Source organism: Limosilactobacillus avistercoris (assembly GCF_014836425.1).
GTDB classification, from domain to species: Bacteria; Bacillota; Bacilli; order Lactobacillales; family Lactobacillaceae; genus Limosilactobacillus; species Limosilactobacillus agrestimuris.
In genome coordinates this window covers 1-57,671 of sequence record NZ_JACSQW010000009.1, presented here as the reverse complement: position 1 = coordinate 57,671, position 57,671 = coordinate 1, and the positions used below count along the sequence as shown (strand labels likewise).

Genomic DNA, 57,671 nt, shown 5'->3' with positions numbered 1-57,671 from the left:
ACAAGAACTTGGATTTTACCGTCCTGAAAATCCTTCATTACCGCATCCTTTTCATCCCCACTTAAGCGACCATGAAGAAGGCCGACATTGTAGTCGGGATGGAAGTAATCGGCTAACCGTTGGTAAAGATCGGTTGCATTTTGAACATCAAGTGCCTCAGATTCCTCAATCAGGGGACTAACAACGTATGCCTGTGCACCACTTGCCAACTGTTCACGAAGGAATTTTAACGCATCATTACTTTGTTTATCCTTTAGCCACCGTGTTTCAATTGGCTTACGCCCAGCAGGCAACTCATCAATTACCGAAACATCCATTTCACCATAGGACGTGATCGCTAAAGTCCGTGGTATTGGGGTTGCTGTCATTGCAAGGACATCTGGATGCTCTCCCTTTTCTCGTAATTGCTGACGCTGGTTAACTCCAAAACGGTGTTGTTCGTCTGTAATTACCAAACCGAGGTTAGCGTATTCTACGTCTTCTTGAATCAAAGCATGCGTTCCAATGATTAAGTTGATCTCGCCTTTTTTGATCGCATTAACTAATTCACGATGTTGTTTAGCAGTTAATGAACCAGTAAGTAAGCCAACATGAACATGGGTACCAGCAAAAACCTTCGCTAGTTTTTCTGCATGTTGAGTTGCTAAAATTTCAGTAGGAGCCATTAGTGCAGCTTGGTAACCAGCCGTAATCGTGGCATAAATTGCAATCGCCGCAACAATCGTTTTTCCAGAACCAACATCTCCTTGGAGGAGGCGGTTCATTTGAATTGGCTGACGTAAATCACGACAAATCTCATTAACAACCTTCTTTTGAGCATTAGTCAGTTCAAACGGGAGCTGTGAAATAAACTTTTTTAGTTCATCGTTATGATATAGGATCCGCGTTCCATCCTCTTGTCGGTGCGCCCTTCTAATTGCTTGAAGTCGTAGCTGAAAGAGGAAGAACTCCTCGTAAGTCGCCGTACGTCTAGCCGCCTTAGCAAGAGCTTGATTTTCCGGAAAGTGAAGATCCTTAATCATTTCACGTCGATCCATCAACCGGTAACGTTGACGAAACGTAGTCGGAAGTAAGGTCGGGATCACCCGCTGGTAATCTTCGTATGCCTGACGAATCAATGATCGCAAAGTACTCTGCCGAAGATGTTTATTTACCGGATATACTGCTCCAAACTCATTCTCTGGCGTGCCCGTAGTAGTAACTAGCTTTGTCCCGGTTACTTGTTGACGAGTAGCATCCCATTTCCCCATTACGGTTACCGGACGTTCCAATTCAATCTGCTTTTTCAAATATGGCTGGTTAAAAAAGGTTGCCATAATCACTTGTTGACCAACTTTTAACCGGAAGCTTAACCGGTTACGCCGGTATCCAAAACGACTAAATAATGGTTCAGAAACAATTTTTCCTTTAACGGTTACTTTTTGTTTATCTTTAACCGTACTCAAGTCATTTGGCGTAAAGTCGTCATACCTAGTTGGGTAGTACGTTAGCAAATCTTCAATCGTATCAATATTTAAAGTTGCTAGATCCGCAACCCGTTTGGGACCAACTCCCTTTAGTACTGAAACTGGGTCCTGAAGACTCTTCATCATCCTACCCTCCTACTTTAAAAAGAGCCGGATGGGCATCAGGTAACTGGTGTTCTACATCCAACTCCATAATTAATTTAAATTATTCAACGGAAATCAAGTATGGATATACTGGTTGGTCACCTTCATAAATTTCGGTTTCCAATTCATCATCCATTTCTTCAACAGCAGCTTTAATCTCTTCTGCTGTTTCCTTATCACCATCTTGTCCGTAAAGGATTGTTACAATTTCACTGTCTTCATCAAGCATTGCTTTAACCATCTTAATTGCAGCTTCTTTAAGATCAGGATCAGTATCAACGATCTTACCATCAACAATTCCCATAAAGTCATCCTTCTTAATTGATTGACCATCAATTTCAGTATCACGGATAGCATTGGTTACCTCACCGCTCTTAACAGTTGAAAGATTTGCTTCCATACGCTTTTGATTATCTTTTAGAGATGCTTCTGGGTTGTATTCAAGAAGAGCTGTCATTGCTTGAGGGATAGTCTTACTGTGGACAATCTCAGTGGGAATATCCGCAATTTCAGCAGCCTGTTCAGCGGCCATAAAGATATTACCATTATTAGGTAAAATGATTGCTTGCTTAGCCTCACTACTATTGATTGCATCCGCAATGTCTTGGATACTTGGGTTCATCGTCTGTCCACCCTTAATAATGTGAGTAACCCCAAGACTCTTGAGTAACTTGGCAATTCCATCACCTGATGTTACTGCAATTACTGCAGTTTCAGGTTTTGGCTTAGCAGATTCGCGGGCCTTTTCAATTGGCGTTTCTGAACGTTCTGCTTCTTCTTCATCATGTTCCATGATTTCTTCTTGTTGCCAAACCATGTTATGAATTTCAATGGTTTGAAGATCACCAAATTGCTGACCCCAAGATAATACTTTACCAGGGTGTTCAGTGTGAACGTGAACCCGGACAACAGAATCATCATTCAAGACGAGTAAGCTATCACCCATTTTAGCAAGGTAGTTGTAGAAAGTATCATAATCAAACTCTTGCTTAACTTGCTTACCCTTCCCAAGACGAACAAGCATCTGGGTACAATAAGTATATTGAATATCTTCAGGATTTAACTTTCCTTGAACGCTTTGGTGGTCCATTGCCTTAACCATCTCATCGACTTCAGCGTTATCAGGCTTATAGCTATCATCCTTATCAACTTTACCGCTTAATGCTTCATCAAAAGCTTGCAGAACACAAACAAGGCCTTGACCACCAGAATCAACAACGCCAACTTGCTTTAAAACAGGTAATAGTTCAGGAGTCTTCTTTAAAGCAACTGTTGATGATTCATAAATCGTATGCATAATTTCAACAACATCATCAGTTTCTTTAGCCTTTTCCAAACCAGCTTGAGCAGACTCACGAACAACTGTTAAGATCGTTCCTTCGGTTGGCTTCATTACGGCCTTGTATGCTACTTTAGCACCGTTAGCGTAGGCATCGGCAAAATCCTGAGCATTGAGAACATCTTTCCCTTCAGCTCCCTTAGCAAAGCCACGAAAAATTTGGGAAAGAATAACTCCAGAATTTCCCCGGGCACCCATTAACAAGCCTTTAGCTAATGCAGCAGCAAGGTCGCCAACTTGGGTACTATTTGCATTACGTTCATATTTGGCACCGCTTGCCATAGAAGACGTCATATTTGTCCCTGTATCCCCATCCGGAACCGGGAACACATTTAATGAATTGATAAATTCAGCATTCTTGCTCAGCTTACTAGCAGCAGCTTGAACCATCTTGCCAAATTCAAGATTCGTAATTTCAGTTACAGCCAATTATCTTTCCTCCTAGTAACGCAAATTAATCGTCAAGTGACCGAACACCTTGAACACAGACATTAACTGAGTTTGCTGTAATGCCAAGCATTGATTCAAGGTTATATTTTACCTTTGATTGAACACTCTTTGAGACCTCAGAGATCTTAGTGCCATAGCCAACGATGATATTAACATCAATAGCAACACCGTTATCTTGTTGACGAACGACAACTCCACGACTGAAGTTTTCCCGGCGTAGAATTTGGTTAACACCGTCCCGTAATGGATTCCGTGCTGCCATTCCAACTACACCATAGTTATCAGTAGCAGCGCCACCAACAACTGCTGAAATTACGTCATTATCGATATCGATTATTCCAGATTGTGTTTTAATTTTAACCGCCATTATATGGCCTCCTTATTTTGGTCAATCAATGCCCATTAAAAAATAAGCATTTTCAGCAATCATACTGTTAAAAACTCATATTAATAATACCATAGCAGACGAAATGAAAAAAGTCGTCTGGTTAATGATAGTTAAGGGCATATACTATTTTTTAAATAAAAAATAAGTCGTTCAAAACTGAACGACCATATTTTTTGATTTAATTAAACCCGAGTCACTTTACCGGACTTCAGTGTACGTGCTGAAACGTAAACCTTCTTAGGCTTGCCGTTAACCAAAATGGTTACCTTTTGCAAGTTAGGCTTCCAGCTACGACGACTTGAGTTAAGGGCGTGAGAACGCTTGTTACCAAAGCGTGTCCGTTTACCGTTGATAAAATCTTTAGCCATTGGTGGTACCCTCCTCTTCTCATCTATGTTTTTTCGTTTTTACGCATCTGCGCTATAACTCACTTAAACAATTTACCATAGGCTGGGTGACAATGCAATAGTTTTCTTTCAAGTAAATTTCCTTGACAGGCTATTTAGCTACCAGATCACGTGACTTAATGACGGCTACTATCCCAGACTTAAAGCTGAAATGATTTCGTTCACCATTAAATTCATTGCTCGACCAACAGAAAGGAATTGTTGAATTCCAATCATTCAATGGATATTTTTCATCAACTAACGTCAAACCGACCACTGGAGTTAAGTTAACAAATGCTAAATATTTAAAACCAGGTTGAATACTAAGTTCATATTTTCCCGGCAAATAGTAATCAACAATGTTTTGATTATCAATAAACTGAATTTTTTCAAGGTAGTCGTGAAACTCTTCTTCTAACGGTAAAAAAAGATTGCTTAAATATTGATCTAGCCGACCACCAGTGGCCCCAAAAATTGAGATCTTATCCGGGTGGTAAAGTTCAATTGCGTTCTTTACACCAAGTTGGGTATCAGTATAGTCTTTTTCTGGCGGAAATAGCCGAATGTTATTAATCATCTTTCTTACTCGTTTAAATTGCTGATCATTTGTCGAGTCAAAGTCACCGATCGCAGCTACCGGAATTATTCCTTCTTTAAGGAGACGAGTTGCCCCAATATCGACACCCAGCCATTTTTCGTTTTTACGAGCCCGAACTTCCTCTAAGGGAATTAACTCATTCGGTCCCCCTACCATAATATTTACTCGCATTGACCTCTCCTTAAAAGAAAAGCACCGTTGACTAAAATGTCACCCGATGCTTTTACTAGTTTATTTAGTTGCATCCTTTAATGCTTGAATCCGTTCAGCAGGATCATCAGCGTTATAAACGTATGAACCAGCAACTGCTACTGTTGCTCCAGCCTTATAACAATCAACAACGGTTTGGTTATTTACCCCACCGTCAATTTCAATATCGAAATTGTAACCCTTATTCTTCTTAATCTGGTTAAGTTTAGCAATCTTTTCAACAGTCTCAGGAAGGAACTTTTGACCACCGAATCCTGGATTAACAGTCATTACTAAGACTTGGTCAACCATATGTAAAACCGGTTCAATCATCGCTATAGGCGTACCCGGATTAATGACAACTTCTGCCTTTACTCCACCATTCTTAATAATTTGTAGTGCCCGATGAATATGTTGGGTTGCTTCTACCTGCACCCCAATAATATCGGCACCAGCATCAATAAATGCAGGTAAAATATGCTCAGGGTTTTGAACCATTAGGTGACAGTCAAGAACCATCTTTGTAATTGGACGAATTGCCTTTACAAAGCCGGGTCCATAAGAAATACTTGGTACAAATGAACCGTCCATTACATCGATGTGGAGGTATTCAGCACCAGCTTTGTCTACCTTTTCAATATCCTTTTGTAAGTTAACATAATCAGCACTGAGAATCGAAGGTGCTACTTTAATCATTTTATAAATCCCTCATTTCCTATTCTTACCATAGTCAGGTTTTTGATTGGCAATCAAGTTATGAAATTGAACGTAATTGTCATACCGACTTTCCATGATTATACCATTTTTTACTGCATCTTTAACCGCACATTGAGGTTCTTTCAAGTGAAGACAACCACGGAACTTACATTCCCGCGCTAAGCTCTTCATTTCGAGAAAAAGGTTAGGTAACTCTTCAACAGTCATATCAAAAGTTTCATATGAAGAAAAACCAGGCGTATCAGCAATCCAAGCACCAGCAACATTTAACAAGCTGACTTTCCGCGTCGTGTGTCGTCCCCGCTTTAATGCAGTTGAGATTTCTCCTGTTGCAAGGTCTAAGCCAGGGGCAAGGTGATTTAATAACGTTGATTTCCCGGCACCTGTTTGTCCCATCATCGTAACAATCTGACCACGCAAAAGCTCTTTAAGCTGTTCAGGTGCAAATGCTTCGCGGCTAAAAAAAACGCGGTACCCAATCTTTCGATAACCAGCAACGACTTTTTCTAGCTTCGAATACTCGTCATCGCCAAGAAGATCGGTCTTTGAAAAGTAAATTATTGGAGTAATCTTTTGTGCCTCAAGGGCAATCAATTGGCGATCTAACAAATTTGTTGAGAAGGTTGGCTTCTTGGCCGCTGTCACTACTACAGCAGTGTCAACGTTAGCCACTGGTGGACGAACTAATTCATTCTTTCGCGGCAGTACACGAAGTAGGTATCCATTTTCAAATTCTACCCGATCACCAACAATTGGCTTAATCTTTTTGGCACGAAAATTGCCTCGTGCCCGTGTTCGGTAAATTTCACCATCAGCTAAGATATCGTAGAAGCCACTTAATGATTGTTGAATTATCCCTTGTTTCACATTTTACCTCCTTAAGCTGTGATGTTCGTTGCGCTCATGATTGTTCGACCATTCCGAACAACCCGGTAAGCACCTGTTTCTCCTTGTCTAAGGGTAAACGGAACATTAATCGTTGTCTCTTGGTTAATTGTAATATCTTGATATTGCATGGTTAGGTTATGTTGCGCGTCCTTAATATAAACTTGAACACGATTTTCATGCTGACCACCATTACCGTCAAACGGAATATTAATCTGAATATTAGTAGTCTTTGTCTCATTACCAGAGTTAGCCACGGTCACCGTTAGTGTATCGCCACGACTTAATGTTGATCCTGGTTTAGGTGTTTGCGCGATGACGTGGTTAGTTGCAATGGTTTGGGATGTCTTTTCTTGAGTGGTTAATTGTAAGTTATGCTCGTTAGCAAACTTCTGGACAACACTAATATCTTGGTTTTTAAAATCAGGAATTTTAATCTGTGGTTTTCCAGCACTCACTTCAAAGCGAATGGTATGGGCAGCTGTAGCAACTGTCTTTCCTTTCGCATAATTCTGCTTCATTATCTGTCCAGGATCAACTGTTTCTGAATGGACTCTAACTTGTTCAACGTGAAAGCCTTTCGCCCGGAGACTGCTTGCAACATCGTCATAATCAGAGCCAACATAATCAGCCATCGTCATTTGTTTGACACCTTGGCTCACCTTTAGATCAACATAACTATTAATTCGTGCTTTATCGCTACCATTTGGTGAGCTACTGATCACATGATTTTTTGGCACATTCGGGTCATAACCGCGAGTAATATTTCCAACCCGCAAATTATGCTTATGAAGTGTCTGCTCTGCTTTTACAGCACTTTGACCGTCCACATCTGGCATTACAACAGTTCGACCAAAGAACCACCAACCACTGCCACAAACAACAATTAAAACAGCAATTCCAATTCCTAACGAAAGATACTTTTTATAACGATGCCAGAAGGATTCAGGTTTATTTTTAGGTTGCTTTTCAACATCCTGTGGTTCTTGCTTATCGTGATGTTTCGGCAAGTCAATCACTTTCGTTTCGCCATCATCTTCAGCATTAAGCTCAAGTCGTGGTTCATTTTTTCTTGCCGGATCTAATGCTGTCTTTAAATCGGCCGCCATTGTAGCAGCTGATTGATACCGTTCTGCCGGATCCTTAGCAGTGGCTTTGATCACCACATTCTCTAATGCTTGAGGAATATTCCGATTAAAATTACGAACTGATGGAATGTTTTCTTTAAAGTGTTTGAGGGCAATTGAAACAGCTGTTTCTCCTTCAAACGGTACTTTCCCCGTCAGTAATTCATACAAAATAATCCCTAAAGAGTAGATATCAGACTGCTTAGTAGCAATACTTCCCCGTGCCTGCTCTGGAGAAAGATAATGAACAGAACCCATCAACGTATTTGTCTGTGTCAATGAGTCCTGGTAAGCTGCAACGGCAATCCCGAAGTCAGTAATCTTAATATTCTTATTTTCATCAATTAAAATATTTTGCGGTTTTAAATCACGGTGGATAATTCCATGATCATGGGCAGCCTGAACCGCCGATAACACTTGTTCCATAATATCGACAACTTGTGGTAATGGGATCGGAAAATTTTTCTTAATATACGCCTTCAGGTCAGTCCCCTTAACGTATTGCATTACCATAAATTGCATTCCATGATCTTCACCAATATCGTAAACACCAACAATATGGGGATCGTTTAATTGGGTCGCCGCCATTGCTTCGCGTTCAAAACGACGTTGCGTATTTGGATCATCCCGTAAATCAAGGCGAAGTAACTTAACTGATACTTCGCGATCGAGAAGTTCATCATACGCTAAATAAACATTCGCCATTCCGCCTTCACCAAGCGTGCGAATAATCCTGTATCGTTTACCGATTTTATATCCAGGATTCATTTACTACCCCTCCTGGTCTTCTACCAACCCAATCAGGACAGTGATATTATCTGGTCCACCAGCATCATTTGCCATTTTAACTAGTTGCGAACACTTCTCTGCTACCGAGAGTTCGGATTCTAATATCTTTTTCATTTGCTCTCGAGTAACCATCTTGGACAAACCATCAGTGCACAACAAAACTTGGTCACCAGGAGCAATCTCAAAGCGGTTAACTTCGATCCTTGCATCAGCTGATGCCCCAATGGCACGAGTAATTATGTTGTTTTGTGGATAATTACGGGCTTCTTCTTCTGTAATGTCGCCATGCTTGACCAATTCGTTCACTAATGAATGATCGATCGTGACCTGCGTTAACAAATCACCGTGGAGGACATATCCCCGACTATCACCGATATTAGCCACTACCATTGCCTGCTCAAAAATAATGGCAGCAACCAAGGTAGTGCCCATTCCCTGATACTTTGGGTTCTTCTTTGATTTTTTTAAAATTTCGTCGTTGATTAATTGGACCTCACGTGCGAACCACCGAATTGCTTCCAGTGATGAGTTTGGTGAGGCCGCTTGAAATTGACGACCAAGATGATCAACAGTAACCTGTGCCGCAACATCGCCGCCCCGGCTACCACCGATTCCATCGGCAACGACCACCAAGATAGTTCCATCAGGAGCAGTAAACTTAGCTACCCGATCCTGATTTTCTTTCCGTAGATGACCAATATCTGTTTGATAAGCAACTTTCATAAATAATGCTTTTCCCTTCTACAGATTTCGCTTAAGGCTACTAATAAAGAAGCCATCGGAATCGTAATCGCTCGGCATAATTGTCAAAGTTGCCGAATCTCGATCGTCCTTAATCGCCCGTGCAGTCTTTGTCCGCTCCAGTTTAAATTCTGGATGATTCTGCAGGAATTCATGAACAGTATGATCATTTTCTTCCCGCAAAATTGTGCACGTGCTAAAAGTAATTATACCGCCTTTTTTTACTTTTGGGGCAACCGCATTTAAAATTGCCAACTGAATTTTATGTAGTTGTTGACTGTCCTGTGCAGTTTTTGTGTATCGAATTTCTGGTTTACGCCGTAATAAGCCAATCCCACTACATGGGGCATCAACAAGAATTCGATCAAACTCCTCATCGTTAAACCGTTCAGTAACTTTCCGGGCATCCAGTGCCACTGGAGTAACTTCTCCTTCAACACCCATCCGTTGAGCATTTTTTTCAATTAGTCGAACCTTATGTTGATGAATATCTAGTGCAACAACTTCACCACCTTGTTCAGATGAAAGCTGTTCAGCAATTTGTACCGTTTTTCCACCAGGCGCCGCACAAGCATCTAAAACTTTAAATTGTGGCTTTAGATCCATGCTCTCAACTGCTAACATTGCACTTTCATCCTGAATTGTAATGGTGCCGTTTTTTAATAATGGAGAATTAACAACATTACCCGAAGTTACAACTAGGGCATTAGCCGCAACACGACTCTCATCAGTCTCGATCCCTTCTTCACGTAACTGTTCCTTCACACTCTTCAAATCACTTTTTTTAGTATTGATTCGAATTGAAACGTGTGCTGGATCATTAATCGCCCGAAGGATCTCCTTAGTAACCTGCTCGCCATTCTCATTAATAAGTGTTTCAACCAGCCATTGAGGCACACTGGCTGTAAGTGCAAGTTGCTTGGGAAGGGGCTTAATTTCAAAAAAATCAGGAAAACCATTTCGTAACGCAGAATGAAGAACCCCAGTAACAAATTTCCTTATTCCCGGATTTCCGCGTCGTTTAGCAATCTTAATTGTTTCATCAGTAACCGCCCAGTTAGGAACCCGCTCTAAATAATGGAATTGGTAAAGTGCCGTTAATAAAAGAGTTTCAACCCATGAATCCAACTTTTTACCAGGAGTTAATGATTTTAACCAGTATTCCAAAGTAAGCTGGTGCTGAAGAGTACCATAAATAATCGTCGTTACTAGCCGCCGATCTGCAGGGCTCAATTCATGTCGCCGAAGTGTTTCATCAACTTGTAAATTCGAATATGCCTGTGTTTTACGCACCCGTTCTAAGGAAGTAAAGGCTAATTCTCGAGCGTTATGTGGGGTAAACTTAGTCATCAGTTACCACTTGCATCCCTTCTTTAATGTTTTGGTGACCGTTCAAATAAGCAGTAATATTCATCTTTTGCTTACCAGCAGGTTTTAACTCGTTAATTTGGTAGGTTGTTCCATTACCGGCAGCAATTACCAGGTGGTGCTTATCAACTCGAACAACTTTTCCTGGTTCCAGACTTGTCTTCTCATCTAAGGGAGTGACATCGTAAATTTTCGTCCTTAAACCATCAATTTTCATATTACCAATTGGGGCCGGACGTAACCCACGGACCTTATCGTCAATTTTGTCAGCCGTCATTGTGTAATCAATTTGTTCTTGAGCACTAGAAATGTTTGGTGAAAAAGTAACCTTCTCGGGATCCTGTTTTTGCGGATGAACATTACCACTAATTAGGTCAGGCAATGTTTCTAATAAGAGATCCCTTCCAAGAATACTCAATTTCTTAAACATCGTCCCGTTATCATCGTCAGGTTCGATCGGAATTGAACGTTGAGAAATCATGTCTCCAGCATCCATCTTCTTTACCATATACATAATCGTGATCCCGGTTTCCTTATCACCATTAATAATTGAATATTGGACTGGTGCACCACCACGATACTTAGGCAATAGTGAACCGTGAACGTTAATTGCAGCAATTTGGGCAGCGTCTAATAACTTAGTTGGCAAGAATTGACCGTAAGCAGCCGTAATCAAAAGATCCGGTTGCATTTCAATGATCTCTGCCATTTCCTCACTCCCACCTAATTTAGCTGGTTGTAAAACTTTAATTTGGTTTTCTACGGCTAACTTCTTTACTGGTGAAGGAGTCAAAATATGCTTACGACCAACCCGGTGATCTGGTTGAGTCAAAACAGCCTGAATGTCATATTCAGGTGCGTCAATAAGGCTTTGTAAAATTGGCACTGCAAATTCTGGAGTTCCCATAAATACGATTGATGTTGACATAAGTACGTCATCCTTTCATTTACATAAAATATTGTGGATCAGGATCAATTGAGATCTGGACGTCCGCTCGTCTCTTACTTTGAGTTTCTTGAAGAATCCTTTGTAAAGTTGAGTGCAATCGTTGATCCTGCTTATATTTGATTACAATCTGATAATAATAACGGCGCTTCATTCGCGCAATTGCTCGTGGCGTCGGGCCAAGAATAATCGTTGATGGCATTAAATTATCAACCAATTCTTGCTTAATCTTCGTCATCGCACGGGCAGCCACTGCCTCTTCTTCATGACTCGCCATAATCCGAATCGTAAAGTAGTATGGTGGGTAACTCGCTTGATGACGCAACGCCATTTCCTGTTTAAAAAATGCTTCATAGTCATTTTGCTGTGCTAATCGAATTGCATAATGGTCTGGGTTATAGGTTTGGATAATTACCTCACCCTTTTTATCAGCCCGACCAGCCCGACCACTCACCTGGCTTAATAAGTCAAAAGTTCGCTCACTTGACCGAAAATCCGGCAATCCTAGGCCAGTATCAGCATTAAGGACCCCCACCAAAGTCACATTAGGGAAATCTAGTCCCTTTGCGATCATCTGGGTTCCCAAAAGAATATCAGCTTGATGTTGACCAAACTGCCGTAAAAGCTTTTCATGCATTCCCTTACGTCTTGTGGTATCAACATCCATCCGTATAATCCGCGCATTAGGAATCAGGTGACTTAACTCCTGCTCGACTTTTTCGGTTCCAGTCCCATAATAACGAATTTCACGGCTACCACAATTAGGGCAGTAGCGTGGAATTGGTTCTTCATGTCCACAATAATGACACTTCATCGTGTGACTATCTAAATGAAGAGTTAAAGAAATGTCACAATTAGGACATTTCAGGACTTCCCCACAGTCACGACACATCATAAACGAGGAAAAGCCTCTCCGATTAAGCATCAATATACTTTGTTCATTTCTTGCCAAGCGGTCCGTTAATTTTACTAATAGTTCTCGAGAAAAATTACTCTCTCCGCGTTCCTTAATTTCAGGACGCATATCAACTACCTGGATTGGCGGGAGTGGTTGCTTATTTACCCGGTGCTTTAGTAAAAGAAGCTGGTAAACTCCCTTCATTGCCCGTGCTCGACTTTCTAAGCTTGGGGTGGCAGAACCAAGAACAACAGGAGCATTATTATACTTTCCCCGCCATTTAGCAACTTCTCGAGCATGATATCTCGGTGACTCATCCTGCTTATAGCTCGATTCATGCTCTTCATCAAGAATAATAATTCCTAGATCTTTTAACGGAGCAAAAATTGCGGACCGCGCCCCGACTACCACTTTAGCTTCTCCGCGTTCGATACGTCGCCACTCATCAAAACGCTCACCGTTAGAGAGGCCACTATGAAGAACCGCAACCTTTGAACCAAAACGGCGACGAACCCGGTTAACAATTTGAGCAGTTAACGAAATTTCTGGAACAAGCATTAATGCTGTTTTATGATTTTGGAGCGCTCTAGCAATTGATTGCAGGTAGACTTCAGTTTTCCCACTACCAGTAACTCCCTCTAAAAGAAAGACCTGACTTTGAGAATCATCAATGGCCTGATCGATTTTATTAACCGCTACTTGCTGTTCATCGTTCAACTCTAAAGGCTTCGAAAGGTGCTCATCATCAGGCAAATTTTCCTGACTATGGGGAGTTCGGTATACTTCAACTGGTACTTTTGCTAACCATCCTTTTTGAACACCAACATTAAATGTTACCGCCTTCAATCCACTAACTTTTTCAGCATCCGTTTGTTTGACTGTCTTACCAACAATACTTTGAAGGTAAGACAAAAGGCGATTCTGCGCATGGGCATTAGGATGAAGTGAAGTTCGTGCTTCCTCGAGGCCTTCAAAGTCCAATTGTGGTCGAATACCAACCGTAGTTTTGGGTTTAGCCTGATCCGCTATTACATATTCAAATCGTACCTTTTTTTGCCTTTGTAATTTAAGTAAACGACTAACAATTTGTGGATTAGATTGTACTGTTACAAAATCAAGTTCGTCTTTACCATGAAAAATATCAAAGACAGTCTGCTCATCAACCTCATCAATTATCCGCACTATCCGCGTAGACTTAGCTTTTAGCATATTAGGAAGCATTGTATAAATACTAGAAATCCAAAAAGCATAGGTTCGGTCAGCAAGCCACTTACTCAATCTTAATAATTCGCCATTAATTACTGGTTGGAGGTCCATCAAGGCACTGATTGCTTTTAATTGACCATCATACTTTGTTGGCTGATCCAACCCCACAACAAACCCCTGAACTTGCCGTTTCCCATTACCAAAGGGAACTATAACCCTCATCCCCAGTTGTACCTGGTTTTCAAGTCGAGGAGGAACTTGGTATGTGTAAGGCTGGTTTGTTTGCATTGTGGGAACATCAACAATTACTTGTGCTAACTGTGCCACATATTTCACCTTACTTTATCTTTGTAGCAAGTAACTGAATTAGCTTTGTCGCTACTTCCTTCTTTGTCATTTTCGGCCACTTGATTGGCGATGCACCTAATTGCAAAATTGTGACTTGATCCAAATCACTTCCAAAGGCGCTATCATTACCAGCAACACTATTTGCAATAATCAAGTCAGCGTTCTTACTTTCTAGTTTCTTATTAGCATTCTGCAATAAAGAATCGGTCTCAGCAGCAAAGCCAACTACAAACTGGTCGGAACGCTTCTTTGCGGCTGTCGTCTTGAGAATATCGGTTGTTTTTACCAATTGAAGTCCCAACTCTTCCTGTCCGGGTTGCTTCTTTATCTTTTGACCAGCAATTTGAACTGGCCGAAAATCAGCAACGGCTGCTGCCATAATCAAAATATTAGATGCAGAAAACAGCTTCGTCACCATTGCTTGCATCTCCTCAGTGCTTTCAACACGGTAAATTTTGATCTGCTTATTTACTGGTTGTGGAACTGTAATTTGCCCAAGAATTAACTCAACATGTGCACCGGCATAGGCGGCTGCTTCGGCAATCGCGATCCCCATTTTTCCGGAAGAACGGTTTCCGATAAAGCGAACCGGATCAATTGCTTCACGGGTTCCCCCGGCAGTAATGAGAAGATGTTTACCGGAAAGGAGACTTCTGTCTAAGCCATTAATAATTAGACGTAATTGATTGATGATTTCATTTGGCTCTGGAAGTCGTCCTTTCCCTTCATAACCTTCAGCAAGCACCCCCGTCGCCGGTTCTATAATTCTCACTCCATCTTGCTTTAACTGAGCAATATTTCGTTGGACAGCTGGATTTTCCCACATATGAGTATTCATTGCTGGAATAACAATTTTTGGCGCTGCAGTAGCCAAAAGAGTGGTTGAGACCGCATCATTAGCAATCCCGTTTGCCATTTTGCCAATAATATTAGCTGTTGCGGGCAACACAATCGCAAAATCAGACCAATCCGCAAGTTCAATGTGGGGAACAGGAGAATTACTTTGCCCCCACAATGTCGTTAGTACGGGTTCGTGAGTTAACGCATGTAATGTTGCAGGAGCAATTAATTTTGTTGCGGACGTGGTCATTGCTACTCGGACCTGGTGACCGTCTTTTTCTAAAGAACGAATTACTTCAATCCCCTTGTAAAGAGCGATCCCTCCCGTCATGTATACCGCTATTTTTGCCATTTCACACCCTCCAAATTTCAAATCCAAAATCGATTATATCATTCTCGAGCCACTTTTCCCTTACTGCTGCCCGAATTAAAAGAAAAGCACCCGTAACCTCAGAGAATAAATCATCTAGAAATTACGAATGCTTCAATTTAATATTAGCTACTCAAAACTAATCTTGCAGGTCCTCAAAGTGATCTGGATCAACTGTAACCTTGTCGGCTTCAATTTCTTCCAATGCCTTACCTACTGGCTTACTTGAGTAGTAATGATCAAGTAATGGTGCGGAACCCTGCTCCAATTCGTGAGCGCGCTTACTTGCGAGCATCACTAAAGAATAACGGGAATCAATCCGCTTTAACAATTCATCAACTGATGGAAAAAGAATCATTGTGCTGAATCTCCTAACATTTCAAGATATCGTGGCATTACTCGGTTAACCCGAAGCCGTTCTGTACGGATAATGTCCTTAATTTTAGCAACAGCATTTGGAACTTCGTCATTAACAACTGCGTAATCGTAATTTTGCATCATCCGAATTTCATCAAAGGCTTTCCGAATCCGCTTGTTAATAACTTCCATACTATCAGTACCACGGTGAATTAAACGTTGCTTCAATTCATCCAAGTCAGGTGGTGTTAAGAAAATGAAAACACCATCTGGGCACTTTGAACGAACTTGCATCGCACCGTTAACTTCGATTTCAAGGAAAACGTCTTTCCCAGAATCTAAGGTCTCATTAACATATTTTAATGGGGTCCCATAATAGTTGTCAACATACTTTGCGTATTCAAGCATTCCACCAGTTTGAATTTCATGTTCGAATTCTTCCTTTGAAACAAAGTAATAGTCAACACCATTTTTTTCACCAGGACGTGGCTTCCGTGTTGTCATCGAAATAGAATATTGAAAATCATTATCATTGGAATCAAAAATCGCTTTACGTACTGTTCCTTTACCTACACCAGAGGGACCAGAAAGTACGATTAACATTCCCCTTTTTGCCATGCTGATACTCCTATCCAAATATAACGTATTATTACTATAATGCACTAAATGGATTCTAAAATCAACTATTCCGGTAAGGCAATTTTTAAATTGACTATTGCATTTTTGAACATTTGTTCGTATACTATAACCACAAACAAACGTTCGGAGATGTTTGAAATGCAAATGGAACAATCTTTATTCAAATCAACATCAACTTTTCTTAATAATAAATTACATCAACTCCTTGATAATGACTTTTCTGTTTCAAAAGAACAAATTAAATTACTAACCCCCCAACCGATAAAACAACGCCTTTCTTTTCTAGAAAGAACAATTAACAGCGGGATTAAAGTTCTTGTCCAATTAATACCAATCAATAATGCTGGTTACCCAGTTAATGTCCGTGGTACCGTTAAGAAAATTGGGGATGAGCGGTATTTAATTCAAAGCCATAACGTTAGCTACATTGTTGGTATTAACCAAATACGTTATATTGCAAATATTTAATTAGACTAAGAAATAAAAACAACCTAAGATTAGTTCAGAACGAAGATGAAAATTAACTTTCTTGGAGGGACGGTTGACTAACCTAGAACGATGAATGATGATGAAATCATCAGAGTCTTCGTAGCCAAATGGGCTTGCTCCGCTGCGTTAGGCCAGTTAATTCCCGCGATTAGACTCTATAAGTTCGGAGACTATTAGTGACAAAAAGAGGGTGAGAAAAACAAAACGTTTTTTCTCACCCTCTTTCCTACGATTAGTCAAGAATAAATTATTAAAAATGAGCGTATACTAAACTAACCTGATTTCGATCCTTCTAAAATCAGGATATCGTGATATAGTTAAATTATGTGAAGAATTACTTCACAGTGGACTTCGAGTCCGTATACCGATAATGGTATTTGGTATGGTGCTTAATCATGGATAAAAGGCATTTCAGGGTTTTATTCATACAAGCAACCATGGCGACCTTATTCAGCTTTGGATAAGGCCGTTTTTGTTTTAAATGATAATAGTAATCAACAATATGATTTGGTGCGGCATGTTGTTGGCGAATCATATTTCCGATCGCAAAGTAAAGTAGTTTGCGGGCAATGGGATTACCACGCTTATTGATATGATCTTGATGACCGCCTTGACCAGACTGATATCGCTGAATATCAATTCCCATATAAGCATTTAGCTGGTTGGAATATATTCCAGTAGCCTCAAAGAAAATGGTTGGGTGATCAGCTGCTTGAACCGTTAACAGTAAATGATTAAAACCCGATTGAGTGTGCCTAAAGACGAACTCATCACGACAGTTTTTTTGATGATACCAAGCAACATTACTTTTCCCCATTGAAACATCCAAGGCAATAATATCAGCCATTGTAAGACTTCCTTTCTTGAGCTAGGTTAACCGTCATCTAGGCTTTGTAATTCATTTCCTATACCCGAACTCGTAGTTCCACAACCCGAAAGCAAAATATTAAAGCAAAGATAGCGGAGGTTATTTTTTAATACGGACTCGCAGTCCCAGGGAGCTATGAGCAACCTTAGCTCTATCTTTAGGGTAACAAAAAAGTCCAGAACGATTATTTTCGTTCTGAACTAATCTTAGGTTGTTTTACTTTTGAGCCATCTTTAATAATTCTTGAGCATGCTCTTTTGTTAGCTTTGTTACTTTCTCGCCTGAAAGCATTCGTGCTAATTCGTTAACTCGTTGAGCTTCATCAAGAATTGTTACCATCGTTGTTGTGCGCTCGTCCTTAACATGCTTTTGAATTAAGAAATGGTGTTGGGCAACCGCAGCAACCTGCGGTAAGTGGGTTATGCAAAGGACCTGTGACTTATCAGCAATCACCTTAATTTTATCCGCGATTGATTGTGCAACCCGGCCACTCACTCCAGTATCAACCTCATCAAAAATAATACTTGTTACACCCTCGTTTTGCGCAAAGATTGTTTTGAGAGCTAGCATTACCCGCGAAAGTTCACCACCAGAAGCAATCCTTGCTAATGGGCCCATCGTTTCTCCAGGATTAGTTTGGATGTAAAATTCAACCTCATCAATTCCTGTTGGGGTAAAGTGGGGACGAGACTGCTTAGCAAAATGAACCTCAAAGACTGCCTTATCCATATACAATTCTTTCAATTGTTGATGAACAAGCTTTGTTAACTGGTGGGCAGCCTGTTGGCGAATTTGGCTTAATTGTTGACCCGTTTTAGTTAACTTTTCCTCAGCAGTAGATAGCCGTTCTTCTAAATCACTATTCGAATCTGCTGCCTCTTCCATCGAATCGAGTTCCTGTTTAATTTTAGCGTAATAATCGAGGACATCCTTAACACTATCACCATATTTATGCTCCAAATCGCCAATTGTAGTTAGTCGCTGACCAATTTCTTCAAGACGGTTATCATCAAATTCCAGGAGATCAAGCTGGTGGCTGGCCTCTGTTGCTACATCTTGAAGAGCATAGTAAGCGTCATTTAACGATTTGCTCAACGAATCATAGGCATCATCAAATTCGGCAATCTCATTAATTGAGTTCATCACAGTTGCAATTTGATCAAGGATCGCACCTTGATCGCCACCATTAAAGATCGTCACAGCCTGTTGTAAAGAGTTATTAATTTGTTGGAAGTGTTCTAACCGATCACGTTCACTCGTTAGTTGTTCTTCCTCATCAACTTTTAAGTTAGCCTCTGAAATTTCTTTTACTTGATAACGGAGCATATCCAATCTTTGTGCCCACTGCTGCTCATTATTTTGTTTCTTACTAACAGCAGCCTTTAATTTCATATAATCCCGATATTCTACCCGATAACGATCCAATAATTCTTGGATATCATTATGGGCAAACTGATCCAGCATTCCCAAATGCATTTCCGGCTGTAATAATAACTGGTGTTCATTCTGGCCTTGAATATCAACTAATCGGGAACCAATTTGTCGCAATGTCGCAGTATTGATTAATTGGCCATTAACCCGGATCACGTTTCGGCCACGACGATAGATATCTCGGGAAATGATTAGAATTCCGTCCTCATGATCAATTCCAAGTGAATCCAACAATTCATTAAATTCTGGATCCTGAGGGAGGGCAAATTGACCCTGGAGAGAAAGTTTATCCGCACCACGACGAATATATTCTTGTGAGCCTCTTCCTCCAGCGAGTAATCCAACCGCATCAATAATGATTGATTTTCCGGCACCTGTTTCACCAGTCAGAACTGTCATGTGATCAGAAAAGTCTAACGAAAGGTGTTTAATGATTGCCAAATTATCAATTGTTAGTTCCTGTAACATTTAGTCACCCTTAATTTATTAAATTCCGAAACATTTTTTCGACATTAATTGCCGCATCGGTTGAACGACAAACAATCAAGACCCCAGCATCATCACCAATTACCGAAAAGACATCGTCAATCTCTAATTGGCGAATCAGACTAGCCATTACTGGACCATTTCCTGGACGCATTACAATTGAGAGAAACTGCTCTTGTCGTTCTAAAGAAACCATATTATTTGATAACTCAGTACTTAGCCGCGTCTGGTTATCAATATTCCCTTGTGCAGGTAATGCATAGCGGTAGCCACCATCGTTGGTAGGGACCTTAACTAGTTGTAATTCTTTAATATCACGAGAAATCGTTGCTTGGGTCGCATAAACATCTTTTTCTTTTAATGCGGCAACTAAATCATCTTGTCGTTCAATTTGACTTTTAGCGATAATTTCGCGAATTAATTGTTGACGCTCAACCTTCTTCATTTATTTTCACTCCTTATGGTTAAGTTCTTCGTCAGCACGTGCTAATACTTGATCAATATTGACTTGATCTGCAATTTTTCCTTGCTCACCACGTAATTTCAAGTGTACAAGAAATTCAATATTTCCCTGACCACCCTTAATCGGTGAGAAATCTAAATTAAGAACATCGAAGCCATCTTCTTGTGCAAAAGCTAATACATCTTCGAGGACTTCTTTATGAACCGCATGATCCTTAACAATCCCGTGCTTACCAACTTTGTCTCTGCCCGCTTCAAACTGTGGCTTAATTAGGGCAACAACTTCACCACCTGGAATAAGAATATTAGCTAATGGTGGAAGAATTAAGCGCAAAGAAATAAAGGAAACGTCAATCGAGGCGAATTCTGGCTGACCTTGTTCAAAATCTGCTAACTTACTATACCGGAAGTTGGTCTGCTCCATCACAACTACTCGTGGATCTTCGCGAAGCTGCCAAACTAATTGGTTAGTCCCCACATCAAGGGCATAACTCAATTTTGCCCCGTTCTGCAGCATCACATCAGTAAAGCCACCCGTTGAAGAACCAATATCTAATACAGTTTTATCTTTAACGCTAATGTTAAAGACTTTCAATGCCTTGGCGAGCTTTAAGCCACCACGACTTACATATGGCATTTTATGCCCCTTCATATGCAACGTTGTCGTCACGGGAATTTTTTCTCCTGGTTTGTCTAGGCGTTCATTATTTTTTCCTAAAATTTCACCAGCCATTACGGCCCGTTTTGCTTGTTCGCGGGAATCAAAAAGGCCTTGTTTTACTAATAAAATATCAACTCGTTGTTTTTCCATCTTTATCCTCACAATTTAAAGTATGCCAAGAATTGGTCATACGCACTAAAGTCACGGTTAGTTACCTCACTCAAGTCTGCTTGAGTCTTTCTTGCTTGCCGTAATGCTAAATGTAACTGTTCCTCAGCACCACGAACTCCCAATAATCCGGGATAAGTATTCTTGTGCTCACCAGCATCCTTATGAACTGCCTTTCCCATTTCTTTCGTGGTGCCAACAACGTCCATTAAGTCATCATAAATCTGAAACGCAAGCCCGAATTGAGCACCAAACTTAGCTAAAAGAGCTTTAACCGCTTGATCCTGCCCTGTAATAATTCCGCCAGCTAAGACAGCATACCGCAAAAGTGCACCCGTCTTTTGGCGATGAAGGTATTGTAATTGTTCAAGGTTCAAATGCTCATGTTCTCCTTCAATATCTCGCGCTTGGCCAGCAACCATTCCAGCTGGACCAGCAGCTTGAGCAAGCGCCAATGCTAAATTAGCACGGGTGTCAGCAGGTAGCTGGTTATCAGTTACCCATTGAAACGCCATGGTCAGTAAACCATCTCCCGCCAAGGTTGCCATCCCCGCTCCAAATTTCTTATGATTAGTGGGTTTACCACGACGCAAATCATCATTATCCATTGCAGGAAGGTCGTCGTGAATTAGTGAATAGGTATGGAGTAATTCAAGGGCAGTTGCCGCCTTCATAACATCTTGGTTAAGCTGCCCACCTAATACTTGAACAGTTGTTAACGTTAATGCCGGACGCAACCGTTTCCCGCCGGCATTAACTGAATACTCCATCGACGCTGCCAAAGTATCCTGATCGATGTCAGCAGGCATTGCTTGCTTTAAAAATTGATCAATCTGCCCTTTTAGTTCTTTAAGTTCAAGCATCAATTTACTCTCCTAGTGGCTCATCATCACTGCCGTATCCCCGGTTACCGCCACCGTTATTACTAGGATCGTCAGTTGCCTTTTCATACTGCTTTTCGTTTCCGTCGTCATCAATCAGACTTCCTAATGTCTTTTCAGCACTCGTCAACTTCTTTTGGAGGACCCGAGCTAATTCGATCCCATCTTTATATTGGCTCAACGCCTCCTCTAATGGAACGTTACCTTGTTCTAGGTGACTAACAATTTGTTGAAGTTGGTTCAGTTGTTCTTCAAATGTCGGCTTCTTTTTTTCTGCCATTTTTATTTCTCCTTCGTTCCAGTAATTTTTGCAGTTGCTTTCCCATCATTAAAGTGAAGGGTAATCTCTTGATTGTCTTCTAATTCTTTAACCGTATTAACAACAGAGCCATGGTAGGTTACATATGTATATCCCCGACCCATAATTTTTAAGGGGCTCAGGGAATCTAATTGTTGAATTAAACCCGTTAATTTCTGTTGGCGTTGTTGCTGACTATTCTTGGCACTATTTAACAATCGATTTTGAAGCTGATCAACTTTTTCCTGAGAACGCTCAATCGTATGTTGCGGAGAAACAGCTTGAAGGCGCCCCTGCAATTGTTGAACAGTACTCAAACGATCTTTTACCAAGTTCCTAACATTATTATTTAGCGTCTGCGTCAGTTGATCTAACTTTTGTGCATAGTTCTCGTATAGCCTACTTGGTTGTTGAAAAATATAGCTTTGTAATTGCTTTTGTAACTGTTTCCGGTCGAAATTAATCAGATTTTTCATCGTATTGTTCAACCGGACTTGATCATCCTGAAGGGCCATTAATACATCAGCAAGCCGGTTGGGTGTCGCTAATTCTGCGGCAGCGGTAGGAGTTGCGGCCCGTTGATCAGCAACTAGGTCAGCAATGGTAGTATCTGTTTCGTGACCTACCGAAGAAATTACCGGAATTTGACTATCTGCAATCGCTCGCGCAACAATTTCCTCGTTAAATGGCCAAAGATCTTCTAGCGATCCACCACCACGACCGATAATCATCGTGTCAAAATTCCCCATCTGGTTAGCACGATTAATTTGGCGTGCAATATCTGCAGCGGCTTTATCCCCCTGAACAACAGTTGGGAATAAAACTACTTGAGCAATTGGGTAACGACGGCGAACCGTGGTATTAATATCACGAATTACGGCACCATCCAAACTAGTTACCACAGCAATTCTCTTCGGAAATTGGGGAATTGGTCGAGGAATCTGATCAAATAGTCCCTCAGCCCCTAATTTCTTTTTCAACTGTTCAAATTGAAGGTAGAGAGCACCAAGTCCATCTGGTTCCATCCGTTCAACATAGATCTGATAGCGTCCACTCTTTTCATAAAGTCCAATATGACCAACTACTAAAATTTTCATTCCTGTTTCCGGGCGGAAGTTTACTTTACGAAATTGACGTTCAAACATTACGGCATCAATAACCGCATTTTCATCCTTAATACTAAAATATTGGTGACGCTGACGAAGCCGAAAATTTGAAAGTTCCCCAGTTAAATAAACAGTTTTCAAATAAGGATCTCGATCAAATTTTTGCTTTAAATAACTTGTCAGCTCACTAACTGTTAGGTACTGACTTCTATCCATTATGACTCCACTCCGTAAGATCAACAGTTTGTTCCATTAATGATGCAATTGTCATTGGTCCAACACCACCCGGAACTGGTGTAATCATCTTTGCCACTGGTGCAACACTGTCAAAGTCAACATCCCCAGTTAACGTTTTATCCGCTAACTGGTGCATCCCAACATCAATCACCACTGCACCCTCCTTTACCATTTCGCCAGTAACCAGGTGCTTAACTCCCGCAGCAACAATTAAGATATCCGCCTGCTTAGTTAATTCTGTAAGATTTTTAGTATGGCTATTGGCAACTGTTACGGTTGCGTTAGCGTTTTCAAGAAGAGCAGCCATTGGCTTACCAACAAGGATACTTCTTCCAATTACAACAGCCCGAGCTCCGTCCAGGTTTACTTGATAATGTCTTAACAGCGTCATTATCCCCCGCGGTGTACAACTAACAGGGTAGTTTGCATTCACGTTATTATATAGGCAGCCAACGTTAAAGGGATGGAAACCGTCAACGTCCTTTCCAGGATCAATTGCGTTTAAAAGCTCATCCCCATCCAAATGTTTAGGAAGGGGTTCTTGAATAAGAATCCCGTTAATATTTTCATCCGCATTAAATTGACGAATATCATGTAGCAATTCATCTTGACGAATATCTTCTGGATAAGTTGAAAGGACAGAATGGATCCCCAATTTTTTGGCCTTTTTATCTTTCATTCGCGTATAAATCTTACTTGCTGGATCATCACCAACTAAGATTACCGCTAATCCAGGAACAATTCCTTCACTAGCTAATCGTTTTACCCGCTCTGCAGTGTTTTCGTTAACCTCTTTGGCTACGGTACGACCATCAATTAATGTTGCCATTCTGCCATTCTCCTTTTCCAGTTTGACTAAAAATATTTTACCATATCAATGCGAAGAGAAGTTTAAAGGAAAAAAGAGAGTTTGCGTTTTCTTTCGCACCCTCTCTTTCTCGCAAAATTATTTTAGGAGAACTATTTGTTTTCCTTTGCTTCTAGTTGACGTTCAAATTTTCCTAATGCACCATTAATAAATTTACGGGACTTATCATTACTATAAGACTTTGCTAATTCCAATGCCTCATTAATGGCAACAACAGTTGGAACCTCACTCACAAATTGAATTTCGTACAAGGCTAACCGTAAAATTACTAAGTCAGTTTGAGCAAGACGGTTAATTTCCCAGCCACTCGCTAATAATTGACTAATCTGTGAATCAAGCTCTTCTTGGTGTTCGCTAACACCTTCAACCAACGTTTGTAAATAGGCCGGAATTTTATTAGGATGATTTGGTAATGAATCATAAATGTCAGCCAACGTTGCATCTGGGTTTGATTGCTTAGCAAATAAAATTTGAAAAGCTTCTTCACGAATTACATGTCGGTTAACCACCATTACTTTTCACCAGCCTTATCATCATGTTCACCAAAAATATCGTCTGGATCAACCGTTTGTTCTTCCTTCTTTTGAACAATTCCTCTGACGTGAATGTTAACCTCACTAACATTCAAATCAGTCATCAAGATTACTTGTTGCTTAACCCGATCTTGAATCTTTGCAGCAAGCTTAGGTACAGATACACCGTAATCGATATAAACATCAATATCAATAATTAAATTATCATTCTGGTTTGATAACTTAACACCACGACGCTGATCAGACCGTCCTAATAATTCACCAAAACTATTGGAGAGCGAGCCATACATCTTTGAAACACCGTCAATTTCACTTGCAGCAACCCCAGCAATAATTTCAATAACACGAGGTGCTACTTCAATCGTACCAAGAGATTGATCTTCACTGCTTAAGATGATCTTTGAATCTTCTGCCATTGTAAGTCCTCCATTTGTAGTATTTCAGAAATCTGACTACTAAATTAAGTTAGTAATCCCGTTCTTTATCGAAGTATCTCATTATTATTTTGCACTATCTAATAGAAAAAAGCAACAATCCCATTAGCTAGTTTTAAGCGAGAAACGCTCTATCAATTGTGAATGACGATTGTACCAATCATGAATTACCAAATCAACCTTACTAGTTTGGAAGTCACCAAATTCGATATTACGAAAATCATTAACCTCATTTAAGAGTGCTTGCGGATGAGTAAGTTTTTTATTAAATCTCACTACTGTTGCATGACCAGAAAACGTTTCGTACCGTTCATCTAAAATCAACCCATTTTTGAGAAGATTTTTTCTCAAAGCGTTACGAAGCTGTTCCAATTCTGAAGAATAAAAGCCCTTAACAAGGATTGCTCCTGGACTACAAATTAATCCAGCTAAATGCCAGTTAATAGTGCCAACATTATTAACTGTTTCTCGGATAACTTGTTGATAGTTAACTAATTCTTCTTTACTTAAACAAAGTTCCGGAACTGCACGCCGAATATCCATCACAGTAATATGAATAGTATCCACCGCATAATAATACTGAAATGGCTCTAGTTGTTTAAGATCGTTTAAGATAAAGTTAATGTTTCTGGTAACATGAGCTGGCAAGTGCACAAGTAAGGTTAATCCTCGCCGGGTATCAGTCTTTAACATTTGTAAATTAAGGTCAACCTGTTCACAGTGAGCACTAATTTTCTGTATTCCCTGAGTTTCAATACGAGAATAAAGTTGATTTAGTTTATCCATTTATTAGTCCTTAACAATAATCAATTCTGTCGGCGCAGTCGTAATTACTTCAGCACCCCCATGGGTCACGACAATATCATCCTCAATTCGGACTCCGCCAATTTCAGGAATATAAATTCCCGGTTCAACTGTAATTACCTCGTTATTCTTTAAGGTAACATTTGTTGCCCCTGGGGCGTAAGTTGCCGGAAGTTCATGAACGGCTAAGCCAATACCATGTCCCATCCCGTGGTTAAATTCATCACCATAACCAGCTTCTTCAATTAGTGAACGACCCGCGGCATCAAGCTTGTTACCGTGAGCTCCCACTTTTGCCTTTACTATTACTAATTCACGGGCTTCATTAACGATCTGGTAAACGTCACGAAGTTCAGAATCAATAGAACCAACCGCAAAAGTTCTCGTCATATCAGCGGTATAACCATCAAGGTAATAACCAAAGTCTAGTGTAACTACATCGCCGTCCATGATTAATTTATCTGAAGCAGTAGCATGGGGCTTTGCTGAATTAGCACCACTAGCAACAATTGTCGGAAATGAGGCAGAAGATGCGCCATGCATTTTCATCCAGTAATCCAGTTTAATTGCCAGTTCACGTTCAGAGATACCAGGATGAACGATTGATAAGACGTATTCAAACCCAGCTGATTGAAGTTCAGCCGCTGCTCGCAATTTAGCAATTTCAGTACTGTCCTTAATTAAACGCATGCGTTCGATCAAGTGATGAAATGGTACAATATCAGAAGTCATCAATTCGTCGAAAACGTCAAAAAGTTGATAAGAAATTGAATCTTCAAAACCAAGAACCGTTAAATTAAGGCCTTCACAAATTTTATTAACGGAACCATAATAATCACGACTAATCGTTGCAACAACCTCATCAGATTCAAATTCTTCTAAAGCAAGTTGGTAACGATCATCAGTAATTATAATCGCATTTTGGGGAGTAATCAGTAAACAACCATCTCCCTGAAGAAGGTTAAATCCCGTTAAATAATAAATATTCTTTTGGTCAGTCACCAAGAAAGCATCAATGGCCAATCGTTTGAATTTCTTTTGTAACCTACTAATTCTTGTCATTGATTTTAATCTCCTATGTTAGTCTTGATTTTATTATATGCATTTTGGACAGTAATTAATTAATTTTAAACTAAAAAAGACTGAACCATTAAAGCTCAGTCCTTTTTTAGTTATTCGGCAATTGGGTAAACAGAAACCTTCCGCTTGTCACGGCCGAGACGTTCAAACTTAACACGACCAGCAATCTTAGCGTAAAGAGTATCGTCACCACCACGACCAACGTTTTCACCTGGGTTGATGTGAGTACCACGTTGACGGTAGATGATTGATCCAGCCGTTACGATTGAACCATCAGCAGCCTTAGTACCAAGACGACGACCAGCTGAGTTCCGACCGTTAGCAGTGGAACCACCCCCCTTGTGGTGAGAGAAGAATTGCAAATCCATAATCATAATTGTTCACCTCCAGCAAATAATTTTAATTTTCAAACATTTTAACCTCAATGTTTCGAGGGTAACTTTCCGTAATATCACACATTCCATTAAAGAATGTTTGCATAATAACTTGAGCATCATGAGCCAAGCTAATATCAGTAACTTTGAGAAAGCCACCATTATTATCATCACTATCAACTGCTGCAGGAGTCTTTGCCACTCTTTCTAAAGCATTAATAGTGGATATTGATAAAGCAGATGCGGCTGCACAAACGATATCCTGGCCATATGGACCAGCATCAGCATGCCCCTTCATCTGAAAAGCGGTAATTTGGTGATCCGAATTAAAATTAAATGATACCCGAATCATTACTTACCTCCGCATTAAGCATTGATCTTGTTAACAGTAACCTTAGTGTATGGTTGACGGTGACCTTGCTTAGTGTGGGTGTGCTTCTTAGGCTTGTACTTGAAAGTAACAACCTTCTTTTCCTTACCTTGCTTGTCAACAGTTCCTTCAACTGATGCACCATCAACTAATGGAGTACCAATCTTAGTGCTGTCGCCACCGACAAAAATTACTTGATCAAAAGTAACCTTGTCACCTTCCTTAGCATCAAGCTTTTCAACGTAGATAGATGAACCTTCTTCTACCTTGTATTGCTTACCGCCAGTTACGATAATTGCGTACATAAATTTGTGCACCTCCTTAATTCTAAGACTCGCCGAACCAAGCAGCGTACTGCTTTAAACTTGGCAGCGTGCGGTTGTAGTTGTTGGGTCACAAATACAACATTTGCATAATATCAAAGATTACTTCGTTAGTCAACCATAACTTCACTAATGGCACAAAAAAGAAAAATGACTGTTAAATTATTCCCCATACATGGTTGCACGCAGTACACAAAGGGCTCTAGTATTCGGTAAACCCGAACGCTAGAGCCCTCTTTGTGCTTGCGGGGGTTCCCAGAGGCTAGTTTCGCTTCGAAAAACGAACTAGCAAGCTAGTTTTCCTCCCACAATTTAGATTCGTTAAATATCCTGTAATGCCGACTCAGTTTCGTGGCTAAAGAAGTTAAGCAAAAGGACATTATTAGAATCTAGCCGTTCGAGCATCTTCCCAACGCTTTGTGTCATGTAACGTGATGTATAAATCATTCCGTCTTTCAGCCAATGACTTATCAATCCAAGAAGTGCCGAATCAATGAAGGAGATCTGCAAATTTAGTGGAACTTCTGATTGTTTGTCTGGTTCAGCTACCGCAGCATAATACTTTGATAACTGATCGGATAAGCGATCATAAAGTTGTTCGTAAAAGAAGTCATTTCTCTTATTGTTCAGTAATACATCAAAAATATCAGCTTCACTTTCAATGTACTGAAACGCCTTCTGGAGTGAGAATACCTTCACCGGTTGCCCTTTAGTAAAACTAAGGTCCTCACTCTCTACCATCACTTGATCAAAGAATTCATCAAGAAGTTCATTGATTGCCGAATTAATGAAATCCTTCTTATCTTTATAGTGAAGGTAGAAAGTTCCTCGGGTGATGTTGGCGGTTTCAGTAATTTTTTGAACGCTGATGTCTTCTAACTTTTCTCTTCGCATCAGATAAACTAACGCTTTGCGAAGACTATTACGAGTCTTCACTACACGTGGATCCGTCTTATTACCTACCATAAATCATCATCCCTTCGATTTCAGCTTAAGTTCCCCTCGCTTTCGTACTTCTACTAATTTAAAGTATAGGTTCAGAATCCATCCCCGTCAAACTATAAAAACAATAATTTTATAAAAAAAGCAATATCTTGTCAAATTGTATTGACAATTTGGGTAACGAAATTATATACTTAAGTCTGTCTGAAACGGTAGCTCAACTGGATAGAGCATCGGTCTTCTAAACCGAGGGTTGAGGGTTCAAGTCCCTCTCGTTTCATCAAAAGTGTACAAAGAGCCTATTATATTGGGCTCTTTTTTTATTTTACATATAGATTTTGTACTAAAGGAAAATTAGTGTTTTTTAAAATTACAGTAATTCTTATTTTCTAAGTTTTTCCTAATGACCATTTAAATTTAAGATTTACTCACTAATATTAATTAAATTATTTTTTATTTACATATGATTAACTTATCCAACTAAATACAAATATCCATAATAATACTTTATTAAAACTCTTCTCACTTTGGTTAAAATTTGCTGGGAAACTAAGCTCAAAATATGTATCACAAGATAATTAAAAAGAAAATAGCATTTTATTATTCAGTCTTGTTATGGAACAAAATACCTACTTTATAGAAATAAAGTAAAAAAATTAATAATATTTATTAACTAAAGAACATATTTTAAATATTTGATAAAGATTAAGCATTTTCATTACTTATTAATTGCAAAATAATTAAAAAGTCTAATAATAAAAATAGAGAATGCTTTTTGAGGTGATTAATCATGTTACCATTCTTTGTTATTATCATAATTTTAATTGGTTCAGTTGTTGGTCAAATTATGTTTGGTAATAAAAACAGTGATGATGACCAAGCGACTGGAAAGCATGTTGCTTCTCGCAATAGTTATAATAGTCGGAAAGCATGATCGTTTTCAATTCAACAAAAGAGGACTAGCAAAAAGCTAGTCCTCTTTTTTACTATTCTTTAACCCATCGATTCCGCTGTTGCTTAATTAGTTCTTTATATTTAGTACTGATCTCCTCACTACTAAATCCTAGATCAACTAATCCCCACTTTATTAGGAGGTGCCAAGCATGACGGAAGCTTTCTTGACGATGATTATAATAAGCATCGTTAAGAAAATGTTTAATTGCTAAGTATTGCTTGTTAAGTTCAGCAAGCTTTTTTGTTGGCTCAGTTCGGTTAATTAAGTCCCACTGTTTTTGATCCATTACAATCAAATGAGTCCATTGCTGTTTTGCACTAAAAAGCAAAAATAATTCAAGTGATTTTAAATAATGTTCAAACGAGCCTTGGACGTTTTCAGCTGGATGATCAAGCACATCAAACCACCCATCACTATTTGCTAGTTTTGCCAATTCAACATCCAAAGCAACAAGAATTGTTTGCTTACGCGCTTCGGGACCAATTTCAAGTTGCTTTGCTTCGTCAACATCAAGCTCCAAATCAATTACCTGATGCAATAATGTTGTCCAATTAATCATTTCTTTCTCCTTAAGCTAATCCTCAACAGTTGACTCAGTCGTTACTGATTCTTCCTGCTCTTCTCGTTCATCATCAGCAAACATCAGTGGATCAGACTTAACAGCCAGTGAATCACGGTTACTTAAGTACCAATCACGAATAAGCTGGTAGTGAAGGAGCAAATCGAAGAACGAAACTTGGTTATTAGGATCATGAACGGCAAAGAACCATTGTTGACTATAATCGTCAGGATCAAATGAGAGTTCAAGATTTACCTGCCGATCAAGCCTTAATTCAGCACCATTGTTTTTCGGCAAGTTAAATAGCATATAATCATTTTCTGCCGTAGCAACAAATAGTCGGTCAATTACTGTTAATGATAATTCTGGCTTAGCCAAGTCATAGTGCTGTTCATTATTTGTCCCAAGGATCCCCCGATCAATTACAAAGTCTAAATCATCATGAAGAACTTGAGCAAAAAGTAATAGTGGCTTGATTGCCGAACGCAAATCAAGGTCAGAATACTTCTTCAATCCTTTAATAATAAAATAATTAACCAATGCCTTATTGTTAAAACGAAGCATTTGGTGTTCAAGGCTCAGGAAAAAAAGGGGTTCATTATCATTTACATCCGTAAAAGCAGCATTTCCTTCTGCATCTTTAGTAAAGTGAAATAAGACATTTTCACCTAACGAAGAAATTGTCGCATAAAACCGGTGACTAGTAGGATCTTCCGTAATCTTTAATTCTTCGTTGGAATGCATTTCCAATAGCCGTCCCATCAAGAGCAAGTAATAGTCTGCAACTTGATAGTGTTGAGGAAACTTAACAAATGCATCATCCAAGTCTAAATTAACCAATTCATCCGTAGCAGCAAGAAGATCATGAGCATCATCAGTTTGTGCAAGTTTGCTTAACAACTTGACATAGTGTTGACCAATTTCTAACCCATGCTCAAATGAATGAGCTAACGCATTTAATTGTTCAGATGGTTGATTCAACATTCGATTATTGTTCATCATCTGTCACCTGCTTTTCCCCATCGTCAGATAAACTCTTAATATAATTAGCATATAAATTCCGATTAGCTAACTCAAAATCCTCAAAGGAACTAAAAGTATCTAAAATACTCTTTTGTTCATAGCTCAAAATTGTATTTTCTTTTGAAAGTGAGAGAACAACTTGCTCATTATCCTTTATCGTTTGTGCAGCTGTCCGTGCTTCTTCCTCTTCATCCTCTAGTTTTTGAAGAGCATCCAACAGGTTTTGTCGACTCTCTTTATTTTTACTACTTTCCCAAATCCCTGAACGTGAACTAACATCCTTTAATTGCTCTTGCAATTTAGCCCGCTTTTCTTCTCGTTCACGTTGATGATCAATCAAATCCTGTAACCGATCATTTTCTGCAGAGATTTTATCAATTTTATCACTGTTATAACGCTTATTATTATGTGCTAATTCAAATGTCTTTTTTAATTTATCATACTCATCATCATTAAACAGGAAGCGAACATTAAGGACATCTAATTCCCCAAATTCGCGGCGATCCCACCAATTACCAAAATAGATCCGGTAATGTCCAGTCTCATATTCTTCATAGTAAAAGAATGGGTACTTTTTTCCTAAATAGTTAATCAAATTAACACTCAAGAAATTACTCAAATAATTAGTAATATCGTCAACCAAGCTCATTACACTTTGATTATTTGGTTGTTGTTCACGATGTTCAATCTCTTTAGCGTAACGTTGAGTATCTAGTAATTGATATATTTTTTTATCGTGGTGATCTTTGACTGCTTCTTCAACCTGACGTAAGAAGGAAACCTTTTCTGAAATTCGTTGATTAATAATCCCACTCACATCACGAGCAGCCTGTTCGTGTCCTGAATTTGCCATTGTACACCGCTCCTCACTTTAATAACTAGTTTTTATCTTAATCGACTTGCGGCAATATTTAAAGAACTTCATAAATTATTGAAGAGTTTCTTTACATTTAGTTTCCGATTGTTGATTTTAATAAGAAATGGATTATAATAAAATATATAGATATAACACGTATGTGGAGTATCTATGTGTTGTCGAAGCGTTTCGAAAAGAGGCGAAGTTAAATGGCACTTAGTAAGCAAGAACGTAAGGAAATGGCTCGTAAAGCCATGGAAAAGCGTAGCAGCAAGAAGCTAGATGGTTCTGGTTTTGCAAAGATTGATGCTGACGCCAAGAAGCTGAGCAATTAACTTTTTTTGAAGCAATTTACTCTTTATTCAAGAGGCTTAATCAAAGCCTCTTGAATTCTTTTAAAAATAAATTAAAACGGCTCAGGATGTTTAACAATGCGAGGTATCCTGAGCCATTTTTTATTCAGTAGTTATTCTATTGCCGTGCAGCATTAACGTACTTTTCTAATCGATCCATTCCCTCTTTAATCTGGTCCATGCTAGTAGCATAACTAAAACGTAAGTAGCCACTACCACCCTTACCAAAGTAGGAACCTGCAGTTACAGCAACTCGGGCCTTTTTTACAATATCATAGACAATTTTTGTATCATCCTGTTCTAAGAACTTAGGAATTTTAGCAAAAATATAGAACGCACCCATTGGACGACTACAGTCAAAGCCCATTGCTGTGAGCCGTTCTTTCATGTAATCACGGCGTTTAATGTATTTTGCGTCCATTTCCTTTGTGGCTGCTGTTCCACCCTTTAAGGCGGCCTCGGCGGCATCCTGAGTAAAGGTAGCAACGTCTGTCATTACAAAGGAATGAACCTTGAAGATTTCACTAGTAATTTCTTCCGGTGCACAGAGATAGCCAATCCGCCACCCCGTCATGGCATATGATTTTGAAAGACCATTTGTGAGGATCGTTTGTTCAGGAAGAGCTCGAGCCATCGACGCATAGCCACCGTCATAAATTAATTCACTGTAAATCTCGTCACTGATAGCAAAGATTGGCTTCCCCTTAATTAAGGCAGCAAGAGCATTTAATTCATCTTGGGTGTATGCAATCCCAGTTGGGTTAGAAGGATTAACAAACACAATCCCCTTCACCCGATCGCCATACTTATCCAAATAGGATTTCAGTAACTCAGGGGTCAACTTAAAGTTTGTCTTTGATGTATCAATTTCAACGGCAGTTCCACCCGCAATAACTGCATCAGGACTATAAATCGAAAAAGTTGGTGTTGGTACTAAAATAACATCGCCCGGATTAGTAATCGCAGTAATAGCTGAATAGACCCCCTCTGTTACCCCATTAGTAATTAAAATCTCGGTCTTAGGATTGTAATGAAGATCATAATTTTCAGCTAAAAAATCAGAAACTGCCTTTAGAAGCCCCGCAGTGCCCCGTTGTGGTGCATAGTGGGTTCGGTTATTTTTGATACTCTGAATCGCTGCATTCTTAATATATTCTGGTGTATTAAAGTCTGGTTCACCAATTGTAAACTTAATCACATCATCAAACTGTGAAGCATAATTACTAAATTCAAAAATCTTTAACTTTGGAACGTTATTTAACGCCTTTCGCATATATTGTTTCATTTCAACCATTTCTTATAACCTCGTTTTTAATTGATCGTCTTTTATTAGATTACGTCTTTTGTTCAGTAATGGTCAAGACTGTTAGTTTATTTTTAAACAAGAAAAGCCTCCAAAGTCCAGCAAAGCCAGACTTTGGAGACTTATTAAGCTCACAATATCAATTTTAAGCTTGAAGTGCCTTAATCATTCGATCAAGCAATTCAATATCTGTATCACGAGAATAGATATCCATGATTTCATAAATTTGTGGAGCAGAAGTTGAACCAGTAAATGCTAGGTTAAGTGGGAAGTAAAGGTTCCGGCCCTTAACTCCAGTATCCTTACCAACTTCCTTAATGGCTTGACTGTAATCATCTGCACCATTTTCAAGTTTTTCTTTCAAGCCGGTCAAAACAGCCAACACTTCATCATTATTAAAGTCTTCATTGTCTTTAATAAGATCATAGTTAAAGTGTTCTTCAAGAACATTGTAATAAGACCATGCATATTCAATTACTTCAAGCAACTTATTAACATCGCGTTGGTGAACATGGATTGTCTTTGCAATTAAGTCCATTAATTGATCTTCCGGAATTGATTGAAGACGCTTTGCTTCTTCTGTTTCGCCTTCCTTAACTAATTCCATTGTCCGGTCAGTTAATTCTTCAACAGACATGCTCTTAATATATTGAGCATTCATCCAATCCAACTTCTTTTGGTCAAAGTAAGCTGGTGCCTTGGACATCCGTTCAGGATCGTATACCTTAATCAATTCATCCTTAGAGTAAATTTCACGTTCGCCAACTGGTGACCAACCTAAGAATGCAATAAAGTTAAAGATTGCTTCATGAAGGTAACCATGCTTCTTATATTCACTAATGAATTGAAGGGTATCCTTATCCCGCTTACTTAACTTCTTCCGTGTCTTTGGGTTGAAGATTAATGGGATATGGCAGAAAGTTGGGTGATCCCAGCCTAGTGCTTCATAAATAGCAATTTGCTTTGGCGTATTTGAAATATGGTCAGCACCACGAAGAACATGGGTAATATCCATTGTGTGATCATCAACAACAACCGCAAAGTTATAGGTTGGCATTCCATCACTCTTTTCAATGATGAAGTCACCACCAAGGTTATCAGAATTAAATGATACGTGACCACGAGCAATATCATCCCATTCATATTCATGATCCTTTGGTAAGTGGAAACGAATCGTTGGCTTTAAGCCCTTTGCTTCGGCTGCCTTTTGTTCTTCTTCGCTCTTACCATACCAGCGACCATCATAGTGGGGTGCTTCATTATTAGCCCGTTGACGTTCACGCATTTCCGCAAGTTCTTCCTCAGTTGAGTAGTCCTTGTATGCTAAACCTTTATCAAGGAGTTCTTGAATATACTTGTGGTAAATTCCTTTTTCGTTCCGTTCACTTTGACGGTATGGAGCATACTTTGAATTAGGCTTATTTGGACCTTCATCCCAGTCAATTCCTAACCAATGTAAGTTTTCTCGTTGACTTTCTTCTCCATCCTTAACGTTCCGCTTAGTATCGGTATCTTCAATCCGTAATACCATTGTACCGTTAAAGTGACGAGCAAATAAATAGTTAAAAAGGGCTGACTGCGCATTACCAATATGTAAGAAACCTGTTGGACTAGGTGCGTAGCGAACTCTGACCTTCTTGTCATCCATGTTTGCGATTCTCCTTTATATCTGTTTCACGAATAGATTCGTGACTGCAACATGTTTAATTGTATAGGAATGTTGCTATTTGTCAATTTCATTCAAGCACAGATAATGAGGGACCGCAAGTTTTACATTCAGTCCCTCATTCTTAATATCTGCTTTATTAGTATTGTTCCATATACCGTTGGCGTTCCCAATCTGAAACATGGGCACGGTAAGCATCATATTCACGGGTCTTAGCTTCTTCAAAGCTTTGGTAAAGGTGTTCACCCATCGAACCCTTAATTACATCATCTTCAGCTAAGTCCTTCAATGCACTATGTAAAGTATCAGGCAAGTTAACAATTCCCTTGCTCTTCCGTTCCTTGGCAGTCATATCATAGATGTTTTCATCAACGTTATGAACTGGTGGTAAATTATTTTGTAAACCATCAAGACCTGCAGCAAGAACAGCGGCAATTGCTAAGTATGGGTTTGCAGCTGGATCAGCTGACCGTAATTCAAGACGAGTCCCCATTCCCCGATCATTTGGAATTCGAACTAATGGTGAACGGTTAGAAGTTGACCATGCAACATAAACCGGAGCTTCATAACCAGGTACAAGCCGCTTGTAAGAGTTAACGATTGGGTTAACAATTGCAGTATAACTCCGGGCATGCTTCATCAAACCGCCCAAGAAGTGATAGGCAGTTTCTGATAGTTGTTCCTTATCATTTTCATCAAAAAAGGCGTTTTGACCATCTTGAGTAAAGAGTGACATGTTAAGGTGCATTCCAGAACCATTAATCCCAGATAATGGTTTAGGCATAAACGTTGCATGAAGGCCATACTTTTTAGCGATCGTCTTAACAACTAACTTAAAGGTTTGAATATTATCTGCTGCTTCAAGCGCGTCGGAATATTTAAAATCAACTTCATGTTGGCCAGGAGCAACTTCATGGTGAGCCGCTTCAACGTCGAAGCCCATCTTTTCTAGTACAAGAACAATGTCGCGCCGACAATCTTCACCAACATCAGCTGGTTCCATGTCAAAGTAGTTTTCAGAATCATTAACCTTAGTAGTTGGGTTACCATTTTCGTCAGTCTTAAAGAGGAAGAATTCTGGTTCTGGACCAATGTTAAATGATTTGAATCCCATTTGTTGCATTTCTTTAAGGACCCGCTTGAGGTTATTCCGTGGATCACCTGAAAATGGTGTTCCATCAGTCATGTGAACACTACAAATTACTCGTGCAACCTTACCGTGATCAGCTCCCCAAGGGAAAGTTAACCATGTTGACATATCTGGATAAAGGTACATATCACTTTCTTCAATCCGAACAAACCCGTCGATTGAAGAACCATCAAACATGATCTTATTGTCCATTAACTTATCAAGTTGACTAACTGGTAAATCAACACTCTTAATTGTTCCAAATACATCAGTGAACATTACCCGCAAGAAGCGAATATCTTCATCCTTCACCATTTGACGAACTTCATCCTTGGTATACAAATGTCTAGCCATAAACTCATTCCCTTTCCTGAAGACACCCTAATAGCTTAATTTTCTTAATAAAACAAAGTAATAAGTAATCTTGATTAACTTCTCAGCCTTTGCAACGACCTAGACCAATTCAATCTAATTAACCTCATTTCATTAGAAAAGCTTGTTTTTCTTAATACTGCTTAAGGATACCAATTGAAAACCATTAAGTCAATTTACTGAAAACGTTTTAACCTAATCATAACTAAATTAATGTAAAAACTTTATTTTTTTAACCACGAATCAATAAATTGTTTGATTTCATTAGTATCATTCTGTCCACTTACCAAATCAAACCAGTGAACATCCATTTTATTTCTAAACCAGGTCAACTGTCTTTTAGCATAATGCCGCGAATCCTGTTTGATTTTTACTATTGCTTCATCAAGTGAACATTCACCAGCAAAATATGGAAATAACTCATGATAGCCAATTCCTTTCCCAGCTGGCAAATTGATTCCTCCCTTATCGTATAACAACTTTGCCTCATCAAGCAGTCCAGAACTCATCATTAAGTCAACCCGTTTATTAATCCGTTCATACAAAACTGGGCGTGCCGTTGTAAGACCGATTAGCAAGAACTCATCTTTTGCATGCGACTGCTGTTGTTGGGAGAATAACTGGTTCCCGGTTTCAATTACTTCTAACGCCCGAATTACCCTTCGTGAATTATTTTCAGGAATCGCTATAGCAGCTTTAGGATCCTTCTTTTCTAACTGTTGCCAAACGTAATGGGCTCCCTGTTCTTTTAAAATCTGGTGCCAATGCTCACGGATCGCCTCAGACTGTTGCTGAACCTGTTTACCACCCAGGGAAAGATTCTCCGTTAACGCCTGTAAATAAAATCCAGTTCCACCAACAATTAACGGTAAATGTCCGGAATTACTAATCTCCTTAATCCACCCATTTGCTTCTTGTTTAAATTTAGCAACTGAATACTGTTGATCAACGTCACAAATATCAATTAGGTGATGAGGAATTCCTGCCATTTCTTCAGGAGTTACCTTTGCTGTTCCAATATCTAAGTGTCGATATACTTGCATCGAGTCACCAGAAATTACTTCACCATTAAAAGCGGTTGCTAAGTCAATTGATAGTGCGGTCTTACCAACCGCTGTCGGTCCAACAATTGCTATAACTTTAGACATTTTTTATCTCCTTAAAATAAATTTTGATCCTTCTTACTGGTAAAAAGTCGTTAAGTCTTGCATAATAGAGGTAACATAGAAATAAGAGGAGGCTATATCATGAAAAATTTTGCTAAGGGTGTTTTAATCGGTACTTTCGGTACATTAGCTGCAATCGCTAGTGGTGCATTCACCTTCCACAAGACTGTTGTTAAACCAATCGAAGACCAAGAAGAAAAATTTGATGAGAACCGGAAAGCTGCTACCCGGAAGAGTCGTTCCGCTCATCAAGCTTAATTATTATTATAAATAAAAATGGAGTGCAAAAGAAGTTACTCATAACTTTATTACACTCCTTGGTATAAAAATGACTCCCAAGTTCAAACTAAGAGAACTTTGGGAGTCATTTTTTATTCCGTGTTATTTGCCATACTAGCTTACAATAACACTCTTTATTCTAATACTTTGACTTCTTTGTCTTCCCTTTCCAACCATTATAACCACCCTTAAGGATGTATAGTTGGTGATAACCGTGTTTTGCAAGGAAAGCTGCTGCTTGAGTGCTGATTGCAATTCCTTGATCATACATATAAACGGGAAGATCTGGGCGTAATTCACCATACTGTTGCTTTAAGTAAATATATGGTAAGCTCCGTGCTCCCAAAATATGGCCCTTTTTAAAGTCATTTGGTTGACGCAGATCAATTACCTGTGCTTTACGCATTCCCTTATGAAATGCATCCTGATCCAACACAGTTGCATACTTCTTTCGCCGGTAATATTGGAAAAGCCAACTAAAACCCCAGGCAAGAAGAAGGACAATAATAACGATATTGAAGGTTAATAACCCACTACTAACTCCAAGAATCACGTTAACGCTCCCTTACTTTTACATAAATTGACGAGCTAAGGAAGCAGCACCGATAACACCAGCATCGTTACCAAGTTCAGCCAACTTCAATTGAGTTGATGTCCGAACAGTTGGGAAGGCAAACTTCTTGAAGTTTTCGTTAACCCGCTTCAATAAGAAGTCACCAGCAGCTGATACCCCACCACCAATAACAAGGTATTCAGGGTTAAGAGCGTTACTTAAGTTAGCAGCAGCCAAACCTAAGTAGAATGCCACTTCATCAACAACAGTATTTGCCAAGTAATCATTTTGCTTGGCCAAATCAAAGACGATCTTAGCGGTGATTTCGTCACCATTATCAATCATTGCCTTTAGGCGACTGTCACCCTCATATTCTTCTGCCTTATCTTGGGCAATGTGAACAATCCCAGTAGCAGAAGCATATTGTTCAAGACAACCCCGGTTACCACAAGTACAAAGGTAACCATTTGGCTTAACGATCATATGACCGACTTCACCACCGGCACCAACCATACCATGAACTAGACGACCATTGGAGATTAATCCACCCCCAACACCAGTACCAAGAGTAATAAAGGCAACATCATCACCTTCATTACCAGCACCCTTCCAGCGTTCACCAAGGGCGGCAACGTTCGCATCATTATCTAAAGCAAACTTCATTCCGGTGCCTTCTTCAATTTGTTCCTTAACATTTTGGGTAGTCTTCCAGTTAAGGTTGTATGCACCGACAACAGTACCCTTATCACGGTCAATTGTTCCGGGAGTCCCCATACCAATTCCTACAAATTGATCACGATCCATCTTGTACAAGTCAAGGTGGTGGTTAATTGAATCAATGATATCAGGAACAATGTGTGAGCCTTCATCTAAAATGTTAGTCCGTAAAGACCATTTTTGTTGAATTTCACCATTTTCAGTTAAGATTGCAAACTTAATAGTAGTTCCACCAAGATCAACACCAATTAATTTTTTAGCCATTATTTTCATTTCCTTTCATTCAAACGGTTCCTAAATAGCCGTTCCTTTTTTCTCTCGTTGTTCTTCTTCGTGATGTTCTTTCCGAAGAACAATTTTTGCTTTCATGTAGGTCTTGCTATCAACAACACCTGCTTGGTATAAGTGATCTAATTCAATCGCAATTAATTCGATATCATATAACCGTTTACCAACATAAACATAGACATTAAATTCTTTTAGTAACTGTTGAACATCATATAAAGTTCGATATTCTCGCGGTTTTGTCATCTCAATCACCTACCAATTGCGATTATCATGGCAACAATGCCAAAGAACAATATAATACTACTGATTAATCGTTTATAAAGACGAACGTGGCCCACAAATGGTGCACCAACAACGTATGACACTAGGAATCCACCAAGAAGACCACCAACATGCCCAGCTAAATCAATTCCCGGAAGGAACAAGTCCATTACGATATTAATTCCAACCAAGATTAGAAATTGTCGACTTAGGTCATGAATTAAGCCATTATCATGAAATGATTCACCAAGCATTAAAAAGGCACCAAACAAACCAAATAGTGCCGTACTTGCTCCCGCCGAAATAGTATTCGGTAAGAAATAAGCACTCGCCAAATTCCCGGTAAAAGCACTAACAAGGTATATCACTAACATTCGCCAGTGACTAAATAATTCCTCAATATACATCCCCAAAAAGTAAAGGGTAATACTGTTAATAATCAAGTGGGTAACCCCAATATGGAGAAACACTGGGGTAATCAGTCGCCACCACTGCCCCTCACGAATTAGTGGAGTAACACGGGCACCACATTCTATTAAGACATTTGAATTAGTTGAGCCACCTAATAGTATCATTACGATAAATGCAATAATCTGAATAGCCAAGAGGACAACTGTTACTGGTGTCCTTCGCCAAAGCTGATCCCTCATCAATCAGTCTCCGATAAAGAAAGAACTTTATCGACTGTTTTATCGTACTGCTCACTTTGCCATTCATCTTCATTTGCCAATTGAGTAGTAAATGATAACGAAATAGTATTACCGTCATACTTACTCAAGTAACGATCATAATATCCGCCACCAAACCCGATCCGTCGACCTGATTGGGTAAATGCCACACCAGGAACGATCATCAGATCGATCTCGCTTGGCTTATATACTCGACCGTTTTGTGGTTCCAAAATCCCAAAAGTAGTTTCTACAAACTCACTATCTTCGTTTAATTCCACAAATTCCATTTGACGATCTGGCAAGGTTCGTGGGACAACAATTTGGCGATTCTCATGACGAGCATGAAGAATAATTGGAGAAGTATCCAACTCTAAGGACTGACTTAACGTTGTTGCAATTACCTTAGCGTTCATCCACTCAGGCTGATCGAATAGCATTGAAGTTAATCTTTTTTCTTCATGTAAACGCGTATTAAGATCAAGTTGTTGCAGTCGGGCAATATACGCCTGACGCAACTCCTTCTTTGAATACGTCATTATCCTACAATCTCTCCTTTTAAACGTTTTCAGTCTATAATTATCACAGCTCACCGTTATTTATGCAAGCGTTTTTTTCACAAAGTAATAAAAAAGGCACCTAAAAGGTGCTTTTTTTAATTACTTTGTTTCACGGTGTAAAGTAACCTTACGTTCCCGAGGGCAGTACTTGTTTAATTCAAGACGATCGGGATTGTGACGACGGTTCTTACTAGTTAAGTAATTCCGTTCGTGGCATGATGTGCATTCAAGGATAATGTTGACACGCATTGTCATGACCTCCTATTTTTTATTTTATTTAACGTGGTTATTAACCCTAACTCGTACAACTATATCATTAATTAACCAGTTTGACCAGTCTTTTGTGATAATTGTTAAGGAAAAACACTTGACAGGTCCACAAATTGTTAATTATTACTAGTACTCTTGGAGTCCTGAACAATCTTCCAGTAGGCACTAAAAATTTGTTTAGCCATATTCAAGTTTGCTCCACCATTTTCATTGGTTACCCCGGGAATTGCAAGAGCAACAACAACTTGTGGATTCTTCGATGGCGAATATCCAGCAAAACTAATTGTTGAGGTTTGATGACCATTAGTTACAGTTTCCGCAGTCCCTGTCTTCCCGGAAATTGATGGCTTAGCGCTTCCCAGTGACTTTGCAGTTACATAACTACTAGTTCCGTGAGTAACTTGGTAAAGTCCTTGACGTACCAAGTCAAAGTCTTCTTTTGAAGCAGGAATTGTAAATTGTACTTGTGGTTGAGTCGTTGATTCTACTCGCCCAAGTTTACCATTCGACTTACTTCCCCGAATTTCTTTGACAATATATGGCCGCATCCGGTTTCCACCATTAGCAATCGTTGACATGTATTGTGCAAGTTGAATAACTGTATATCCATCATAGTTACCATATGCCAAGTCAAGTGCTGAACCAATATGTTTCTGAGAAGATGGACCATTGTAACCAGCTGTTTCACCTGGTAAGTCAATCCCAGTCTTTTGTCCTAAACCAAACATATTAAAGTATTGACGTTCCTTAGCAAAAATACTTGGTTTCAATGTCAATTGGGCGCCTGGCTTATAGTTCATCCCTCCCTCTTTCATGATCAATTGCATCATGTAAGAGTTAGATGAAACTTCCAAGGCAGTTGGTGCATTTAAAGCCATGTTAGCTGACCCGGTTTTATTAAACCATGAGGCCTTTGTCGAAGTTCCCGCAACCTTAATTGGTTGATCAGTTAAGGTGTTGTTTGACGGTGTAATAACACCACTCATTAAGCCTCCCATAATAGTGGCACCCTTAACAACGGAACCCATAGTAATTGGGTGGTTAATCGCACCAATTTGGTCAGGAGTTTGCTTTCCGGTCTTCTGGTTACGGTCGATTCCGGCCATTGCATAAATGGCACCTGTATGAGGATTCATTACTACAGCATAAACACCTGGTGAGTATGAAATCCCTGCAGATGAATAATTTTGCTCTAAAATTTGTTGAACGCGTTTTTGGAACTTAGCATTAATCGTTAAAACAAGGTTATCACCCTTTTTCCCAGGATACTTAACAGTTTCATTAGTAACCTTACTTCCACTGGTAGTCACTTGAGTCTGCGACTTAGAACCAACTAAAGTACCTTGGAACATTTTTTCAAGATAACTTTGACCAACGTTATCGCTTCTTGAATATCCCTGAGAAAGAAGGCTATTGATCTGATCGGCTGGCAACCCAGATGATGAGACCGTTCCGGTTAATGATTGAAAGTCCTTTCCTTGAGGATAGTTTCTTGTCCAAGCCGTTCCAATTTTAACACCAGGCATCTGGTTTAAATGCTCACCAACTCTGGCAAGCTCTTTACTAGTAACTCCAGACTTTTTGATGTAAGTTGTTGATAATGAGTATGCTCCTGTCATCGCTGCATAAATCCGCGCATTACTCTTTTCATGGCTTGATAAATGCCATTCGTCTGGATGGTTCTTCAAGTATTTCAACGCAGCATCATACTTTTTATCATCACTAGTATCTTTTGAAAGATTTAGCTTTTTAGTAATTTGCTTAAGGTTACTCTTATCTGCTAAATAATAGTCTTCCTCATTCCGATCAGTTAACCGAGTATCACTATTACTTACGGTAATGTATCTTCCTAAGCGGTTAGCAATTTTATAAAGTTGGTCGGTAGTTACGTTAGAACTCTTAGTATAGGTAATCGCTTGGTGAGTCTGGTTACCTACAATTACCTTGCCACGACTATCATAAATCATTCCCCGTTGAACGTTATTTGTCTGAATAGTGGTATCTGACCGCTTAACCTCGGCTTTATATGACGATCCATGAAGAATCTGGAGGTAGAATAAACGACCAGCGAGCATTAACAGCAATATTCCAACAATCCAAAGCAATAAGTTCAACCGTGAGGGAATTATGGATTGGGCATTTTTATGTTTACCTTTATTTGAACTAAAATAGTTCGTAATTCGATCAAAAAACTTCACAGTATTAAACTTCTCCTTTTACCGTGATGATTTCTATTGTAGCAAATTTTGCCTCATTTGGCAGTTAAACCTAACTTACCAAAATGCAATCATACACTTTATTGATGCAAAAATGAATACACAAACGGCTAAATCACCGAAACTTAACAGAACCTTCACATTCATAGTCAATGAATTCGGTATATAATGACAAAGATATTCTATTTAGGAGGACATTTTGTGCAATTCCGTTCTCAACTAAAAAAACAACATATTTTATTAATCAGCTTTTTCCTTCCAATAATTATAATGGGAGCTTATTTTGCTTATCGTTCTATGGCTCCCTTTGGGAAAAGCACCTTACTAACAGTCGACCTTGGTCAGCAATATATTGACTTTTTTTCCTACTTTAGACGGACACTGTTACACCACCCAAGCGAATTCATTTATTCGTTCAGTAAGAGTCTTGGCGGGGAAATGTGGGGAACCAATGCCTATTATCTTTGGAGTCCCCTCAACCTAATTCTTCTTTTCTTTCCAGCAGCCCACCTTTCCAGCGGTGTTTTAGTATTAACCTTATTAAAATATGGTCTTTCAGGATTATCATTTGCGTGGCTATTAACTAAAAACAAGCTTCAATCTGGAATCCGAATTCTTGCTTTTAGCACTGCATACGCTTTAAATGGCTGGATCATTGCTAACCAACTGAACCTTCTCTGGTTAGATGCCATGATTATTCTACCGTTAATTGTTTGGGGACTCCACCAGGTTATCTTTGCTCGTAAATTCTCTTGCTATATTAGTTGGCTCGCTATCGTGGTCATTGATAACTATTATATGGCTTGGATGATCTGTATCTTGACAATTCTCCTTTTTATCTGGCAGCTCCCACTAATTAATGCTTGGAAAGCACGTCTACAAGCACTTGGCCGTTACATCCTTTCTTCGTTAATCGCGGTTGGGATCAGCTGCTTTGTATTATTGCCAACTATTTATTCTCTTCTTCAAAGCAAGGGCACATATACTAATAATCATATTAGGAGTCACTTTGAATACAATCCCTTAAAACTTTTGGCTAAGCTTGTCCCGGGATCATTCAATTTTAACCAAATGCCTAGTGGTCAAGCCAACATTTACGTTGGAATGTTAATGATATTTGGCTTAACGTTATACTTTTTAAACCGAAAAATTAACCTAGGACAACGAATCATTGCCTTTCTAATTACCGCTTTTTTTGTTCTTTCATTTTGCTATGAACCATTCGATCTCTTTTGGCATATTGGACAATTTCCTGTATGGTATCCCTCAAGATTTTCATTTATCTTCTGCTTCTGGATCATTCTTCTAGCAGCTACCTGCCTTCAAAAAGAATTTCAACCATCAAAATGTCAACTCGCAATTTTACTAATTCTTACTCTTGCTACCTTCACATATGTTGAAACATTAACCGTTTCATATATTAACAATAGTCAAAAATTCATTGGCCTTGGTCTTGCAATTGTTAGCATTATTTTCTTGGGGATTCCCCGTTCGGCTTCCCCAATCATGAGCGACCTCTTGCTAGTACTAATAGCAACTTGCGATATTTCAACTAGTGCTTACACTGCATTAAACCAGATTTCATACGTTAGTCAGCCAGAATTTGGCGAGTATACCACAGCACTGAATAACGCTACTACAAAGGTAAAACACATTGACCATGGTTTTTATCGAATCGCTAAGACCTTTATGCGGACTAAAGACGACCCCCTTCAAAGCGGCTTTAATGGTGGTGATCATTTTGGTTCAACCATTGTCCCAAGTCTTCCAGCATTTATGGGAGCGATTGGCCAACCAGCTGGCGATGGCTTCGTATCATATGATAACGGAACCCAGGTAACTGATTCATTATTAGGCTTCCGTTATACAATGGCTGTAATTGATCCTGATCGTCCAAAACCATTCTTACCATTGTCCGGGTATCGTCCTGACTGGAATACTCAAAAACCGATCGCAGTAACTAACAATATTGGAATCCGGAAAAATACTGCTGCACTTCCAATTGCATTTGGTGCTAATTCACGGATTCTTAATTCAACTCATGATACCTATGATCCGGTGGCTTATCAATCTGAGATCTACCAAGACCTAGCAAACTCACCAAAACCATTGTTTGAAGTTCAAAACTTTAACCAAGTTGATTTTCAAAATGTTCAAAGTGCTGACCAAATCACCGGTTCTGTCTTCAAAAAAGAACATCAATCTGAAGGAGCTAGCATGAAGTTAGAGATTATCCCTACAACTAACGATTCATACTACCTAACTATTGGTCCAAACGTTAAAGATGATGCTTCAATTACTGTTAATAATCGTCATTTTAGTCAATACCAAACATATCGAGATACCGTAATTATGAACGTTGCTCACCACCAAAAGGGGCAAAAAATTATTGCTACCTTCCACCTCAAGCATTCCGAACTATGGATGCAAAATGTTAGTTTGTACCGCTTAAATCAACAAGCATTTAATCATGACCTTAAAATACTACAGCGATCACCATTAAAGCTTAGTCAGGCAAGTGCAACTACCCTTAAAGGAACAGTTAATATTAAAAAAGATCAGGGAGTATTAATGACAACCATCCCTTATGATAAAGGATGGCACGCAAAAATTGATAACCACCCGGTAAAGTGTCAAAAAGTAATTGGAACATTCTTAGCCCTCAAGATTAAGCCGGGAACCCACCACGTTACTCTACACTACCGACCACCATACCTTGTTACTGGAATGATCATTAGTCTTCTCAGTCTCTTATCAGCACTCCTCCTCTCCCAATTGAATAGGAGAAGGGTTAAATACTAAAAAGCTAAATCGACCCCAAAGTACGTAAAGTCCGCACTTTGGAGTCGATTTTACTTATCCACTACAATTAATTTACTTCCATTGAGCTGAGGCACCAGTTGACGCATCTGCCTTATTATCGGCATGGTCATCTGAATCTTTATCCAACCCAGCCACGTCAGGAGTTGTATCTCCATCTTCATGCTTAAAATGGAAAACCGGGCCATCAGACTTCTTATCGTAGTCAACAGTCATGATTAATCCCTTAAAGAACCATTCATCAAGGTTATCAATATGATAATTAATATTATCCTTTTTTACTTCAAGAATAGGTGAAACTGGAACATCTTCCCGAGCAAAGCCTTGTGAAAAGCCATGGTGAACTTCAGTTGAACCATATGTCTTTCCATAAAACTTCACTCCACCGCCATTTTCTAATCCAAGATTATCCTTAAACCAGTCATTAGCGGCATCGGTTATAATCATTTTCATATTTTTTCACATCCTTCCGGTTATCATACTTTATGATAGCACTTTCATTGATAAGAAAGATATTCTTTTCGCTGAATAAAAGTAAAACTTAATGAAATAGTCAGTATTAACTAATATTGTCGTTTAATGGCGATTTAAAATGAGATGAGCGTGAGAAAAACGTTTTGTTTTTTCTCACGCTCATCTGTCACTAACAGTCTTCAAATCTAATTGCAGGAATCCTGATAGGTTAGCCAACCAGGTTCTCGAGAAGACTAATTCCTAGCTGCCTATTCTACACTTAAAATCTTAACTTTCATCGTGCCGTTAGGAATTTCAATTTCAACTTCTTCACCGACTTTATGACCAAGAAGTCCCTTAGCCATTGGTGATTCGTTAGAAATCTTACCAGCAAATGGATCTGATTCAGATTCACCAACAATTTGGTAGCTTTCAGGTTCTTCGTCAGGAAGTTCTTGAATTGTTACCTTCCGACCCATTGATACTTCGTCCTTATCAACATCTTCATTATCAATGATTTCAGCGTATTGAAGCATATTTTCAATTTGAGAAATCCGACTTTCAACAAAGGCTTGTTCATCCTTTGCAGATTCGTATTCAGAGTTTTCTGAAAGGTCACCATAGCTTCGAGCAATTTTAATTCGCTTAATAACTTCTGGACGACGCTTCAATTTAAGGTCTTCTAGTTCTTGTTCAAGCTTTTGTTTTCCTTCCAAGGTCATTGGAAATGTTTTTTCTTCAGCCATTTAATTACACACTCCTATCTTATATCCACTGGTAAATTACCATTTGTTTAAGTAATTGTAAATGCCTATTCTAAAATAATTTTAACGACTTTCGCGGGATTCTTGTAAAATCTTAACAATCTGCGGTGTTGAATATGAGGCTTTTAATTTAAAGGTTCCGGCCTTTACCCCAGCTTCCTTATGCGTTTGTAAGTAATAATCGCAAACGAAGCTACTCCGTACTAGTCGTTTGCCTTTTAGGATTACTCCTACCTGATGATCGGTTGCTCCTTTGGGAATCTCAACATGAACAATCCGCTTTGAAGAAGGATCAACTGGTTTTAACGCATAATTAAAATACTGATGAATCCCTAGTCCACAACATACAAGAATTACCAAGATAATAATGACGACCCGATTTTGTCGCCGTAACTTATCGTTAGTCATTATTAGCGGATCTCAGCATTTAATTGGTCTTGAAGACGTTTAGTTACCTTAGCAAAGGCTTGGTTAACCTGATCTTCAGTCAAGGTTGCCTTAGTATCTTGATAAGTTAACGTGTAAGCTAATGACTTCTTTCCAGAAGGAAGGTGAGCTCCACTGTAAACATCAAATAGGTGAACACTCTTTAAGAAGGCTCCCCCACGCTTCTCAATTAGATCAACAATTTCTTCATTAGTAACATCCGTATCAACTAACAAGGCAATATCACGAGTAATTGTTGGGAACTTACTGATTGGCGTGTACTCGTTTTCAACTTTCTTCGCTTTCAGTAATTGTTCGAGGTTCAATTCAAAGACATATGTTTCTGGAATTTTATATTCCTTAGCTGTTTGGGGGTGAACTTGACCAACAAAACCAACTAATTCACCATCAATCAGGATATTAGCTGTCCGACCAGGATGCATTTCTTTTCTGGAATGATCAGCATCATATTCAATTTTCCCGGCAATTCCCATATTATGAAGGTAACGTTCTACCATTCCCTTTACTTGGAAAAAGTCGACAGGCTGATCTGCAATGTGCCAACTATTGTTTAATAGCTGTCCAGTAAGGACACCGGCAACATGTTCTTGTTCCTCTGGACGTTCACCACCACGAGGAATAAATACCCGTCCCTCTTCGTAAAGGGCAACGTTATTAACGTTCCTAGAAACATTATAAGCAACATCAATTAACAATCCACTAATAATGCTCATCCGTGTTGCCACGTGATCAGAACTCATTGGGAAGTCCAGCTTCATTGGTTCAGCTACTGGATCAATTTGGAATTGCTTTGCCTTTTCAACAGTAGTCAATGAATAACTAATTGCTTGATTTAAGCCCATTCCTTCAAAATCGTGACGAGCAGCACGAATAAACTTTTGCCGTGGTGAAAGTCCACCATGATTACGAGTCATTACAGGTAAACTTTCTGGCAAGTTATCATAACCATAAATCCGTGCCACTTCTTCATAGAGGTCAGCAGGTAAACTAATATCCCAACGCCGTGCTGGAACAGTTACGAGGACCGTATCATTACTCGTTAATTTATTAGAGAATGATAAACGATCAAAGACGTCAGTAACATCTTCCATCTTTAGTTCGGTTCCCAAGACATGATTAATCTTTGAAAGGGAAAGTTCAATTTCCTTACTCTTTGCTGGCTTTTCACTTCCAGTAACAATCCCCCGAGTAACGGTTCCACCAGCTAATTCTGCAATTAATTGGGCAGCTTCATCAATTGCAGTTTCAACCGTTTCAGGATTAATTCCCCGTTCAAACCGCATGGATGATTCACTATGAAGATCAAGGCGGCGAGCCTGCTTACGAACCATTACTGAATCAAAAATAGCTGCTTCCAATGCAACAGTAGTGGTATCTTCTGAAACAGCTGTCTCTTGACCACCCATTGTCCCAGCAAGGGCGATTGGCTTGTCGCCACTAGTTACAACAATATCATTTTCGTTTAATACCTGTTCTTCATCGTCTAAGGTAACAAACTTTTCATCCTTTTGAGCATGACGAACACTAAGATCATGACTTGGTAACTTATCATAATCATAACTGTGCAATGGTTGACCATACTTAAGTAAGACATAATTTGTAACGTCCACAACGTTATTAATTGGCCGAACGCCTGAATTCCAAAGACGGATTTGCAGCCACAATGGACTATCAGCAATCTTAACGCCCTTGATTACCCGTAACTTGTATGTTGGGGCAATTTTTTCATCCGGAATATCTGCACTAATGAGATCACTAGTTGCTTGATCATCATTTTCTTCAACCGCAACTTCCTTAAAGTGGGGCTTCAAATTATAAAAAGCGGCAATATCGTTAACGTTACCGTAAATACTCAACATATCTCCACGGTTAGGAGTAACGTCAGTATCAATAATCGTATCGTCCATCCCAAGGTAACTAAATACGGACTCACCTGGTTGTGCATCTTCAGGGAGAATGTAAATTCCCTCTTCATAAGCCTTAGGAGCGATCCGGTCACTAAAGCCGATTTCTTGCAATGCACAGAGCATTCCATTTGATTCAACGCCACGAATCTTACCACGCTTAATCTTTTGATTATCAGCAATCCGGGCACCGTTCAATGCAACGATTACCTTTTGACCAGCAGCAACGTTCGGCGCACCACACACGATTTGAAGTGGTTCTTCCTCACCAACGTTTACTGAACAAACGTGTAAGTGATCTGAATCAGGGTGTGGTTCACAGGTTTCAACTTCACCAACTACCAACTTCTTCAAGCCATCACTTAAAGAATAAACATCATTAATATCAACTGATGTCCGCGCAATCTTTTCGGCAAGATCGCGTGGTTCAACATCAAGGTCTAAATATTCATTTAACCAATTGTATGAAACTTTCATTGCCGTTATCCTTTCCGATCAAATTGAGTTAAGAAGCGAACGTCATTTTGGTAGAAGTTCCGAATATCAGTAACACCGTACTTCAACATTGCAAACCGGTCAGGACCTAATCCAAAGGCAAATCCACCAAATTCTTCTGGATCGACACCAGACATCCGTAAAACATTTGGGTGAACCATTCCGGCACCGAGAACTTCAATCCAACCAGTGTGCTTACAAATAGAGCATCCCTTACCCATACAGTTAAAGCAAGTAATATCAGCTTCTACTGATGGTTCAGTAAATGGGAAGTAACTAGGCCGCAAACGAACATTAAGCTTGTCGCCAAAAAGAGATTGAGCAACAACTTTTAATGTTCCCTTTAGATCAGCCATCGTAATATGCTTCCCAACAACCATCCCTTCAATTTGGTTAAATTGGTGACTGTGGGTAGCGTCATCTGTATCACGCCGGTAAACCTTTCCTGGTGAGATCATCTTTAATGGTCCCTGACTAAAGTCATGCTTTTCCAACATCCGTGCTTGCATTGGTGACGTTTGTGTCCGCATCAGAACAGATGGAGTAACGTAGAAAGTATCCTGCATATCACGTGCTGGGTGATCCTTTGGAAGGTTCAACTTTTCAAAGTTATATACTTCTTGTTCAACTTCATCACCGACAGCAACCTCATAGCCCATTGAAACAAACAGGTCGACCACTTGATCAATGATTTGTTGAATAACATGTGGTTCACCCTGTGCCACTGGGGTCCCTGGCATGGTAACATCAACCGTTTCAGCCTCTAGTTCCGCATTCATTGCGGCTTGTTCTAATTCTTCTCGTTTATTTTCAATTGCGGCAGTTAGTTCATCACGAACCTTATTAGCAAATTGACCAACTTTTGGTCGTTCCTCAGCACTTAAATCACGCATTCCCCGAAGGACATTTGTGATTGGTCCCTTTTTCCCGAGCATTTTCACCCGAACTTGATTAATCTTTTTCAGATCTTCTGATTCTTTAATTTCCTGCAATCCTTCTTCACGAAGTTCAGCAAGTCGTTCTTTTAATCCCATAATTTCACTCCTTTATAGTAAACAAAAAAGCCCCGTCCGATTAGGGACGAGGCTTCGCGGTACCACCCTAGTTTGCAAAAAATGCACACTCAAAATCAATAACGGCGATCAACCGGAATATCATTACATATCAGCTCCGGAAATGAAATTCCCCGTATTCACTGACCACTAATTGCAGAATCATAGTGGCTCTCTAACAGCTACACCCAGGTACTAGTTTCCATCAACACTTTTAATATCACAGACTATTGTAGCTAAGCACCGTTATTAGGTCAAGGATAAATTAATTCCACTTGTCACTCCACTTATGAACGGTACTCATCACTTCACGCAGTTCTTGGCCCCGCTTAGTTAATGAATAATCAATCCGGTTTTCACCCTTATAAGTATTCCGAGTAACAATGTTTTCATCCTCAAGTTCTTTAAGTCGTTCGCAAAGAACCCGATCACTACACCCATCAATACTAGCGGAAAGATCCTTAAAGCGCATCGTATCCTTTACTAAAAGGGCTTCAATAATCAAACCATTCCACTTTTTGCCAAGAATTGAAAAAGTATGGGTGAATTTTGGACAAAGCTTACAACTACCAGCATTAGCTGACTTCTCAGCTAATTGTTGCATAGTAACAACTCCCTTCCACAAACTACCATACAGACTTCATGCGGCGCTTACGAATCTTACGTGCTAGCTTAGCCCGTAACGGACTAAAGAATTCGTGTTCTGCCTCAAAATCATCCACAAGTGAAACAATCCAGCTTTCACGGTATTTCGGTAAAGCAAGGGTTGCACCAAACATGTGCTTTAGAATTATGTCCTTTTCCTTAGCGTTTAACTTTGTTAACTTTTCAGCATTACGTAAAGCTACCCGTGGGTGAATAAACGCATGGGTCCCCAAGTCAAATTTGGTAGTCCGCCAATCATAATAAAAGAGGTCATGTAACAAGCCAGCGCGGGCAACACTCCGATAATCGAGATGCATTCGTTTTGCAATTCGGTAACTATCGAATGAAACCGTAATCGAATGTTGGAGACGGTTCGAGTGATGGTGTTGTGTATACTGAGCTAACTTTTGAACAGCTGGCTGAGCTAATAAATCACTAACAATAGAAACATACTCTGAATCGGTTCGCCATTCATTAATTGACTTCATATAATCCTCCTCTTCTAATTCTTAAAGATATTTTACAAGATTTATGCTAACAAATAAATCATTACGCATTACAAATTTTTATTTAATTGGAACATTAAGATACCGGCTGAAATAGCAACATTAAGTGACTCAGCTTGTCCCCTCATTGGGATGTAAAGGTTATCCGTAGTTTGATTAAGAAGCTGTTGACTCATCCCCTGGCCTTCATTTCCCATAACTAGGGCAAAGGTTTTACCTGGTTCAACATCACGAAAACTTTTTGCCTGAGGATTAAGTTGGGTACCATAAACCGGTGCATTAACCTCTTTAAAGTCTTCGATCCACTTCTCCAGATCTCCTTCATATAATTTCAAGTGAAATTGAGAACCCTGCATTGAACGAACAACCTTGGGGCCAAAAATATCAGCCGAACGGTGGCTCACAACGACTCCGGTAAAACCTGCGGCATCGGCAGTCCGCACCATTGTTCCAACATTACCAGGATCTTGAACTCGATCGAGAAATAGCCAACCACCATGCAAAGTATTTAAGTCTGGAATCTCATGCGCATCGGGTAACGAAACCACCGCAGCAATTCCTTGTGGTGTAACTGTATCAGTAATGTGCTGCATCACTTCCTCAGTAACTTCATATGTTTCATCGCTAAGTTCTTGTAATTCAGGGTGAGCAAGAAGCTGCTCCTCGGTCCCAATTAACTGCAAAAGATGATTTCCGGCCTGAGTTGCTTCACTCACCAAGTGCCAACCATCTAACAAGTACGTACCTGTTTGGCGACGATACTTCTTTGTTTGTAGTTTTTTCCAATTTTTTACGTGTTGATTATGAATCGACGTAAGTTTTTCCATCTAATTGTCGTCTCCTCTTTTGATTAATTATACCATGGTTATAGTGTACAATAATGTTAATAATTTCTATAGTTTTCTTAAGGATGGTAGTAAATATATGACAGTCCAATGTTTTGAAATAATTGCTCATGGTCGGGTTCAGGAAGTTGGCTTCCGCTACGGAACTATGCAGATCGCTACCCAGCTAAACATAACCGGTAGCGTCCAAAACCTCCCTAACGGTACCGTTAAAATTATTGCAGAAGGGGACCAACATAACCTTGATAAATTTATCAGTTTAATTCAAAAGGGACCCACACCATTTGCTAAGGTCTCTAAGCTAGAAGTAAAAGATTTGCCAACAGCTCAATACCGGCTCTTTATAATTAAATAGCACTAAAGCAGTAGAATTGCTAGTGGATTTAATGTTAATATATGTACTGTTTTATATTAATCAATAATTATCTTAAATACACTAAGGGAGTATCTTAATGAAACGAAAACGACTTTCGGTAGCGGGACTATTAACCGTTGCCCTACTACTATTGACTGGTTGTGTAAGAACAACAAAGTCTGGTAAACCATACGGCCTGACATACACTTACCTGGCAAAGCCAATGCAACATTTAATGGAATGGCTTGCTAGTCACCTTGGAAACAATTATGGTTGGGCAATTATCGTCATTGTTGTGGTTGTACGAACAATCTTACTACCAGTAATGTTCTCACAAATGAAGAAATCAACCATTATGCAAGAAAAGATGGCTAAGATCCAACCACTATTAAAGGACCTGCAAAAGAAGCAGCGAGAGGCAAAGACTCCAGAAGAACAAGCTGCTGTTGGGTCCCAAATGATGGCTGTATATCGGGAAAATAATGTTAGCCTAACCGGTGGAATTGGTTGTTTACCATTATTGATCCAATTTCCAGTCTTCGCTGCCCTTTACGCCGCTATCCGTTATTCTCCGGATCTTTACCATGCAACATTCATGGGCATTGCACTAGGGAAGCCAAGTATTCTCTTCGCAATCCTTTCTTTTATTGCTTATGCCGTTCAAAGCTATCTTGGCTTAATTGGGGTTCCAGAAGAACAGAAAAAACAAATGAAAATGGCAATCTGGCTAAGTCCATTCATGACCTTCTTTATTTCATTAACCTCATCTGCTGGTCTGGGACTCTACTTTTTCATCGGTGGACTATTTGCCATCCTTCAAACCCTAATGATTAATGCCTACCGACCACGAATTAGAAAACAAATTGCAGAAGAAACTAAAAAGAACCCGGTTAAGGTTCCAGATGCTTTAAAGACTAACGGTTCAACTGTCAAAACCAATGACAACGTTTCTGCAGCAATCGATCAGTTAAAGAAATCTGCTGCCCCAGCATCTTCAAATACACCAAAACAAACTAATCGGCAACGAAATGCTGGTAAACAACACCACCACAAAAATAATAATTAAAAACTAGAGAGGCTGGGAAAACGCAAATTGTTTTTCTCAGCCTCAAATTATTACTACTCAACTTCAAATTCAAAAAATCTTAGGAGATGTAAAGTATGATCAAAGCAATTAACCACGACCAGTCCTTTCTACAGCAACGAGCTATTCCCGCCACAAAACAAGATCTCAATATTGGGATTGATCTTCAGGATACTCTAAAGGTACACCAAAACGAGTGCATCGGAATGGCTGCCAATATGATTGGTGTTAATAAGGCCGTTATTATCGCAACTTTAGGCCCATTTAATGTTGTAATGTACAACCCACAAATCACTCAAAAACTTATTCCTTACCAAACAGAAGAAGGATGCCTTTCCCTTCAAGGGAAGCGGCCCGTTACCCGCTACCGTCAAATCAAGGTCACTTTTTATAATCAAGAATGGCAACCACAATTCTTACAACTTTCAGACTTACCAGCAGAAATTATCCAGCATGAAGTCGATCATCTCAACGGAATTTTAATTTAGCTCCTGGTTCAACTTGTTAACACTTAATTGGATTTGCTAAGATAATATTAATGAAATAGGAGCTACAAAATCGCCGGGTTTTGTCATAGATTATATTTACTTTCCACACAGGCGTCCAGTCTTCTGGAGGATGGAAAGTAAATCTGGAGGTTTTATCTTTGTCAATTACAAAGGAAGTTTTTCACTACGTTAGTCGAAATATTATCGCAATGTTAGGAACATCAATTTATGTTCTAATCGATACACTATTTATTTCGATTGCCGCTGGAGCCTTGGGACTGACTGCCCTTAACTTAGCCCTACCGATCTTTAACTTTTTTAATGCCTTGGGATTGCTCCTTGGAGTCGGTGGAGCAACGATCTTTTCTCTAAATAAGATTCTTCACCCAGAGCGAATAGAGTCATTATATAGTTCACTAATGATTTCTGCAGCCATATTCGGAATTGTCCTTGCACTCCTAATTGACCTATTTTCGGTTAACATTGTTGATTTTCTTGGAGCCAATAATGCCACGAGAGAGTTAGCAATTACCTACGTACGAATTGTTGCCTGGTGTGGTCCATTTGTAATGTGCAACTACATTAGTATTAACTTTATCCGTAATGACGGTAATCCAACCTTAACCATGTTAGCAACGGTAATTGAAACAACATCGGTGATTATTATTGACTGGTTCTTTATCTTTGGTTTAGGCCTCAAAATGGAAGGAGCAGCCTTAGCGGTTATTTTTTCACCAGCGATTAGTCTGGTGGTCTTATCATTTCACCGCAGCTTTAAGGAGCGACGACTTCACCTTCACTTCGTTCGCCCTTCTTTGAAACCAATTATTCGGTCAGCACGTTTAGGCGCAGCGGCAGCATTAAATGAACTCAGTACGGGAGTTAGTGTATTCTTCTTTAACCACGTTCTCTTAATGCTAGCAAATAACTATGCTGTTGCCGCTTACGGAGTTATTTCCAATATCGCCATTGTGGTTCTTGCAATTGCAAATGGTGTCGCTCTAGGAGTTCAGCCAGTTGCCAGCCGGGAGTATGGTGAACACCATTTCAGTAATACGTCTCAAGCATTGAAGCTCGGGATAGTCATCACTCTGATATTAGCTCTTAGCGAGTTCATTATCTTAATCGTGTTTAAATACCCGATCATCAACATTTTTAATACTCAAGGCTCGAGCCAACTGGTCCACTTTGCGGCGGTTGGTCTTCCGATCTATTTCACGAGTGCCTTCTTTAGTGCCCTTAACTACTTGCTTATTCTGTTTTTAACGGCAACTAACTCTGCTCGTGCCTCCTTCACCCTGTCACTCCTTCGTGGCTACCTTATCCTCTTACCATTGATTTTCATTCTTCCCCTTTTCTTTGGGATTAACGGAGTCTGGGCAGCAGTACCAGTGACTGAACTGATAGTTACCATTGTCGGGATTGCTTTAGTTTACCAGCACATTCACCAATACGATCAACAAGAAGAAAGTATCCAATAATTATTAAATTAAAAAATGCTCTAGCATCGGAAAGCCGACTGCTGGAGCATTTTTTATTGTCAAGGGCGGTTTTGAATTGTCGTTTTATGGCGGTTTAAAAATGTATGATTCGGGCGGTTTAAGAATTGACCG

Annotated in this window: 61 protein-coding genes, 1 tRNA gene, 1 pseudogene and 1 other annotated feature (1 of these 64 running past the window's edge); of the genes and pseudogenes, 10 read left to right on the top strand and 53 right to left on the bottom strand. The window is 39.5% G+C overall.

The features are described from left to right. From recG to gmk, 15 genes are all read right to left on the bottom strand, one after another. A protein-coding gene (gene recG / locus H9564_RS04780) for an ATP-dependent DNA helicase RecG (protein WP_191684387.1) crosses the window boundary here: on the bottom strand, positions 1-1,589 show its 5' portion. 448 nt of this gene lie to the left of the window's left edge; only the first 1,589 of its 2,037 coding nucleotides appear in the window; the start codon lies at positions 1,587-1,589; its stop codon lies off the left edge, out of view. Between the two features lie 82 nt (positions 1,590-1,671). After that, entirely contained in the window at positions 1,672-3,378 is a 1,707-nt protein-coding gene (locus H9564_RS04775) for a DAK2 domain-containing protein (RefSeq protein ID WP_191684377.1), read from the bottom strand. 25 nt (positions 3,379-3,403) lie between these two features. Further along, on the bottom strand, positions 3,404-3,766 hold the full coding sequence (locus tag H9564_RS04770; protein WP_182583333.1) for an Asp23/Gls24 family envelope stress response protein: 363 nt from the start codon (positions 3,764-3,766) through the stop codon (positions 3,404-3,406). 203 nt (positions 3,767-3,969) lie between these two features. Next, complete coding sequence (rpmB, locus tag H9564_RS04765; RefSeq protein WP_003713527.1) at positions 3,970-4,155, bottom strand: 50S ribosomal protein L28; 186 nt, start codon at positions 4,153-4,155, stop codon at positions 3,970-3,972. Between the two features lie 130 nt (positions 4,156-4,285). Then, the gene (locus H9564_RS04760; RefSeq protein ID WP_191684376.1) at positions 4,286-4,942 is read right to left on the bottom strand and encodes a thiamine diphosphokinase; all 657 of its coding nucleotides are present in this window, start codon (positions 4,940-4,942) and stop codon (positions 4,286-4,288) included. Between the two features lie 60 nt (positions 4,943-5,002). Further along, positions 5,003-5,656, bottom strand: coding sequence for a ribulose-phosphate 3-epimerase (gene rpe, locus H9564_RS04755; protein WP_191684375.1), 654 nt, complete (start codon positions 5,654-5,656; stop codon positions 5,003-5,005). 12 nt (positions 5,657-5,668) lie between these two features. Then, a complete protein-coding gene (gene rsgA, locus H9564_RS04750; RefSeq protein ID WP_191684374.1) occupies positions 5,669-6,544 on the bottom strand; it encodes a ribosome small subunit-dependent GTPase A in 876 nt (291 codons plus the stop codon). 11 nt (positions 6,545-6,555) lie between these two features. After that, entirely contained in the window at positions 6,556-8,457 is a 1,902-nt protein-coding gene (gene pknB / locus H9564_RS04745; protein WP_191684373.1) for a Stk1 family PASTA domain-containing Ser/Thr kinase, read from the bottom strand. A gap of 3 nt (positions 8,458-8,460) precedes the next feature. Then, complete coding sequence (locus H9564_RS04740) at positions 8,461-9,201, bottom strand: Stp1/IreP family PP2C-type Ser/Thr phosphatase (RefSeq protein WP_191684372.1); 741 nt, start codon at positions 9,199-9,201, stop codon at positions 8,461-8,463. An 18-nt stretch (positions 9,202-9,219) separates the two neighbouring features. Next, on the bottom strand, positions 9,220-10,572 hold the full coding sequence (gene rsmB / locus H9564_RS04735; RefSeq protein ID WP_191684386.1) for a 16S rRNA (cytosine(967)-C(5))-methyltransferase RsmB: 1,353 nt from the start codon (positions 10,570-10,572) through the stop codon (positions 9,220-9,222). Further along, positions 10,562-11,515 carry a methionyl-tRNA formyltransferase gene (fmt, locus tag H9564_RS04730; protein WP_191684371.1) on the bottom strand — a complete coding sequence of 318 codons (954 nt, stop codon included), beginning with the start codon at positions 11,513-11,515 and terminating at the stop codon, positions 10,562-10,564. Before fmt ends, rsmB begins: the two co-directional genes overlap by 11 nt. 19 nt (positions 11,516-11,534) lie before the next feature. Beyond that, entirely contained in the window at positions 11,535-13,964 is a 2,430-nt protein-coding gene (priA, locus tag H9564_RS04725) for a primosomal protein N' (protein ID WP_191684370.1), read from the bottom strand. A gap of 10 nt (positions 13,965-13,974) precedes the next feature. Continuing rightward, positions 13,975-15,177 carry a bifunctional phosphopantothenoylcysteine decarboxylase/phosphopantothenate--cysteine ligase CoaBC gene (coaBC, locus tag H9564_RS04720; RefSeq protein ID WP_191684369.1) on the bottom strand — a complete coding sequence of 401 codons (1,203 nt, stop codon included), beginning with the start codon at positions 15,175-15,177 and terminating at the stop codon, positions 13,975-13,977. A 157-nt stretch (positions 15,178-15,334) separates the two neighbouring features. Then, positions 15,335-15,553 carry a DNA-directed RNA polymerase subunit omega gene (rpoZ, locus tag H9564_RS04715; protein WP_191684368.1) on the bottom strand — a complete coding sequence of 73 codons (219 nt, stop codon included), beginning with the start codon at positions 15,551-15,553 and terminating at the stop codon, positions 15,335-15,337. Beyond that, entirely contained in the window at positions 15,550-16,170 is a 621-nt protein-coding gene (gmk, locus tag H9564_RS04710; protein WP_182581587.1) for a guanylate kinase, read from the bottom strand. Before gmk ends, rpoZ begins: the two co-directional genes overlap by 4 nt. 159 nt (positions 16,171-16,329) lie before the next feature. Here gmk and H9564_RS04705 point away from each other — a divergent pair, with 159 nt between their 5' ends. Continuing rightward, positions 16,330-16,659: a hypothetical protein gene (locus H9564_RS04705; protein ID WP_225209552.1), complete on the top strand. Its 330-nt coding sequence runs from the start codon at positions 16,330-16,332 to the stop codon at positions 16,657-16,659. Positions 16,660-17,014: 355 nt separating this feature from the next. Here the strand turns inward: H9564_RS04705 and H9564_RS09120 are convergent. The 16 genes and pseudogenes from H9564_RS09120 to H9564_RS04625 all read right to left on the bottom strand — a co-directional run. After that, positions 17,015-17,341: pseudogene (locus H9564_RS09120) on the bottom strand (transposase); the annotation flags it as partial. Positions 17,342-17,764: 423 nt separating this feature from the next. Continuing rightward, positions 17,765-19,447, bottom strand: a complete 1,683-nt coding sequence (gene recN / locus H9564_RS04695; protein WP_191684365.1) for a DNA repair protein RecN — start codon at positions 19,445-19,447, stop codon at positions 17,765-17,767. Positions 19,448-19,457: 10 nt separating this feature from the next. Continuing rightward, on the bottom strand, positions 19,458-19,910 hold the full coding sequence (locus H9564_RS04690; protein WP_191684364.1) for an arginine repressor: 453 nt from the start codon (positions 19,908-19,910) through the stop codon (positions 19,458-19,460). Positions 19,911-19,916: 6 nt separating this feature from the next. Then, entirely contained in the window at positions 19,917-20,738 is an 822-nt protein-coding gene (locus tag H9564_RS04685; RefSeq protein WP_191684363.1) for a TlyA family RNA methyltransferase, read from the bottom strand. Between the two features lie 8 nt (positions 20,739-20,746). Then, on the bottom strand, positions 20,747-21,619 hold the full coding sequence (locus tag H9564_RS04680; protein WP_191684362.1) for a polyprenyl synthetase family protein: 873 nt from the start codon (positions 21,617-21,619) through the stop codon (positions 20,747-20,749). A gap of 4 nt (positions 21,620-21,623) precedes the next feature. Then, positions 21,624-21,917: an exodeoxyribonuclease VII small subunit gene (locus H9564_RS04675; RefSeq protein ID WP_191684361.1), complete on the bottom strand. Its 294-nt coding sequence runs from the start codon at positions 21,915-21,917 to the stop codon at positions 21,624-21,626. A gap of 2 nt (positions 21,918-21,919) precedes the next feature. Further along, positions 21,920-23,257, bottom strand: a complete 1,338-nt coding sequence (xseA, locus tag H9564_RS04670; protein ID WP_191684360.1) for an exodeoxyribonuclease VII large subunit — start codon at positions 23,255-23,257, stop codon at positions 21,920-21,922. Beyond that, positions 23,250-24,107, bottom strand: coding sequence for a bifunctional methylenetetrahydrofolate dehydrogenase/methenyltetrahydrofolate cyclohydrolase FolD (folD, locus tag H9564_RS04665; protein WP_191684359.1), 858 nt, complete (start codon positions 24,105-24,107; stop codon positions 23,250-23,252). The genes xseA and folD overlap by 8 nt, the downstream gene beginning before the upstream one ends. Positions 24,108-24,238: 131 nt before the next feature. Further along, entirely contained in the window at positions 24,239-24,658 is a 420-nt protein-coding gene (gene nusB / locus H9564_RS04660; RefSeq protein ID WP_191684358.1) for a transcription antitermination factor NusB, read from the bottom strand. Further along, positions 24,658-25,095 (bottom strand): Asp23/Gls24 family envelope stress response protein, encoded by a 438-nt coding sequence (locus H9564_RS04655; protein WP_191684357.1) that lies wholly within the window; start codon positions 25,093-25,095, stop codon positions 24,658-24,660. The genes nusB and H9564_RS04655 overlap by 1 nt, the downstream gene beginning before the upstream one ends. A 123-nt stretch (positions 25,096-25,218) precedes the next feature. Beyond that, positions 25,219-25,899, bottom strand: a complete 681-nt coding sequence (locus tag H9564_RS04650) for a 2'-5' RNA ligase family protein (RefSeq protein WP_191684356.1) — start codon at positions 25,897-25,899, stop codon at positions 25,219-25,221. A gap of 3 nt (positions 25,900-25,902) precedes the next feature. Continuing rightward, positions 25,903-26,979: a M24 family metallopeptidase gene (locus H9564_RS04645; RefSeq protein ID WP_191684355.1), complete on the bottom strand. Its 1,077-nt coding sequence runs from the start codon at positions 26,977-26,979 to the stop codon at positions 25,903-25,905. A 110-nt stretch (positions 26,980-27,089) separates the two neighbouring features. Continuing rightward, a complete protein-coding gene (rpmA, locus tag H9564_RS04640) occupies positions 27,090-27,371 on the bottom strand; it encodes a 50S ribosomal protein L27 (RefSeq protein WP_191684354.1) in 282 nt (93 codons plus the stop codon). A gap of 25 nt (positions 27,372-27,396) precedes the next feature. Next, complete coding sequence (locus H9564_RS04635; RefSeq protein WP_191684353.1) at positions 27,397-27,723, bottom strand: ribosomal-processing cysteine protease Prp; 327 nt, start codon at positions 27,721-27,723, stop codon at positions 27,397-27,399. 14 nt (positions 27,724-27,737) lie between these two features. Then, on the bottom strand, positions 27,738-28,046 hold the full coding sequence (gene rplU / locus H9564_RS04630) for a 50S ribosomal protein L21 (RefSeq protein ID WP_191684352.1): 309 nt from the start codon (positions 28,044-28,046) through the stop codon (positions 27,738-27,740). A 15-nt stretch (positions 28,047-28,061) separates the two neighbouring features. Further along, positions 28,062-28,132: a sequence feature (ribosomal protein L21 leader region), on the bottom strand. A 253-nt stretch (positions 28,133-28,385) separates the two neighbouring features. After that, positions 28,386-29,030 carry a TetR/AcrR family transcriptional regulator gene (locus H9564_RS04625; RefSeq protein ID WP_191684351.1) on the bottom strand — a complete coding sequence of 215 codons (645 nt, stop codon included), beginning with the start codon at positions 29,028-29,030 and terminating at the stop codon, positions 28,386-28,388. Between the two features lie 182 nt (positions 29,031-29,212). Here H9564_RS04625 and H9564_RS04620 point away from each other — a divergent pair. Continuing rightward, positions 29,213-29,286, top strand: a tRNA-Arg gene (locus tag H9564_RS04620). Positions 29,287-29,796: 510 nt separating this feature from the next. Then, a complete protein-coding gene (locus H9564_RS04615; RefSeq protein ID WP_191684350.1) occupies positions 29,797-29,940 on the top strand; it encodes a hypothetical protein in 144 nt (47 codons plus the stop codon). Between the two features lie 52 nt (positions 29,941-29,992). Here the strand turns inward: H9564_RS04615 and H9564_RS04610 are convergent, their stop codons facing one another. Genes H9564_RS04610 through H9564_RS04600 form a run of 3 tightly spaced genes read right to left on the bottom strand, consistent with a single transcriptional unit; the run spans position 29,993 to position 32,396 of the window. Further along, entirely contained in the window at positions 29,993-30,520 is a 528-nt protein-coding gene (locus H9564_RS04610; protein ID WP_191684349.1) for a hypothetical protein, read from the bottom strand. Positions 30,521-30,535: 15 nt separating this feature from the next. Then, positions 30,536-31,522 carry a hypothetical protein gene (locus H9564_RS04605; protein WP_191684348.1) on the bottom strand — a complete coding sequence of 329 codons (987 nt, stop codon included), beginning with the start codon at positions 31,520-31,522 and terminating at the stop codon, positions 30,536-30,538. Beyond that, positions 31,509-32,396 carry an exonuclease SbcC gene (locus tag H9564_RS04600; RefSeq protein ID WP_191684347.1) on the bottom strand — a complete coding sequence of 296 codons (888 nt, stop codon included), beginning with the start codon at positions 32,394-32,396 and terminating at the stop codon, positions 31,509-31,511. The genes H9564_RS04605 and H9564_RS04600 overlap by 14 nt, the downstream gene beginning before the upstream one ends. A 212-nt stretch (positions 32,397-32,608) precedes the next feature. On the opposite strand from H9564_RS04600, the gene H9564_RS09255 reads away from it, so the two are divergent. Beyond that, positions 32,609-32,734 carry a hypothetical protein gene (locus tag H9564_RS09255; protein ID WP_263600659.1) on the top strand — a complete coding sequence of 42 codons (126 nt, stop codon included), beginning with the start codon at positions 32,609-32,611 and terminating at the stop codon, positions 32,732-32,734. Positions 32,735-32,870: 136 nt separating this feature from the next. Here the strand turns inward: H9564_RS09255 and H9564_RS04595 are convergent, their stop codons facing one another. The 4 genes from H9564_RS04595 to miaA all read right to left on the bottom strand — a co-directional run bounded on the left by H9564_RS04595 (position 32,871) and on the right by miaA (position 38,370). Beyond that, entirely contained in the window at positions 32,871-34,046 is a 1,176-nt protein-coding gene (locus tag H9564_RS04595; protein ID WP_191684346.1) for an aminotransferase class I/II-fold pyridoxal phosphate-dependent enzyme, read from the bottom strand. Positions 34,047-34,200: 154 nt separating this feature from the next. Continuing rightward, positions 34,201-35,703, bottom strand: coding sequence for a glutamate--tRNA ligase (gene gltX, locus H9564_RS04590; RefSeq protein WP_191684345.1), 1,503 nt, complete (start codon positions 35,701-35,703; stop codon positions 34,201-34,203). A gap of 157 nt (positions 35,704-35,860) precedes the next feature. Continuing rightward, positions 35,861-37,204 (bottom strand): type I glutamate--ammonia ligase, encoded by a 1,344-nt coding sequence (glnA, locus tag H9564_RS04585; RefSeq protein ID WP_191684344.1) that lies wholly within the window; start codon positions 37,202-37,204, stop codon positions 35,861-35,863. A gap of 242 nt (positions 37,205-37,446) precedes the next feature. Then, the gene (gene miaA / locus H9564_RS04580) at positions 37,447-38,370 is read right to left on the bottom strand and encodes a tRNA (adenosine(37)-N6)-dimethylallyltransferase MiaA (RefSeq protein WP_191684343.1); all 924 of its coding nucleotides are present in this window, start codon (positions 38,368-38,370) and stop codon (positions 37,447-37,449) included. A 99-nt stretch (positions 38,371-38,469) separates the two neighbouring features. Here miaA and H9564_RS04575 point away from each other — a divergent pair, with 99 nt between their 5' ends. Continuing rightward, positions 38,470-38,646, top strand: coding sequence for a DUF3042 family protein (locus tag H9564_RS04575; protein WP_102169472.1), 177 nt, complete (start codon positions 38,470-38,472; stop codon positions 38,644-38,646). Positions 38,647-38,806: 160 nt separating this feature from the next. On the opposite strand, the gene H9564_RS04570 is transcribed toward H9564_RS04575, so the two are convergent. From H9564_RS04570 to H9564_RS04540, 7 genes are all read right to left on the bottom strand, one after another. Further along, entirely contained in the window at positions 38,807-39,220 is a 414-nt protein-coding gene (locus H9564_RS04570) for a rhodanese-like domain-containing protein (protein WP_191684342.1), read from the bottom strand. Between the two features lie 18 nt (positions 39,221-39,238). Beyond that, positions 39,239-40,201: an ROK family glucokinase gene (locus tag H9564_RS04565; RefSeq protein ID WP_191684341.1), complete on the bottom strand. Its 963-nt coding sequence runs from the start codon at positions 40,199-40,201 to the stop codon at positions 39,239-39,241. A gap of 30 nt (positions 40,202-40,231) precedes the next feature. Then, on the bottom strand, positions 40,232-40,468 hold the full coding sequence (locus H9564_RS04560) for a YqgQ family protein (protein ID WP_191684340.1): 237 nt from the start codon (positions 40,466-40,468) through the stop codon (positions 40,232-40,234). Between the two features lie 5 nt (positions 40,469-40,473). Then, the gene (locus H9564_RS04555; protein WP_191684339.1) at positions 40,474-41,136 is read right to left on the bottom strand and encodes a rhomboid family intramembrane serine protease; all 663 of its coding nucleotides are present in this window, start codon (positions 41,134-41,136) and stop codon (positions 40,474-40,476) included. After that, complete coding sequence (locus H9564_RS04550) at positions 41,136-41,693, bottom strand: 5-formyltetrahydrofolate cyclo-ligase (RefSeq protein ID WP_191684338.1); 558 nt, start codon at positions 41,691-41,693, stop codon at positions 41,136-41,138. Before H9564_RS04550 ends, H9564_RS04555 begins: the two co-directional genes overlap by 1 nt. 120 nt (positions 41,694-41,813) lie before the next feature. Further along, positions 41,814-41,963, bottom strand: a complete 150-nt coding sequence (rpmG, locus tag H9564_RS04545) for a 50S ribosomal protein L33 (RefSeq protein ID WP_182581617.1) — start codon at positions 41,961-41,963, stop codon at positions 41,814-41,816. Positions 41,964-42,100: 137 nt separating this feature from the next. Then, positions 42,101-44,182 carry a peptidoglycan D,D-transpeptidase FtsI family protein gene (locus tag H9564_RS04540; protein ID WP_191684337.1) on the bottom strand — a complete coding sequence of 694 codons (2,082 nt, stop codon included), beginning with the start codon at positions 44,180-44,182 and terminating at the stop codon, positions 42,101-42,103. A 186-nt stretch (positions 44,183-44,368) separates the two neighbouring features. Between H9564_RS04540 and H9564_RS04535 the strand changes: the two genes are divergently transcribed. Beyond that, a complete protein-coding gene (locus H9564_RS04535; RefSeq protein WP_191684336.1) occupies positions 44,369-47,002 on the top strand; it encodes a YfhO family protein in 2,634 nt (877 codons plus the stop codon). Positions 47,003-47,074: 72 nt separating this feature from the next. Here the strand turns inward: H9564_RS04535 and H9564_RS04530 are convergent, their stop codons facing one another. The 8 genes from H9564_RS04530 to H9564_RS04495 all read right to left on the bottom strand — a co-directional run bounded on the left by H9564_RS04530 (position 47,075) and on the right by H9564_RS04495 (position 54,113). Next, complete coding sequence (locus tag H9564_RS04530) at positions 47,075-47,473, bottom strand: HesB/YadR/YfhF family protein (protein WP_191684335.1); 399 nt, start codon at positions 47,471-47,473, stop codon at positions 47,075-47,077. A 269-nt stretch (positions 47,474-47,742) separates the two neighbouring features. Beyond that, entirely contained in the window at positions 47,743-48,219 is a 477-nt protein-coding gene (gene greA / locus H9564_RS04525) for a transcription elongation factor GreA (protein WP_191684334.1), read from the bottom strand. A gap of 81 nt (positions 48,220-48,300) precedes the next feature. After that, positions 48,301-48,645 (bottom strand): endolytic transglycosylase MltG, encoded by a 345-nt coding sequence (locus tag H9564_RS04520; RefSeq protein ID WP_191684333.1) that lies wholly within the window; start codon positions 48,643-48,645, stop codon positions 48,301-48,303. Positions 48,646-48,647: 2 nt separating this feature from the next. Beyond that, on the bottom strand, positions 48,648-51,065 hold the full coding sequence (gene pheT, locus H9564_RS04515) for a phenylalanine--tRNA ligase subunit beta (protein ID WP_191684332.1): 2,418 nt from the start codon (positions 51,063-51,065) through the stop codon (positions 48,648-48,650). Positions 51,066-51,070: 5 nt separating this feature from the next. Next, positions 51,071-52,117, bottom strand: coding sequence for a phenylalanine--tRNA ligase subunit alpha (gene pheS / locus H9564_RS04510; RefSeq protein WP_191684331.1), 1,047 nt, complete (start codon positions 52,115-52,117; stop codon positions 51,071-51,073). Positions 52,118-52,400: 283 nt separating this feature from the next. Beyond that, on the bottom strand, positions 52,401-52,739 hold the full coding sequence (locus H9564_RS04505) for a winged helix-turn-helix transcriptional regulator (RefSeq protein WP_191684330.1): 339 nt from the start codon (positions 52,737-52,739) through the stop codon (positions 52,401-52,403). A gap of 22 nt (positions 52,740-52,761) precedes the next feature. Further along, on the bottom strand, positions 52,762-53,268 hold the full coding sequence (locus H9564_RS04500) for an HD domain-containing protein (RefSeq protein WP_191684329.1): 507 nt from the start codon (positions 53,266-53,268) through the stop codon (positions 52,762-52,764). A 68-nt stretch (positions 53,269-53,336) separates the two neighbouring features. Continuing rightward, on the bottom strand, positions 53,337-54,113 hold the full coding sequence (locus H9564_RS04495) for a TrmH family RNA methyltransferase (RefSeq protein ID WP_191684328.1): 777 nt from the start codon (positions 54,111-54,113) through the stop codon (positions 53,337-53,339). Between the two features lie 97 nt (positions 54,114-54,210). Here H9564_RS04495 and H9564_RS04490 point away from each other — a divergent pair, with 97 nt between their 5' ends. The 4 genes from H9564_RS04490 (at position 54,211) to H9564_RS04475 (ending at position 57,539) form a co-directional block, all read left to right on the top strand. Beyond that, a complete protein-coding gene (locus H9564_RS04490) occupies positions 54,211-54,486 on the top strand; it encodes an acylphosphatase (RefSeq protein ID WP_191684327.1) in 276 nt (91 codons plus the stop codon). Positions 54,487-54,583: 97 nt separating this feature from the next. Beyond that, a complete protein-coding gene (gene yidC / locus H9564_RS04485; protein ID WP_191684326.1) occupies positions 54,584-55,552 on the top strand; it encodes a membrane protein insertase YidC in 969 nt (322 codons plus the stop codon). A gap of 95 nt (positions 55,553-55,647) precedes the next feature. Then, positions 55,648-56,058 carry a peptide deformylase gene (locus H9564_RS04480; RefSeq protein WP_191684325.1) on the top strand — a complete coding sequence of 137 codons (411 nt, stop codon included), beginning with the start codon at positions 55,648-55,650 and terminating at the stop codon, positions 56,056-56,058. 209 nt (positions 56,059-56,267) lie between these two features. Further along, positions 56,268-57,539 carry an MATE family efflux transporter gene (locus tag H9564_RS04475; protein ID WP_191684385.1) on the top strand — a complete coding sequence of 424 codons (1,272 nt, stop codon included), beginning with the start codon at positions 56,268-56,270 and terminating at the stop codon, positions 57,537-57,539. The last annotated feature ends 132 nt before the right edge of the window (positions 57,540-57,671 follow it).

Coding starts and splice junctions, on each gene's coding strand:
- H9564_RS09255 (WP_263600659.1), top strand. CDS start 32,609: ATGGCACTTAGTAAGCAAGAACGTAAGGAAATGGCTCGTAAAGCCATG.
- H9564_RS04760 (WP_191684376.1), bottom strand. CDS start 4,942: ATGCGAGTAAATATTATGGTAGGGGGACCGAATGAGTTAATTCCCTTA.
- H9564_RS04505 (WP_191684330.1), bottom strand. CDS start 52,739: ATGCAACAATTAGCTGAGAAGTCAGCTAATGCTGGTAGTTGTAAGCTT.
- H9564_RS04650 (WP_191684356.1), bottom strand. CDS start 25,899: ATGGATAAACTAAATCAACTTTATTCTCGTATTGAAACTCAGGGAATA.
- yidC (WP_191684326.1), top strand. CDS start 54,584: ATGAAACGAAAACGACTTTCGGTAGCGGGACTATTAACCGTTGCCCTA.
- H9564_RS04635 (WP_191684353.1), bottom strand. CDS start 27,723: ATGATTCGGGTATCATTTAATTTTAATTCGGATCACCAAATTACCGCT.
- rpmG (WP_182581617.1), bottom strand. CDS start 41,963: ATGCGTGTCAACATTATCCTTGAATGCACATCATGCCACGAACGGAAT.
- H9564_RS04530 (WP_191684335.1), bottom strand. CDS start 47,473: ATGAAAATGATTATAACCGATGCCGCTAATGACTGGTTTAAGGATAAT.
- fmt (WP_191684371.1), bottom strand. CDS start 11,515: ATGTCAACATCAATCGTATTTATGGGAACTCCAGAATTTGCAGTGCCA.
- recN (WP_191684365.1), bottom strand. CDS start 19,447: ATGTTACAGGAACTAACAATTGATAATTTGGCAATCATTAAACACCTT.
- H9564_RS04595 (WP_191684346.1), bottom strand. CDS start 34,046: ATGGTTGAAATGAAACAATATATGCGAAAGGCGTTAAATAACGTTCCA.
- H9564_RS04615 (WP_191684350.1), top strand. CDS start 29,797: ATGTTACCATTCTTTGTTATTATCATAATTTTAATTGGTTCAGTTGTT.
- H9564_RS04520 (WP_191684333.1), bottom strand. CDS start 48,645: ATGACTAACGATAAGTTACGGCGACAAAATCGGGTCGTCATTATTATC.
- H9564_RS04770 (WP_182583333.1), bottom strand. CDS start 3,766: ATGGCGGTTAAAATTAAAACACAATCTGGAATAATCGATATCGATAAT.
- H9564_RS04610 (WP_191684349.1), bottom strand. CDS start 30,520: ATGATTAATTGGACAACATTATTGCATCAGGTAATTGATTTGGAGCTT.
- H9564_RS04560 (WP_191684340.1), bottom strand. CDS start 40,468: ATGACAAAACCGCGAGAATATCGAACTTTATATGATGTTCAACAGTTA.
- rplU (WP_191684352.1), bottom strand. CDS start 28,046: ATGTACGCAATTATCGTAACTGGCGGTAAGCAATACAAGGTAGAAGAA.
- H9564_RS04555 (WP_191684339.1), bottom strand. CDS start 41,136: ATGAGGGATCAGCTTTGGCGAAGGACACCAGTAACAGTTGTCCTCTTG.
- greA (WP_191684334.1), bottom strand. CDS start 48,219: ATGGCTGAAGAAAAAACATTTCCAATGACCTTGGAAGGAAAACAAAAG.
- rpe (WP_191684375.1), bottom strand. CDS start 5,656: ATGATTAAAGTAGCACCTTCGATTCTCAGTGCTGATTATGTTAACTTA.
- H9564_RS04685 (WP_191684363.1), bottom strand. CDS start 20,738: ATGGAAAAACAACGAGTTGATATTTTATTAGTAAAACAAGGCCTTTTT.
- glnA (WP_191684344.1), bottom strand. CDS start 37,204: ATGGCTAGACATTTGTATACCAAGGATGAAGTTCGTCAAATGGTGAAG.
- H9564_RS04680 (WP_191684362.1), bottom strand. CDS start 21,619: ATGCTTGAACTTAAAGAACTAAAAGGGCAGATTGATCAATTTTTAAAG.
- H9564_RS04480 (WP_191684325.1), top strand. CDS start 55,648: ATGATCAAAGCAATTAACCACGACCAGTCCTTTCTACAGCAACGAGCT.
- H9564_RS04500 (WP_191684329.1), bottom strand. CDS start 53,268: ATGAAGTCAATTAATGAATGGCGAACCGATTCAGAGTATGTTTCTATT.
- miaA (WP_191684343.1), bottom strand. CDS start 38,370: ATGTCTAAAGTTATAGCAATTGTTGGACCGACAGCGGTTGGTAAGACC.
- rpmB (WP_003713527.1), bottom strand. CDS start 4,155: ATGGCTAAAGATTTTATCAACGGTAAACGGACACGCTTTGGTAACAAG.
- pheS (WP_191684331.1), bottom strand. CDS start 52,117: ATGGGATTAAAAGAACGACTTGCTGAACTTCGTGAAGAAGGATTGCAG.
- H9564_RS04690 (WP_191684364.1), bottom strand. CDS start 19,910: ATGAAGAAGGTTGAGCGTCAACAATTAATTCGCGAAATTATCGCTAAA.
- xseA (WP_191684360.1), bottom strand. CDS start 23,257: ATGGATAGAAGTCAGTACCTAACAGTTAGTGAGCTGACAAGTTATTTA.
- H9564_RS04625 (WP_191684351.1), bottom strand. CDS start 29,030: ATGGTAGGTAATAAGACGGATCCACGTGTAGTGAAGACTCGTAATAGT.
- H9564_RS04600 (WP_191684347.1), bottom strand. CDS start 32,396: ATGGCAAATTCAGGACACGAACAGGCTGCTCGTGATGTGAGTGGGATT.
- H9564_RS04475 (WP_191684385.1), top strand. CDS start 56,268: ATGTTAGGAACATCAATTTATGTTCTAATCGATACACTATTTATTTCG.
- H9564_RS04605 (WP_191684348.1), bottom strand. CDS start 31,522: ATGATGAACAATAATCGAATGTTGAATCAACCATCTGAACAATTAAAT.
- H9564_RS04495 (WP_191684328.1), bottom strand. CDS start 54,113: ATGGAAAAACTTACGTCGATTCATAATCAACACGTAAAAAATTGGAAA.
- H9564_RS04705 (WP_225209552.1), top strand. CDS start 16,330: ATGCAAATGGAACAATCTTTATTCAAATCAACATCAACTTTTCTTAAT.
- rpmA (WP_191684354.1), bottom strand. CDS start 27,371: ATGATTATGGATTTGCAATTCTTCTCTCACCACAAGGGGGGTGGTTCC.
- coaBC (WP_191684369.1), bottom strand. CDS start 15,177: ATGGCAAAAATAGCGGTATACATGACGGGAGGGATCGCTCTTTACAAG.
- H9564_RS04535 (WP_191684336.1), top strand. CDS start 44,369: ATGACAAAGATATTCTATTTAGGAGGACATTTTGTGCAATTCCGTTCT.
- nusB (WP_191684358.1), bottom strand. CDS start 24,658: ATGGTGGTTAACCGACATGTAATTCGTGAAGAAGCTTTTCAAATTTTA.
- H9564_RS04565 (WP_191684341.1), bottom strand. CDS start 40,201: ATGGCTAAAAAATTAATTGGTGTTGATCTTGGTGGAACTACTATTAAG.
- H9564_RS04645 (WP_191684355.1), bottom strand. CDS start 26,979: ATGACAAGAATTAGTAGGTTACAAAAGAAATTCAAACGATTGGCCATT.
- gmk (WP_182581587.1), bottom strand. CDS start 16,170: ATGGCAAAAAGGGGAATGTTAATCGTACTTTCTGGTCCCTCTGGTGTA.
- H9564_RS04575 (WP_102169472.1), top strand. CDS start 38,470: ATGAAAAATTTTGCTAAGGGTGTTTTAATCGGTACTTTCGGTACATTA.
- folD (WP_191684359.1), bottom strand. CDS start 24,107: ATGGCAACATTAATTGATGGTCGTACCGTAGCCAAAGAGGTTAACGAA.
- H9564_RS04655 (WP_191684357.1), bottom strand. CDS start 25,095: ATGGCAGAAGATTCAAAGATCATCTTAAGCAGTGAAGATCAATCTCTT.
- H9564_RS04490 (WP_191684327.1), top strand. CDS start 54,211: ATGACAGTCCAATGTTTTGAAATAATTGCTCATGGTCGGGTTCAGGAA.
- gltX (WP_191684345.1), bottom strand. CDS start 35,703: ATGGATGACAAGAAGGTCAGAGTTCGCTACGCACCTAGTCCAACAGGT.
- H9564_RS04550 (WP_191684338.1), bottom strand. CDS start 41,693: ATGACGTATTCAAAGAAGGAGTTGCGTCAGGCGTATATTGCCCGACTG.
- H9564_RS04740 (WP_191684372.1), bottom strand. CDS start 9,201: ATGAAAGTTGCTTATCAAACAGATATTGGTCATCTACGGAAAGAAAAT.
- pknB (WP_191684373.1), bottom strand. CDS start 8,457: ATGAATCCTGGATATAAAATCGGTAAACGATACAGGATTATTCGCACG.
- pheT (WP_191684332.1), bottom strand. CDS start 51,065: ATGAAAGTTTCATACAATTGGTTAAATGAATATTTAGACCTTGATGTT.
- H9564_RS04675 (WP_191684361.1), bottom strand. CDS start 21,917: ATGGCAGAAAAAAAGAAGCCGACATTTGAAGAACAACTGAACCAACTT.
- rpoZ (WP_191684368.1), bottom strand. CDS start 15,553: ATGATTCTTTTTCCATCAGTTGATGAATTGTTAAAGCGGATTGATTCC.